Source organism: Stenotrophomonas indicatrix (assembly GCF_050573115.1).
GTDB lineage: Bacteria > Pseudomonadota > Gammaproteobacteria > Xanthomonadales > Xanthomonadaceae > Stenotrophomonas > Stenotrophomonas lactitubi_A.
Genome location: NZ_JBNYZT010000002.1, coordinates 111974 through 165985, shown reverse-complemented (window position 1 = coordinate 165985; position 54012 = coordinate 111974). Strand labels below are relative to the sequence as shown.

The following is a 54012-nucleotide window of genomic DNA, read 5'->3' as shown; positions in this document are numbered from 1 at the left end:
CCCTGCGCGTCGGAGGCGGTGAATGTACGCGGCAGCAGCACGCCCAGTTCCATGTGCCCGATCAAGGCCATGGCGAATGCTTCAGGCAGCCACACCAACAGGCGGCGCATCGGCCCGTGTTCGCTGCCGAGCGCGAGCAGTGCCCGCTCGGCGTGCTCTTCATCCACGTCCTCGCGTCCAAGCAATGTCAGCGCCAGTTCGAAGGCTTCCGCCGATGGCATCGGGGCTGTGCGAGGGTCCATTCGCGTTCTCTGGGATACGGGCAGGCGCAGACCTTAAGCAAAGGCGGCCCATCGTGCAATCGACACTTGCGCAGCGCGGTAAAGTGGACGTTCGCCATTGCTGCAGGAATGCTTCCGATGTCCTTCTCCGATCCCCACGCCGTCGCCCGCTATGCCGACGGTCCGCTGCGGCAGGTGCCGGGTTTCCTCGGACTGCAGCAGATGACCCACCTGCTGCTGGCCGAAAATGTGCCCGACGATGGCCAGGTGCTGGTGCTCGGCGCCGGTGGCGGCCTGGAGCTCAAGGCCTTCGCCGAAGCGCATCCGCAATGGCGGATGCTCGGCATCGACCCGGCCGCGCCCATGCTCGCGCTGGCCGAGCAGACCCTGGGGCCATTGATGGCGCAGGTCACGTTGCTGGAAGGCTACATCGACGATGCCCCGCACACGGTCTTCGACGGCGCCACCTGCCTGCTGACCCTGCATTTCCTCACCGTTGAACAGCGCCTGCATACCCTGCGCGAACTGCGGCAACGGCTGCGACCGGGTGCGCCGCTGGTGGTCGCCCACCACAGCGTGCCGCAGGACGCAGACGGCAAGCATCGCTGGCTGCAACGCTACGCCGCATTCGGCGAGGCCTCCGGTATTCCACGTGCCGATGCGCAGCGCGCGGTCGCCGCCATCACCGAGCGCCTGCCGCTGCTGTCGCCCGAGCAGGAAGTGGCGCTGCTGCTGGAGGCCGGCTTCGAGAACGTGGAATTGTTCTACGCCGGCTTCAGCTTCAAGGGCTGGGTAGCCCATGCGCCGACCGCGCCGGCATAGCGCCGCCACGCGCGCTCAAGGCACCACGGTGATGCCGATCCGCTGCATCAGCAGCGCCACCTGCTGCACATCCAGCGTGGCGCCACGCAGGTTGGTGCTGCGCACGTCCAGCTCACCCAGTTCGGAGTTGGTCAGGTCGCAATCGGTGAAGTTGGCCGTGTTCCAGTCGATGCCATCGAACTGGCCACCGGACAGATCCGACCCGGCGAAACTGGCGCCGCTGACATTGGCCCCTTCCCAGCGGTTTTCCCACAGCGCGCACTTCTCCAGCGTCACCCGCGAGAAATTGGCATAACGCAGGTTGGTCTTCTTGATGAAGGCGCTGCAGAACCAGCTTCGCGTGGTGATCTGGTTCATGAAACTGGCGTTGCTGAAATCGGCGCCCTGCGCGCGGCACTCGCTGATTTCCAGCCCCAGCGCCTTGATGAAGTTGAAGTTGCACATGCTGATGTCGCACTGGCGGAAGCTGGCTTCCTTCAACGTGGCGCCACTGAAACGGCACCCGGTGCGGGTGTCGGCGTCGTAGAAGCCGCAGTTCACGAATTCGGTGGCGGTGAGGTCCGCGCCAGAGAAATCGCACTCGCGGAACTGCTGGTCGACCACCTTCTGGCCGGTGAATTGATCAGCGCCGATGCGCAGCTTGTGGTGAGGGGTGGAGGACATGCGGGGTTCCGTGCCGGGTGCCCCGCCATGATGCCGCGCTCGAAAGATGATGGGCAGCACGAACCCGCGCGCGGTTCACCACCTCTGCAGACGGAGTGTGTACAGCCCGTCGCGCCACGCTTGGCCCGATACCTGATGTTGCACGTTCATGCACACTCATGCACACTTGAAGCATGAACTCCGACCCGACCCTCCCCGCTGAACGTACCCAGCTGATCCTGCAGGAGCTGCGCCAGCAAGGGCGCGTAGTCGCCGCTGAACTGGCCCGCCGCTATGGCATATCGGAAGATTCGATCCGCCGCGATCTGCGTGAACTGGCTGCCCAGGGCCTGTGCCAGCGCGTCTATGGGGGAGCGGTTCTGCCGGCCCCGAAGGCGGTACCGCTGCGCGAACGGATGACCCAGGACCGCACCGGCAAAGACGAACTGGCCGCCCGCGTATGCACGCTGCTGCAGCCCGGCCAGGTCCTGCTGATCGATGCCGGCTCGACCAACCTGGCCATCGCCCAGCAACTGCCGGGCGCGCTGAGGCTGACGGTGATCACCAACGCGCCACAGATCGCTACCGCCGCGGCGTGGCAGGACGGCACCACCGTGCAATTGATCGGTGGACGCCTGGCCGCAGGCGGCGGCGCGGTCGGTGCCGAGGCGCTGGCCCAGGTGCAGCACCTGCGAGCGGATGTCTTTCTGCCCGGCCCCTGCGCCGTCGACGTCGATACCGGCGTGTGGGCGATGGACGCCGAGGAAGCCACGCTCAAGCGCGCGATGGTCGCCTGCAGCAGCCGCATCATCGTCGCCGCCACCACCGAGAAACTCGGCGCACGCGGCAACTGGCAGATCGCAAGCCTGGACGACATCGACGATCTGGTACTGACCACCTCGGCACCACCTGCGCTGGCCGCCCGTTTCCGTGCCGCCGGCATCGCCGTACACCCGACACCTCCCTGACCGCACCGCACATGCCCTTCGCCAACCGCGCGCGTGCCGAACAGCACGCGACCCGCGCTGCATTCTTCATTCCCGGCTTCGCCACCGCGCTGTGGGCCACGCTGGTGCCCTTCGCCAAGGCACGCACCGATATCAACGACGCCACGCTGGGTCTGGTGCTGCTCTGCCTTGGCGCCGGCTCGCTGCTGGCCATGCCGTTGTCGGGCCTGTTCGCCGCACGGCTGGGCTGCCGCCGGGTGATGGTCACCAGCAGCCTGCTGATCTGCCTGACCGTGCCCGGTCTGGTGCTGGCCGGCTCGGCCTGGACGCTGGGACTGGTGCTGTTCGTATTCGGCGCCGCGGTGGGTGCGATGGACTGCACGATGAACGTGCAGGCCGTCATCGTCGAGCGCGAAGCACGACGCGTGATGATGTCCGGCTTCCATGCTTTCTTCAGCATCGGTGGCTTCCTCGGCGCCGCAACCATGACCGTGCTGCTCTCAGCACAGCTGCCGCCGCTGGCGTCGGTGCTGATCGGCGTCGGCGCCATGCTGCTGGTGATGCTGTTGTCGGCGGCGTACTGGCACAGCGAGCGCATGCCGCATGACACACCAATGCTGGCCCTGCCGCACGGTATCGTGCTTTTCATCGGCGTGCTCGCGTTCGTCGCCTTCCTTGGCGAAGGCGCGATGCTGGACTGGAGCGCGGTCTTCCTCAGTGATGTGCGGCGTGTCGATGCCAGCCTCGCCGGCATCGGCTATGTGATCTTCACCCTGACCATGACCGTCGCCCGCCTGTTCGGTGATGCACTGGTGGCACGCGTAGGCCGACAGCGCGCGATCGCGTTCGGTGGCCTGCTCGCTGCCAGTGGCGTGCTGGTACTCACCCTGGTCACGCCGTGGCAGGCCTCGCTGGCTGGCTACGTACTGGTAGGACTGGGGTGCGCCAACATCGCACCGGCACTGTTCTCGCTGGCCGGCCACCAGACCCGTATGCCCGGTGCGCTGGCGATCACGGCGGTGTCCACGCTGGGCTTTGCCGGCATTCTTGCCGGTCCCGCGCTGATCGGCTTCGCGGCCAACCATCTCGGCCTGGTCGCCGCGTTCGTCGGCGTGGCGATGGCGCTGTTGCTGGTGGCGATGTCGACGCGGTGGCTGCGGATGTAAACCTGCATGGCAGGCGGTTGACCTGCCCCTGCAAAGAACCGTGCGCGCGAAGGCGCACGGTTCATCGGGCCGAAAACTCAGTAGGAGGAGAACTCCCAGCGCTGGTTCTCGGTGCCCTGGCACATCCACATGTGCACCTTGGAGCCGTTGGAATTGCCCATGCCCGGGTCGTCCAGGCACATGTTGGTCTGCGGATTGCGGATCTCGCCTACCAGCCGCCAGGACTGATGCGCGCCACCATTGCAGGACCACATGCGGATCGGATTCCCATCATGGCTCGCACCGTCGGCCGCTTCCAGGCATTTCCCTCCCAGCCCACGGATCGACCCGTCCGCGCCCAGTTCGAAGCGCTGCTGCGGCACGCCCGTGCAATCCCACAACTGCACACGGGTACCATCCGCAGGATTCGCACCTTCAACATCCAGGCACTTGCCACCGACACCGACAATCGAGCCGTTGGCGGGATTGAACTCCCACTTCTGGTTGCTGGTCAGCGCATTACTGTACAGCTGAATCTTGGTGCCGTTGGCGCTTGACGCACCAATGGCATCCAGCACCTTGTCGGCCATACCGACGATGGACGTGTTGGAGAACTTCCACGACTGGTTCCAGTCACCATGCGCGTCATAGAGCTGGATCCGGCTTCCGTTGCTGGTGCCATAGCCCACGATATCGAGCACGCGATTGCTGGGCACGCCCGTGATGGTCGAAGTATTGGGCTTCACCGTCCAAAGCTGTTGCGCGGTGCCCGGCGTGCAATCCCACACCTGGATGGCGGTACCTGGCGCGGTGTTGGCGCCCTCGGCATCCAGGCACTTGTTGCCCATGCCGCGGATCTCACCAAAGGTGGGAATGTTGCGCAGGTTGACCGGCGCCGACACAGACCCTTGCGAGAACTGACCATCGCCACTGAACGTCGCGGTGATCGACGCGGTAGTGAAGCCTGCCGGAACGGTGTAGTTGATCGCGACCTTGGCCGGACGGCCGTAGGCGTACTTGTGCGTGCAGGCCTGGACGTCACGGATGGCAGCCCAGCACCCCTTGTCCAGGTCGGAAACCGTACCGAGGAACGGCGTGTTGACCGTACTGACCTGCACCTTGCCCACCGCTTGGCCATTGACCTTGAACTCGACCGTCCCACCGATCTGATCGTTGCCCGGAATGTGATACAGCCCCAGCGCCTGGCCATCGACCTGCGCGGAAAGCTGGATCACCTGCCCCGGCGCCGGAAGTGCGTTGGAAACAGAGGCAGTTGTGGTGGTCGGGAAGTTGTACAGACGCGGCAACGATTTGGCCTGTGCGCCTGAAGACGCAGCTGCAATTCCAATTGCGAGAACACCCATCGAAACGTAATTCATCCTTGCTCCATCTACGTTGTGTGGAAATCCTATCCAGGGACTACCATCGAAGCACTGCAAGCATTGAGCCCCTGCACTTTCCTGGCCGCAGACATCGGCTACGGACCGCAGCCCCTCGTTGCCCAGGAACTCCGGATAGTCTCACAGCCTTCCACCCAGAGGTATTGGCGTTACCGTTTCCGCCGCGAGAATGTCATCCGCAGGCGCCGATAGCCGATGACGGTCGCCGTGGCGCACAGCGCAGTGCCTGCCAGGCTGAGCAACAGCAGCACGATCAGGCGGCTGTTCTGCTGCCGCAGCAGCGCGGGCAGATCCCAGCTGTGCAGGAAGGAGAACAGCCAGCGGCCTGCGCGCTCGCGCCTGCCCATCGTCAACAGCGGATCGCCGGTAGCCAGGTCGACATAGACGCGGGTTGCCTCAGCGTCATCGAAGTCAGCCATCGCCACCGGAAAGCGACGTACCGCGGCGCCATTCATCGCCTCCGCAGCGCGCGGGTAGAAGTAGGCATCGGGCGCCTGCAGGAGGGTGAACCTGCGCAGGCGCGCGTCGGACATCGCCTCTACCCTGCCTTGCAGCCAGTCTGCACCGAATGCAGTGGACACCTGCAGTGCGCCGCCACGTTCTGTGACCACACGCGACGTGGCATTGCCATCCAGCGCCACCGCGAACAGTTCACCGCCGATGCGTCGCCACTGGATCTCGACCGGCACGAACTGCGGCGTATGCACGGCAGCAAATACCGCAGCCGGTTGCGCGAGGACGTCTGTATCGGCTGGCACCCCACCCTGATAGCGCGCAACGTCAAGCGAAGCGCGTGAGCTGCTGAACACCCCCAGAGGGTTCATCGACATCAATCCACTGAAGATCCAGGTGAACACGAATGCGCTCGCCATCAAGCCGATCAGGTGGTGCCAGCGCATCCACGGCTCCTGGTATGGCGTCTTCGACCCTGACCGGTACTGCCCGCGAAACCGCCAGCGCCAGATGCCGACCACGATCCCGCTGATCGCGGCCATCGTGCACAGCGCTGAAAGCACAATCACCGTCCACGTCCACACCGGGTCCACCGACTGCATGCGCAGGAAGTACAGCCAGTGCAGCCACGCGCCCACATAGTTCCAGCGCTGCTGCAGGCGTGGTGCATCCAGCACCACTTCACCGGTCCGCGAGGACACATACACATAACCGGGCTGTGCACCACCGAGGCGGACACGGTACAGCGGCCGATGTGGATCAAGTCCGCGCGAATGCGTCCAGCGATCCTCGTCCAGCGGCATGGCACCAACGAAGGCAGGCCCGCCGGCGAACTGCGCCGCGGAGACTTCGGCCAGCTGCGCCGATACAGGCTGAAATGCCTGCCCGGTAAGCGCCGACCATGCGCCCATGTTCGCCCCGGAGCGCACCACGTAGGCGGGCTCGCCACGCAGCGTCGTCAACACGATCCGCTCAGGCTCCTCTCGCACAGCTTCCGGCAGCACAGAAAGTGCCTTCCAGCCGCGCGTATCGGCCAAGGCGGGCAGCGCGGCCAAGCGTTCTCCCGGCGTCAGCTTCGGGTAACCGATGAACAGCATCACCATGCCGCTGACGAACCACAACAACATCAGCAGGCATCCCCCGATGCCGAGCCAACGGTGCACCAGGTAGGTCCAGCGCTTGGCAGTGGATCGCAGCGACATGGCAGCCGTCCTCAGAAGCGATGGTCGAGGGTGAACTCGACGCGCCGGTCGGCGCCCAGCAGCCATTGCGTGCTGGTGTAGTACGCGGTGGCGTAGTACGCCTTGTCGAACACGTTGAACACGCGCGCGGTGACCCGTGTACGCGGCGCGGCCTGCCAGGTCAGGGCCAGATCGGTGGTGGTGTAGCCCGGCAGCTGCAGCGTGTTGGCGTTGTCGGCATAGCGTTTGCCCACGTAGCGCACGCCACTGGCCACGCTCCAGTCGGGCAGGAACTGCCAGCTCAACCAGACGTTGGCCAAGCGCTCGGCCACGTTCGGCGGTACGTTGCCATCACGCGAGACGATCACCGCCGGCGTGCCGGTGGCTTCCAGGAAATCCTCGAACTCGGCCTTGAGCACGGTCGCGTTGGCATCCAGCGACCACTGCGGCGCGAAGGCCCAGTTCAACGAGGCTTCGATTCCCTTCGAGGTCTGTGCACCCACCTGCACGCGACGGTCCGGTTGCAACGGGTCACGGCTGAGCAGCCCGGTCTTGCGGATGCGATAGGCCGCCAGCGTCCATTCGCCCCCATCGAAGGCCTGCTTCATGCCGATCTCGACCTGCTTGCCCTTGGCCAGATCGAACACGCCGTTGGCCGGGCTGATCATCAACAGCCCACTGACCGGGTCTGCCGCCTGCGAGTACTGCGCATAGAGGGTCATCGACGGTTGTACCGCGAACACCGTGCCCGCTCGCCAGCCGGTGCTGTTGTAGGTCTTCGAGAACGCACGCTGGCCGCTGACCAGGTCGTTGCGGTCGATCGTGGCACGATCGTGGCGCACGCCAGCAAGCACCGACCAACGCTCGCCCAGTTCCAGCCGATCTTCCACGAACAGCGCGATCTGCTCGGCGCTGTTGCGGTAGCGCGGCAGGTTGGGTGCATCGCTGACGAACCCGCCGGGCACCGGGTTGAAGGGATCCACCGGCCCCGAGCTGCCCGCATAGGTGTTGTTGGTGTGCTTGAAATGCGCACGGTTGGCATCGAAGCCAATGGCAAAACTATTGGGCAGACCACCCGCATTTCCCTGCAGGCGCAGCGTGGAGGTCAGTCCGGTCTGGTCCTGGTTGTGGGTGATCTGGGTGTTGCCGGAACGATTGATCAGGCCGGTGCGATCGTTGTAGACATAGGCCTCGGCGTTGCGCCAGTCGCGCTGGCTGTCGATCTGGTAGACGCGCGTGCGCCACTCCACGTTCTCGTTCGGCGTCCACAGTGCATCGAGCTGGGACCAGCGGTCGCGGAAGCGGATCACGCTGTCGGCCACGTTGTAGTTCTCGTGGCGCAGTGCACCCAGCTGTCTGCCATCGATCAACGGCGTACCGAAGTAGCGCATCGGCTTCTGGTAGCCCTGCGCATGGGTCAGCGTCAACTGCAGATCCGCGCGTGGCTGCCACAGCAGCGCACCGGAAAACGTAGCATCGCCGTTGTGGCCGCGGTCGACCCACCCGCTGCTGTAGTTGCCGCTGACGTCCACGCGGTAAGCCAGCGCCGGCATGAGCGCACCGCCACTGCCGAATCCGAGTCGCGCGGTATCTTCGCTGCCCAGGGTAACGCTGACCTCGTTCTCGATGGCACCGCGCGAAGGTTTTTTCGGCACGATGTTGACCACGCCGCCGATGGCGCCATCACCATGGATGACCGAGGCCGGTCCACGCAGCACCTCGATGCGCTCGATCGACCAGGTATCGAACGGAAAGGTGATGCCCACGCCGCCGTACTGGCGCAGGCCGTCGTACAGGCGCATCACCGAGGCGCCATCGGTAAAGCCACGGCTGGACAGCGCACTCAGGCCGTTGCCCGGATGGGGAAGTGCACTGATCGCGCCGGCGCGGGTGATCGCGTCGTTGAGATTGGAATCACCGCGCTGCTCCAGTTGCACGCGCGAAATCACGGTCAGGCTGGCCGGGGTCTGCAGCACGCTCAGGCCGAGGGCCGAGCCGGTGCTGGCGGTGGAGGACAGCGCACCGCTGCGGGTATCCACCACGTGGACGGTGTCCAGAGTGGTCGGCGGCACGGCATCTGCAGCAAGCGCAGGCGTCGCCTGCAGGAAGGACGCGCACAACGCAGGCAGCGTCGCCCAGCGCAGCGGGGCGAAGTTGGGGGTGGTTTTCATGTGTTCACGGCATGCAAGGCCGCCCCGCACTGCGAGGCAGCAGAAAGAATGGCGCACGCGGTAGTGCCAGGCCACGCCTGGCAACCCGGGAAAATCAATCAGCGCGTGCGCGAAGCGCTCAGACGGCCAGCAGCACCGGTGGCCCACGCGCGCCCAACGTGCCGCAGATCGGCTGCGGCAACGTCTGCACCGCACCGCGCAGCGCGCGGCACACCGGTGCCAGCGGCATCATCAACAGCAGCGCCGCCACCAGCAGGGTGATCAGTCGTGCGGCAATCAGACAGTAGTCGCAGTCCACGCCCATCTCGTGATCGGCATGTGGATCGGCCGGCGGCTTCGGCGCCGCTTCGCCATGCTGCATTGCCATCGCGTGGTGGTCATGGTGCCCTTCCATCGCGTGCTGTGCGTGCAGGGTGTGGTCCATGACCGCCACCGGTGCAGCAACAGCAACGTGCGCATGCGCCAGCCAGCGGCTCACCAGCGGGGCAAGCAGCACCAGCAGCATGGCAAGCCATGCCAAGGACTGGAACCGGCGGTGGAGAGCAGAGCGGCGCACGCGGCCATTCTACGGGGCTGAGGCCAACCTTGGACCACGTCCAGGGTTGCTGGTGCGGCCCTGCGACATCGTGACGCAGGGCGCCTCCGTGGTGAGCCACGACATACGCCGATATCCGCCGGGGGGGCGGAAGGGCGCCCGGTGTGACCGGCCCCTTCCGTCCCCTGGCGGCAACGCTAGAACCGCGCCGGCTGCTGCACAGCGCGTTCCAGGAACATGACGCCCGCCTGCAGGCTGTTGCGGGCGTTCTCCAACCAGCGCTCCGGATCGGCCACCGCGAACCGCTCCTGCGCGTCCACATCACCGGAGTCAGCCAGGTCGGCCAACTGCAGATGGATGTGGTGCTCCACCAGGCTCATCAGTAAGGCGAGCTCGGCCGATACCCCGGCGATGCGTTCGGTGAAGCCAGCGTCGTTGCTGTTCAGAGACATGTCCCCTGTTCCTATGCGTTGCGGTGTTGATGGATGGCTTCGAAACGCTCGGCGCAGGCAGGCCCACAGAACAGCCTGGCCGGATCGTTCTCAAAGTCTTCGCTGCAGTCCGGGTTGTGGCACTCCCCAGTGGGTGTGAGAGGGGCAACGTTGCTGGCCCGCACTGCGTGCTGGGCCAAGGCGCGTTGCAGGTGGCGCGCTTCCAGTTCCTGCGCTTCGTCGATGGTGTCCGTCATGCCAGTCGTATTTTATCCAGGGGTGGTCGCACCGATTGAGAACGCCGCGACGGTCTTGCGCGGTATATGCGCGGCATCGGACAGGCGTACTTCATCGGGTTCGTTTTCAGACATGCGGACTCCTTGTGCAGGGTGCCCTGGCGGGGCAATAAGAGAGGGCGAAGGGCCGTGTCGAACGGCATTGGCATCATCGGAAAACGGGTTCTCGCAGGCTGCGACGCATCGTCGCGATGAAGGCGATCTGCGACTGTCATCGCAGATCGCCCACGGACAAAGACGCGCAGCGCGACCAGGGATGCAAGGTGTCAAAAGGTGTTGCAAAAACGAACCCATTCCGACACCATGATTACGTCACCACCTTCCATCACCACTGACCACTTTGCGTCGGGCAGCCGCCGCATGTCCCGCGTACAGCGGGCAGCACACAGCACGCTGGCCGCAACCGGCCGCTGTGAACCGAACTATGCTTCAAGGGGGCCCCGCCGAATGCATACACCGCACCCAGTGCAGGACATCGTTCCAGCATTCCTGCAGGCCATGCACGCACACGGCATCGTGCCTGATGCGCGTGGTCGTGATGCACTCAATGCGGACGGCACGCTGGTGCGCTTCCATGTCGAGGGGGATCGCCGCGGCACCCGCAACGGCTGGGCTGTGCTGTTCGGCGACAACGTGCCTGCCGGCGAGTTCGGCAGCTGGCGCACGGGTCTGCGCCATGGGTGGTGCGCGAAGTCGCCAACCGCGTTGACCGCGACCGAGCAGCGCGCGATCCGACAGCGCCAGGACACCGCCCGCGCAGAGCGGGAAAGACAGCAACGCGAGCGCGAGGACGCGGCGGCGAAGGCGGCAAACGTGCTGTGGAACCGTGCCGTGCCTGCCGATGCCAGCCACCCGTATCTTGTACGCAAGGGCATCCAGGCCCATGGACTGCGCGTAGCGGCGTGGCCGGTACGCAACAGCGAAGGCCTGGTGTTCCGCCACATCGACAACGCGCTGCTGGTACCGGTAATGAATGCAGCAGGCCGGATCGTCTCGCTGCAGGCGATCTTTCCGCGCATGGACCTGGCACTCGGGCGCGACAAGGACTTCCTGGCCGGCGGCCGCAAACAAGGCTGCTTCCATGTCATCGGCAAGCCGCAGGCCAGCCAGCCCATCGCCATCGCCGAGGGCTATGCAACGGCGGAATCCATCCACCAGGCGACCGGCTGGTGCGTGGTGGTGGCCTGGGATGCTGGCAACCTGGCGTCGGTCGCCCGTGCCTGGCGCACCGCAGTTCCCGACGCCAGCTTCGTGATCTGTGCCGACAACGACCAATGGACCCGGCAACCGCTGGACAACCCGGGCGTCACCCAGGCAACGCATGCTGCGGCGGACATCGACGCACGCGTGGTATGGCCGGAGTTCGCGGTTCTGCACGACCAGGATGACCGCCCCACCGACTTCAACGACCTGCATCTGCGCGAAGGGTTGGAGGTACTGCGTGCGCAGCTGTTGCCCGCCCCTGCCGCCAGCGCGGATGACGCCGCCACGGAGCATGACGCACCGGCAACGGCCGCCGCGCGCTATCTGGTGCCCGGCAATCTCTCCGCCTTCGATACCTTCACCCCGTTCCCCGACTGCAGTGCACGTGGCAGGCCGTTGCCGACCGCACGCAATCTGGCCGAACTGTGCCGACGCACCGGTGTGATCGTGCGCTACAACGTCATTCGCAAGGATCTGGAAATCCTCGTCCCCGGCTTGCAGACGACGGTGGACAACGCCAAGGAGGTCGCCGCCGGCGAAGTGATGGACTGCATGCACCGCGCCGGCATGGCCATTGCCAGCTTCGAAACCAACCTGTGCCAGGTGGCCGAAGCCAATCCATACAACCCGGTCGCCAGCTGGATCACCTCGCAGCCGTGGGATGGACAGTCACGCCTGCAGGCGTTCTTCGATACGGTGCAGGAAGCCCAGCCCACACGCCTGGCCGACGGCCGCGTCCTGAAGGAGATCCTGATGCGGCGCTGGTTGATCTCCGGCGTTGCTGCCGCATTCGAGCCTGATGGCGTGGTCGCCCGCGGCGTACTGACCTTCGTGTCGAAGCAGAACCTGGGCAAGACGCGCTGGGCGCGGCAGCTGGCACCGGCCGAGCTGCAGCTGATCGCCGACGGCGTGGTGCTCGACCCCGCCAACAAGGACAGCGTCAAGCAGGTCATCTCCAAGTGGATCGTCGAGCTGGGCGAGGTAGATGCCACGTTCCGCCGCACCGATATCGCCGCCTTGAAGTCATTCATCTCCCGCAGCCATGATGAAATCCGGCGGCCCTACGCGCGCACCGAGTCACGCTATGCGCGGCGCACGATCCTGTTTGCCAGTGTCAACGATGAACGCTTCCTGCGCGATGCCACCGGCAATACGCGCTGGTGGACCGTGCACGCAGTGGCGCTGGGCGAGCCTGCCCGGATCGACATGCAGCAGGTCTGGGCCGAAGCGCATGCGCTCTATTGCAACGGCGAAACCTGGCATCTGGCGAGTGATGAGCTGGACGCGCTGAACGCCACCAACAGCGAACACGAACCGATCTCGCCGATCGCCGAGCTGATCGACCGTCACTTCGACTGGTCGCTGCCTGCCGAGCAGCGGAGCGTGCCTTATCGCGCCACCGAGATCGCCATTGCCGTGGGCATCGACAAGCCCAACCGCCGGGACGTCAACGAGGCGGCAGCCTACGTGGTCAAGCGCCATGACGTACGCACCAGGCTGATCGGCAAGGAACGGGCGAAAGTGTGGCTGATGCCACCGCGCAGCCGCAGCGTTGCCGAGCACGCCGCCGGACCGTTCTGATGCCCCGGACCCACGACGGACGTGATGTCGGCAACAGCAGCGCCGACTGGCGCCTGGACTGCGAGGCACGACACCTGCTGGGGCTGGACGGCTACCACCGCATCGATGCGCGCGGACGCAGGATGAAGATAGGGCCTCGCCGGCACCGCCAGCAGTACCTTCAGGGCGTGCAGGCAGCACGTGGTCTTGCCGAGCGCGATCGGCTGGCAACGGCTGCGCTGCGGATATGGGACGCAGCGGCCCCCGTGCCCCCGGCAATGGATGACAGTAGATGAAAGGTGTTGACTGGAAGGGGCTACAAAGGCAAGATATGGGTAACGGCCACGCCACCTTCCAGGAGCCCAGCCATGCCTCGCGCCCGCCTGCACGCCTTCGAAGGCGAACAGCTGACCGTGCAGCAGATCCATCAACGCGTACCGGTTCTATCGCAACGGACCATCCGCGACCACCTCGCCGCCGGCCGCCGCACGTCCACGGCCATGCTGTGCTTCGACCCGATCGCCGCCGCAGCACGCGGCGGCCGCATCACCCAGCGCATCCTGCGCGCCCGCAGCACCACCGGCAGCGATTGCTGACTGCCGCCGCGCCTGCGCATTCCCCAAGGAGTACTTACCGCATGATCCCCGCCTCGCTCGACAGCAGCCAGCGCATGATCGCCGACACGCTGGCCGCATTCCGCTGCGGTTCCGCCTTTGGCAGCGTGCCGCTGCGATCCGCCCCGTTGACGCGGCCACCGCTCTACATCGGCATCGCCGGTGGCAAGGGCGTGGGCAAGGACACCCTCGCCAACGGCCTGGCCTCCGCGCTGGCCCTGCGCTGCGACACCTTTGCGGCCCCGGCGCGGCCAAGTGCCAGCGCCGGATGTCGTCGCGAGCATGTCCATCCGGAGCTGTGGGTGCGCTCGTTGTTCTCGCGCCTGCCCGAAGGCGGTCTGGTTCCCGATGTCCATTCCGCCGACGAGGCCCGCGCCATCCGCCGCCAGGGCGGCGTTGTGATCCGCATCACCCGCCCCGGCCACGACAGCGTGGACCTGCATGCCAGCGGCCAGCCGCTGCCCGCCGCGCTGATCGATTTCGAGCTGCACAACGACCGCAGCGCGGCCGATCTGGTGCGCACGGCACTGGACCAGTTGATGTGCCGTGGCGTGATCTGAACGGCCTGCCGGAACCGCCGCCGTGCGACGGGCCGGTCCGTTGCTTTCTTCATCCATAAAGCAGGTTCCGGCCCATCATCGGCGAAAATGATGTAAGGTCGTCCCCCATCAATGACGGCACCTGCCGTCACCCTGCATCCCCAACCGCTTTCGCAAAGAGGAAATGTCATGGAGGTCGAACAGTTCACGTCGACGCGCCAGAAGGCCATCGCGTTGTTCAAGTCGCAGCCCAAGGGTGGCAAGGACATCGTGAGTCTGGATGCGATCTTCATTTCGCTGTGCTCGCTGGCCAGCGCCCAGCCCGAGGCTACTGCCGCCAAGCAGGCACGTACCACCGCCCGCCCCGGCAACCAGCAGCCCCCCGCTCCGTGGTTCATCGAGACGCTGGCCGCGCTCAAGGGCAAGGGCGAGTCGATCACCGTGGCGCGCTTCCTGATGTTCGCCAACCGTTTCCCGGTCAAGCGCATGGACCAGGTCAATGCAGCCCGCTGGCTGCGTGATGCCGGCTACATTCCGCGCAAGACCGGCGGCAACCTGGTGTTCGACCTTTGACCCAGCACCACCTGCAGTCCTGAAGCCCCGGCATCGTCCGGGGCTTTTTCGTTTCAGGCACCCAAGCCCCCGGCAAGAGCATCAACACCGTGGCCGTCCTCACCTTGTACCTGCCGTCCCCTATTGCCCTGTCTCCGTTTCCAGCAGGTGAGGACAAGGAGTACGGGAGAACCAGCGAAACCACAGGCAAGGCCGGATGGCATGACAGGGCCGCATCGCAAACCTGCGCATGCAGGTACTCGCCGGTCCTCGCGCACGCATCTGAATGCCTTCAGTCGCAAGTGCCGCAAGTAGATGAAAGGTGTTGACGTGATCGACGGGATGGCAACAGTGGATACCAATGCCACTGACCAACCTTGCCATGAACGCCCTGCCCGACAGCATCCAGACCCTTGCCGAGGTCATCGGCGAATCCGCAGCCCTCACGCTGGTGCGTGCATGGCCGCCGACCACCTCCAGCACCACCGGACGCCACCGCGTCATCGTCTACGTACCCTCCACCCTGCCCGATCAGCATCGACTGATCGACATTCTTGGCCTGGAGATGGCCCAGCGCCTGGTCGCGCACTTCGGCGGTGAATTGCTGTTCCTGGCGTCCTGCTTCGCCGCCAGTGCACATGAGCGCCGCGAGCAGATCGCCCGGGCGGTAGCCAGCGGCATGCCCCGCGAGCACGTCGCGCAGGAGTTCGGTGTATCGCAGACCACCATCAAGCGCGCCGTGCGCGGTGCCCGCTCCACCCCGGTCCCGGCCGTCCATCCTGCACTGCTGAAGGGATACGCACGCGCATGAACGAGAGCGAGCTGCTGGCCGGCGTGCCGGACTGGGCCAAGTACCTGGGCGGCACGTCCGGGGTATTGATTGCAGTCTCATTGTGGCTGCGGCAATGGTTGTCGTCGGCCAAGGTCGACCGCACCGCCGATGAAGCCACCAGCAACACCCTGCGCACCCTGCAGGAACAGCTGGCCGCGGAACGCACACGCGCAGATGGGCTGATGCACGAGCGCGAAGCCATGGCCCAGGAGATCGGCCAGCTGCGTGGTGAAGTCAGCGCCCTGCGCGCACAGATCGCCCAGCAGAGCGTGCAGATCGATGCGCTGCTGGACCTGGTGCGTAAACGGTCGGGAGCAGCCGCATGACCGCCGCCGCAGCGAGCGCCCTCGGCGGCGCCAACGTGGCCGCGTTCCTGGACATGCTGGCCGTATCCGAAGGCACCGACATTCCCGGCCAGCGCTCCCGCAATCGTGGCTACGACGTGATCGTCGGCGGCCAGCTGTTCAACGACCATCGCGACCATCCACGCGTACTGGTGTCGCTGCCCCGCTACGGCATCAAGTCCAGCGCCGCCGGCCGCTACCAGTTCCTGCGCAGTACCTGGGACGACCTGCGTGCACGCCTGGACCTGCCGGACTTCGGCCCGGTATCGCAGGACCGCGCCGCGGTAGCGCTGCTCAAGCAGTGCGGTGCCTACGATCTGATCCGCCTGGGCCGATTCGATGCTGCTGTCGCCGCCGCCCGGCGCATCTGGGCGTCGCTGCCGGGCGCCGGCTACGGGCAGAAGGAGCATGCGCTGGAAACGCTGCGCGCCTCCTATCGCGCCGCTGGCGGGCTCCTGCAGTGATGCCGATACCGCTGAGGCTGCGCATCGTGCTGCTGGGCCTGGTTGCCAGCCACGCGTGCTGCGCCTGGCTGGGCTGGGAGATCCGCGACCGCAACGCGGATCTCGCCGCCATGCGCTTACAGGCCGCGCAGGAGACCGGTCGTGCCGACACCGCGCTCGTCGCGCGCCAGCAGGACCAGACCAACGCACAGGCCGGTGCACAGGCTGAATCACAGCACTTGGCCTTGCAGTCCGTGCGCACCCAGCAGTTCACCACCCTGCAACAGGACATCGACACCCATGCCAAGAACCCTGGCCGCGACCGCGGCGATGCTGATGCTGAGTTCGTGCGCATCTGGCGCGAAGCCAACGCCGGCCACCCTCTTCGTCCCTGATCTCAGCATCGCACCGGCACAACTGCGCGCGCCGCTGGATCTGCCCGATCTGCAGGCTGCCGACGACGACGCGCTGCTGCGCAACCACGTTGCCGTGGCGCGCCAGTACCACGAACTGGCCGACCAGATGCGCGCCCTGCTGTGCAGCCTCGGCAGCCAGCACGGCTTCACCATCAATGGTGCAGCACCGCTGACGCCTGCCGGTTGCATCCCCGCGGGCAACACCAGACATCGCGGCCCACACGAGCACTGAGCGGGCCAGTCACGGCCACGCGTGCAATGTCCCGCGCCCCGGGCAATGGCAACACTGCTTGCAGAAAGCGCGTGCTGCGACCAGTCGCGTTCTTCCTTCCATTCATCGCATGAGCTGACATGGCAACCGATACCCCTTCCTCCACCTTCGACGCGCTGCACGCCGCCATCGAAGCGGCGATCCGAACACACTTTGCGGACTTCGCCACCGTCGAGTTCTATCGCGACGCCAACAGTGGTGCGCCACCCACGCCCGCCTGCCTGCTGGCGATGACCCGCTGTGATCGCGGCAAGGACAGCGATGATGGCAGCGGCCAACTGCAGGCCGTGCTGCGCTTTGAAGCACGCATCTCCGTGCAGTCCGCGGCAGCCGATTCTGCCCTGCAGCTGCGCCGGATCGCTGTAAACCTCGCCACCTGGCTGCATCAGCTCGGCCGCTTTCCGGGTGCGCCCAGTGGCGCGATCGAGGTAATCGCAGCGCTTCCCGAGGATGCCGCAGCGGCGCAGCCCGACCTGCGCACGTGGATCGTGGAATGGTCAGTGCCCATCGCGCTGGGCGGCAATGCCTGGGAGGACGGCGATGGCGTGGTACCGCACGCGTCCTACAGCTTCGCACCGGAGATCGGCCGGGCCCATGAGCGGCGCTACCAGCCACTCGCGGAGGACACGCCATGAGCGCCGAACACGCCCGGCTGATCGGCAACCTGTTGATGATCGGCGTCGTGCGCGAACTTGATGAAGCAGGCGGCCGCGTGCGCGTCGATGCTGACGGCATGCTCACCGATTGGATTCCCTGGCTGGAACGCCGTGCGGGACCAGGCGTGCGCAGCTGGTGCGCACCGGAGCCCGGCGAACAGGTGGTGCTGGCATGCCCGTATGGCGACCCCGGCCAGGCCCTGGTGCTCGGCAGCCTGTACCAGGATCGCTTTCCCGCACCGGCCGACACACGCCAGCTGCAGCGCACGCAGTACGCCGACGGCAGCCTCATCGAGTACGACCGCGAAACCACCACGCTGACCATCACCGTTGGCAGCGGCAAGGTCATCGTCAACTGCGCAAACGCAGAAGTGCATGCCAGCGAATCGGTGTTGCTCGACACGCCGGCGCTCAAGGCCACCGGTGATCTGGACGTCACCGGTGCGATCACAGCGGGCAAGGACATCAGCACATCGGCCGACGTCAAAGCCGGCGCCATCAGCCTGAAGTCACACAAACACACCGCCCAGGGCCCGACTGCCCCCACCACGCCTGCACAGCCGTGATGGGCCATCGCTGCAATGCCCTGAAAACCCGTACTCCACGACGATAGAGACCATGCGAGGAATCGACGCCAACACCGGCAAATCCCTGGATGGGCTGGCCCATCTGCACCAGTCCGTGCGTGACGTTCTCACCACACCCCTTGGCTCCCGCGTCCTGCGCCGCGAGTACGGCTCGCGCATCTTCGAACTGATCGATGCGCCGACCAACCGCTCCCTGCGCATGGACCTGATCGCGGCCACCGTCGACGCACTCGCGCGATGGGAACCGCGTCTCCACGTCGAGAACGTCGACGTCTCCCTCCCCGCCCCCGGCGTGATGATCCTGGCAGTGACCGGGATCCACCTGCCCGATGGCGAGGCCATCACCATCGAAGGAATCGAGGTTCGCTAACCGTGGCATCCGGCTCGTTCACCAGTGTCAATCTCTCCCAGCTGCCAGCCCCGGCGGTCATCGAAGTGCTCGATTTCGAAGCCATGTTCGATGAGTCGCTGACGGCATTGCAGGCCCTGGACCCCACGTTCGACGCGCTGCTGCCGTCGGACCCCGCCTTCAAGATCCTCGAAGTCTGCACCTACCTGCGCCTGCTCGACCGCCAGCGCGTCAACGATGCCGCGCGCGGTGTCATGCTCGCCTATGCGGTGGGCAGCGATCTGGATCAGCTGGCGGCAATCTTCGGCATCACACGCCTGGTGCTCGATCCGGGCAAGCCACAGGAAGGCATCCTTCCCCGCTACGAGAACGACGAGGACTTCCGTCGCCGCATCCAGCTCGGACCGGAAGGCTTCAGCGTGGCAGGACCGGAAGGTGCCTATGTGTTCCATGCGCTGAGCGCGGATCCGCGCGTGCTGGACGCCAGCGCTACCAGCAGCACGCCTGGTGAAGTAGTGGTGTCGGTGCTGTCGCGTGAAGCCGACGGCACCGCCACCCAGGGCTTGCTCGACGTGGTGGAGGCGAAGCTGAGCGCGGATGACGTGCGCCCGTTGACCGATCACGTGCTGGTAAAACCGGCGACAATCATCAAGTACGCTGTCGCCGCTACGCTGTACACCTTCGCTGGACCCGACTCGCAGGTCGTGCTGGCCGAAGCGCGCACGCGCCTGGACCGCTACATCGTCGAATCGCATCGGCTCGGCCGGGACGTGACCCGCTCCGGGTTGTTCGCAGCATTGCATGCCGAAGGCGTACAACGCGTGGTGATCGACAGCCCCGCTGCGGACGTGGTGGTGGACCGCACCCAGGCCACGTACTGCACCGCCGTCACGCTGGCGCATGGTGGCAACGATGAGTGAGGTCACCACGCGCCTGGTCAATGCGCGTCTGCGTGGCGCGGTTGATGGGAAGAACCAGGTATTCCGCCATCCCGGCGGCATGCTGGCAACGGTGCAGGCGGTATATCGCACCGACTGGCAGGGACGCCAACCTCTCTCCAGTCGACCACGCCGTAACCTGCAGCGCAACTCGCAGAACTTCGCCGCCTCCACTTGGTTGGGCTTCTACACCAAACCTGCACATCTGAGCGGCGGCGAGCTTGCGCCTGATGGAAGCCACACAGCGTTCTCGTTCCCGGTGTCTGACGCCAATGGCGGCCCGAACCAGAACTTCACTGGCTTGGCAGACGCCGATGGCGCCGCGTATACGAACGGCGTTACATCGACGATCAGTATCTGGATGCGCGCCAGTGAACCCTGTGTGATCGACCTGGGCATGCGCACCATCACAGCGGGTCGTACGCGCGTCACCGTGGGTACCGAATGGAAGCGCTACGCCTTCAGCTACGCACCCGCGCCCAGCGATCCCGACCGCGGCCTGGGCATCGTGTTCGATCGACTTGCGAACGAAAACACGGGACTCGGGCCGGAAAGCCGCATCCATGTGTGGGGGGCGCAGGCGGAATCCGGCGGGCGTGCAACCAGCTACATCGCCACGGCCGCCGGCACTGCATCGATCACCGATTACGTGTCGTCCGGAGCAATAGCCACACTCGCGGTGGTCCCGACGCCTGGCACCGTGATCGATGGCGACGCACGAGTAAGCGTGCCGACGGCCGCCAACCTGCTTCCCCCCAATGCCACCCAGGCCGAGCGTGCACTGTCGCAGGCGATCGTTGCCCGCCCGCTGCCGGTGGACATCACCGCCCTGTGGGACGCCGATCGCTGCCCGGCCGCGTTGCTGCCTTGGCTGGCATGGGCGCTCTCGGTGGACGAATGGAAGGCGTACTGGCCCGAACCGGTCAAACGCGCCCGCGTGCGTGCGGCCATCGCCATCCAGCGTCGCAAAGGCACGGCCGGCAGCGTCCGCGACGTGGTCGCAGCGTTCGGGGGTTCAGTGCTGATCCGCGAATGGTGGCAGCTGCAACCGAAGGGACCGCCGCACACCTTCGAAGCGGTGATGACCATTGCCAACCAGGGCGGCACCTCGGCCACCGCGATGTTCGTCGACGACGTCATCGGCGAGATCACCCGCACCAAGCCGGTGCGCTCGCATTTCACCTTCACCCAAGGCATGCAGGCCGACGCAGCAATCGGCGCGCTTGCAGCCGCACACGCCACGGCCTTCCGCCGCATCCAACTGATCGGAGAGTAAACCCCGCATGCGCTTGAAAATCACCGACGCCGGCTTCGCAAAGCTGGTCAATCCGCCGAATACCGGCACCAATGCCGTGCTGATTACCCAGATCGGCCTGACGTCCACTGCGTTCACGCCTTCGGCCGGCCTGACCGCGCTGCCAGGCGAGATCAAACGCGTCGCCACCTTCGGCGGCCAGGCAGTGGGCGATGACACGCTGCACGTGACCATCCGCGATGACAGCCCCACCGCCTATTCGCTGCGCGGCTTCGGCCTGTACCTGGCCGATGGCACGCTGTTCGCCACTTACGGCCAGACCGATCCGATCATGGAAAAGTCGGCGGCCTCGATGCTGCTGCTGGCCACGGATGCGCGCTTCACCGAAGTGGACGTCACGCAGATCCAGTTCGGCAACGCCGAGTTCATCTACCCGCCGGCCACCACCGAGGTGCTGGGTGTGGTCGAACTGGCCACCAATGCCGAAGCAGAAGACGCTGCCGACACCCAGCGCGCGGTGACCCCGCGAGGCCTGCGTGCATTCACCGACAAGCGCTTTGGCGCTGCCGCACCCACCGCACTGGCCAGGACGCTGCTGTCTGCCGCAACCACGATCGCCGCACGCACCGCGCTGGAGCTGAAGGGTGCCGCGCTGAAGGACATCGGGCATGGCAATGGCCTGGACGCTGACACCCTGGACGGCAAGCACGCGTCCGCGTTCGCCCTGGCGGGTGACTTCGCTACGGTCGGGCACAAGCATGTCATCGGCGATGTTACCGGGCTGCAGTCTGCCTTGGACGGCAAGGCATCCAAAGGCACGAACAGCTTCACCGACCAGCAGTTTGTCGGCGGAACATTTCCGCTGGTGGGCTTTGGCGCCCAGGGTGCAGAGCAATCGTTCATCGGCGGCTGGGCGAACGCGGGCCTGTGGCGGGTATGGAGCAATGATCGCGCGGCCAGCAGTGAGATCACCATCAAGCACGGCGATACCCCGCGCTGGAACGGCTCGGCGATGTGGCATGCCGGCAATTTCGCGCCGGAGTCGAAGATGGATGTGGCGGGCGGTACGTTCACCGGTGCTGTCTCCGTCAAGAACAATTCCCTACGCGTTTCAGGCTGGGGGAGCGTTGCAACCGACGGCGTTGTCTACTTTGGCTCGGGTGACAGCTATCTATTCAAGAGCGGACCTGCGTTCAGCTTCCGCAACAGCGAAGGAGCCTTCGTCGCCAACCTTAGCTCGGGCGGCTCTATCTGGACCAGTGATAGTTTCAATCCAAGCTCAAAGGTCTCCAAAGCCGGGGACACCATGTCCGGCACGCTCAGCATCTACACCGGAGCGGTAAACACCCAGAACGTTCCGCTGCGATTTGGCTGGAACAACAATATCCAGCGCTTTGCCTTCGCGATGGAATCCAGTGCATCGCTGTCTCTTTACGGGTACGACGCAAACGGCGGCACTCCAACACGCAAGGCAAACATCAGCAACGACCCATATCGCACACTCGCGGTAGATGGCGGCATTTGCTCCACAGGCGGGGCTTCTGCGCTGGTGGTGCAAGATCGTCTAAATAACGGCATCGAGTATCACCTCTACTGCGCCGGGAACGCATTCCGCGTTTGGTCGTCAACCGCTCAGGGGATCGATCGTTTGACGTTGACCGACAGCGGAGTCCTCATAACGAGCGGTGGCTACGACTTCGGCTCCTCCCGCAAACTGAAGGCTATCGACGGCCCCGTGCCCTATGGCTTGGCCGCCGTCGAGCGCATGGAACTGGCCACCGGCCACTACAAGCCCGAATACAACAGCGACGGTCGCCGACGCCTGTTCTTCGTCGCCGAGCAGCTCGCCGAACTGGTACCCGAAGCTGTCGACCTGGAAGGCGTCGAGTTCAACGGTGAACGCGTCGCCTCGATCAAGCTCGACCAGCTGCTTCCGGTAATGGCCAAGGCCATCCAGGAACTGGCCGCCGAAGTGCGTGCGCTGAAGGCGGAGCGCTGACATGGCCAGCGGATACCGATCGGCAGGCGTCGATTTCGACGACCTGTTCGATCCCTACGTGGAAGGCCCCGTCGCACAGGATTGCGGTCGGCGTGTGGGCGGCACCGACCTCAGCCGCCGCTACGCCCACATCCAGTACGGCAGCAAGCGTGCCGACGTCGGCTATCGCGTCGGCGGCATGGATGTATCGAACCTGTGGGCGGCGCGCGGCAGCGCCAGCTATCGCCTGCCGTTCCATGGCCAGGGCTATTCGGCAAGCAACGGCGCCAAGACCAACTCGACCGGATCGGCATCGGCATCGGTCTCGATCGACATGCTGTCCGATGGCAGCTACAGCATCCGCCGGGGCGTCGCCGGTGGTGGCAACAACAGCAACACGGTCGTTGCCTCCGGTCGTTGGCTTCCCGCAGGCGGCAACGCCTCCGAGTACGACGTGCAGTTCAGTGTGAGCAACCAAGGCGCGGCGTACTTCAGCAACAGCGCACCGTCGTTTGCTTCGCTGGCATCGACGCAATCGGCAGGCGTGTCCATCAGCGTGCCCGCCAGGTCCACCAGCTTTGAAAGTGCCTCCACCAGCATCAACGTTCACCTGCGTCGTGCCGGCGGCAATGTGCAGGTTTCCACCTTCAGCGCCAGCGTCAGCGCCTCCGGCTGGGTCTGATCGATCACCGGGCCACGGCTGCAATTATCGCCGCCGTCGCCTTTTCCGAAGATATACACGTCGCCTGCATCTGCAGGCACACCACCACACCGAGGAACCTCTCCGAATGACCGAATTTCTCCATGGCGTACAGGTCGTCAACATCGACACCGGTGCCCGCTCGATCGCCGTCGCCTCCACCAGCGTGATCGGTATCGTCGGCACCGCACCGCTGGCTGACGCCGACGCATTCCCCATCAACACTCCCGTCCTGGTGACCTCGCCGTCGCAGGCGGCCAAGCTGTCGACCAAGGCCGGCACCGAAGCCGGCACCCTGCCGGGCGCACTGGACGCGATCTTCGACCAGTCGTCGGCGGTCGTGGTCGTGATCCGTGTCGAGAGCGGCGCCTCCGACAGTGCCACCCTGGCCAATGTCCTGGGCGGCGTGAACGGACAAACCGGCGCGTACTCTGGCGTGCACGCACTGCTCGCCGCCAAGTCCATCGTCGGCGTGAAGCCGCGCATCCTGGTGGCACCGGGCTTCACCCACGTGCATCCGGCCGACCCGGCCAGCCCGGACACCGTGCTCGCCAACCCTGTCGTCGCCGAGCTGCTCGGCATCGCCGACAAGCTGCGCGCGATCATCATCAAGGATGGCCCGAACAGCAACGACGATGCGGCCAAGACCACCACCGCACTGACTGGTTCCAAGCGTGTCTACGTGGTCGATCCGGCCGTGCTGGTGCAGCAGGGTGAAGCGATCATCAGCCGCTATGCCTCTGGTGCCGTGGCCGGCGCCATCGCACGCAGCGACAACGAACGCGGCTGGTGGGCGTCGCCGTCCAACCAGGAGCTGTATGGCATCGTCGGTACGGCACGTGCGATCGACTTCGGCCTGTCCGATGCGACCAGCCGCGCCAACCTGCTGAACCAGGCCAACGTGGCGACCGTCATCCGCGAAGGTGGCTTCCGCCTGTGGGGCAACCGCACCGCCAGCATCGATCCGAAGTGGCAGTTCCTGTGCGTGGTGCGCACCGCCGACATCATCGCCGACAGCCTGGAGGCTGCCCACCTGTGGGCCGTCGACCGCGGCATCAGCAAGACCTACGTCGATGACGTGCGCGAGGGCGTCAATGCCTTCCTGCGCGGCCTGAAGACGCAGGGCGCGATCCTCGGTGGCAACTGCTGGATCGACCCCGAACTGAACGCAGCGGACAGCGTGGCCCAGGGCCGCTTCTACTGGGACTTCGACTTCACCCCGACCTACCCGGGTGAGCAGCTGACCTTCCGCATGCACATGAACAACAACTACGTCTCGGAGATCTTCTAAGCATGGCGCGCAAGATCCGCAAGAACTTCAACTTCTACGTCGACGGAAAGGGCTTTGCCGGCAGCGTGATGTCCTTCACTGCCCCCAAGCTGTCGCTGAAGACCGAGGACTTCCAGGCCGGCGGCATGCTTGCCCCGACGGAGATCGTGCTCGGCCACGACAAGCTGACCGCCGAGGTCACCTTCGCGTCCGATGACGCGGAGATCATGTCCAAGTTCCACGTCATCGAGAGCAAGGAGTACGGCTTCACCGCCCGCGAGGCGCTGGAAGCCGACGATGGCTCGGTCACCTCGGTCGTGCACAACATGCGCGGCAAGGTGAAGACCCTCGACCGCGGCGAAACCAAGGTCGGCGAGAAGGGCACGGTCAAGGTCTCCCTGGCACTGAGCTACTACAAGCTGACCCATGGCGTGCAGGTCGTGCAGGAGATCGACGTGACCAACATGATCGCCCGCCAGGGCGGCGTGGACGCACTGGCCGGCATCCGCGGCGCACTGGGCATCTGATCCCCGGCACCGCTTCAACGAACACGGGGGCGCACAGCGCCCCCGGATCCACCGCATCTCCATCGATATCCGGGAACACATCCATGTCCAGCAAGACCAAGACCAGCGCCGATACCGTCATCGAACGCGACGGCTATGCCGAAATCACCCTTTCCCGCCCGCGCCAGGTCAACGGCGTGGACACTGCCGTGCTGCGCATGCGCGAACCGACCGTGGAAGACATGGAGCGCTACCAGGACGACAAGGGCACCGACGCCCAGCGTGAAGTGCGCATGATCGCCAACCTGTGCGAGATCGCACCTGACGACGTTCGCAAGATGCCGCTGCGCGACTACGCCCGCCTGCAGGCCGGCGTCGCGCTTTTTACCACCTGACCCTGCCGCAGATCAGGCAGGGAGCGCTCGCCCTGGCCGGTCACACCGGCTGGGGCCTGCGCGAAATCATGACGCTGCGGGTGTCGAAGTTCATCTGGTGGATACAGGGATTGCCGGTACATGGCGAGTAACGTTCAAACGACAACGATCACGATCGGCGGCTCGGTTTCGCGGTCGCTGCAGGACGCATTGTCCTTCAGCAACGATGGCCTGAAGCGCCTCGGCGATGAAGCCGACAAGCTCGAGCGCAAGCTGAGTGTGATGGGCAGGCAGAGCAACGCGTTCGCCCGCATGCGCGCCGAGGCCGATGCATTGCGCGCTTCGCAGGAAGCTCTGCAGCGGATTGAAGACAAGCGCACGGCAAATCTGGAGAAGCGCGAGAAGCTGGGCTCGGCCTTCGGCGATGCGCGCGGCATGCTCGGCAGCGCCATCACCACGCTGGCCAAACCGGTGGAGAACGCCGCCGGCTTCGCGCGCGAGAACCAGGCCATCGGCAACGCCGCCAACCTCACCCGTGCGCAGGTCGCGGCACTGGGCCAGACCATCCTTGCCGAATCCAGCCGTACCCACCAGGGCGCGGGCGAGCTGCAGCGTGCAGTCAGCCAGCTGGTCGCCGCAGGCCTGGATGCGCAGACCGCGCAGTCCAATCTGGGCGCAATTGGCCGCACCACCACCGCTACCGGCGAGAGCATCGACGACGTCACGGCGGCGGCGTCGGGTCTGCAGCAGGCGCTGAAGATCAATCCGTCCGGCCTGCAGTCGGCACTGGATGTGCTGGTCGTGGCAGGCAAGAACGGCGGCCTTGGCCTGAAGGACATGGCCGGTGCACTCCCGGTTCTCGGCAGCGCATTCCAGTCGTTGCAGATGCATGGCAATGCGGCTGCGGCCACCATGGGCGCAGCGCTGGACGTCGCCCGGCAAGGAGCCGGTGGTGCGGACGAAGCGGCCGGCAACATGCAGCGCTTCATGGCCAGCATCCTCTCGCCCGACCTGCAGGCCCGCGCCAAGAAGGGCTTCAAACTGGATCTGCGCAAGATCATCAGCGAAGCACAGAGCAGCGGTGGCAATCCGTTCGACGCGGCGATGCAGGCAATCATCCAGGCCACCGCCGGCGACCAGACGAAGATCGGCAAACTGTTCGGCGATGCACAGGCGCAGAACTTCGTACGCCCGATGATCCAGAACTGGGATGAGTACATCCGCATCCGCGACAAAGCACTGAACACGTCGGCAGGCACCACCGACAGCGGCTTCGCGGCCAAGCTGCAGACCGATCCGGAAAAGATCGAGGGCGCGAAGATCGCCGTGGACAACCTGTCCAAGGCCTTCGGTGCCGCGCTGCTGCCGGCGGTGGGCGAAGCGGCGCTGAAGCTGACCGAACTGCTGAACGGCGTTGCGTCGTTCGTGCAGGAAAACCCCAAGCTGATCGCCAACACCACCCAGGTCGTGGTCGGCCTGCTGGGCATGCGTACCGCTGTGCTCGGCGTGCGCTACGCCTGGACATTCCTGCAGGGCCCGATCCTGGCGGTGCAGAAGGCCTTCGAGCTGTTCCGCGGCGGCAGCCTGCTGGCGCAGATGGGGCAGTTCGGCCCCACTGCCATGCGCCTGGCGTCGGGCTTCCGCGTGGTCGCCACCGCCGTGGGCGCCATCGGGGGTGGCCCCATCGCCATCGCGGTCGCCGCCATCACCGCCGGCGCGCTGCTGGTGCGCAAGTACTGGGAGCCGATCAAGGCCTTCCTCGGTGGCGTCTGGGATGGCCTCAGCGGCGCAGGAACCGCCGCCATGGGCGAACTGATGCGCGCCGTCGAGCCGCTGCGTCCAGCCTGGGAGGTCATGGCTGGGCTGATCGGCCAGGCTTGGGACTGGCTGTCGAAGATGCTGGAACCGGCGCAGTACACCGGCAACGAACTGTCACGCGTCGCGGAGATCGGCTCGCTGGTGGGCGAAGCGTTGCTGACCAACTTCCGCATGGTCATCCAGGTCATCGGTGGCGTCGTGCAGACCGTGGTCTGGCTGGGTGAAATGCTCGGCATCGCTGCCGGCTGGATCACCGTTACGTTGGGCGGTGCCTGGGACGCGATCATGGCATCGGCAGGCGCGGCCATCGACTGGATCATGGGCAAGCTGCAGCCGTTGCTCGATGGCATCAGTTGGGTGTCGGAGAAGGTGGGCGGTGGTCTGGGCTTCCTCAAGGACAAGGCCGTCGAAGGTGCCGGCATCGCCATGGACCGCGCAAGCATGGGCAAGGCGGTCTACGGCTCCATGGCAGCCAACGGCGGTGGTGGCATCGGTGACATGGCGCGCGTGGCATACGCGGTCGGCACCAATGACAACGACGGTCTCAAGCGCCGCATGACAGACCTGGGAGGCGCGCAGCAAGGTCGCCAGGCACCACCGATGCCCTCCTCCACCACCGCACGTGCACCCACCACCGTGCAGCAGCAACAGACCAACAACATCACCATCCACCAGCAACCGGGTGAATCCAGCGAGGCCCTGGCGCGGCGAACCGCCAACGCCCTGCAACACCAGCAGGCCGTGCAGGCCCGCGCCACTCTGGGAGACAGGAACTAAGCATGAAGCGCGAGTTCGTAACCGGCGCAGTAGACAAGCTGCTGTCGCAATTCAAAAGCAATGACTCCGGCAACGCACCGGTGCTGCTGATGCTGGGCGGCTTCAAGTTCAGCCTCAACACCGCGGTATTCCAGCAGATCCAGCAATCCAACGATTTCCGCTGGCAGGCCCAGGATCGCGTCGGGCAGATGGCTGCACTGCAGTACACCGGCCCGGGCTCGGCCACCATGACACTGCCAGGCATTGTCTACCCGCTGTTCCGTGGCGCCGGCAACGAGATGTCGCAACTGCGCAAGCTGGCCAGCCAAGGGAAACCGCGGCGTCTGCTGACCGGCAAGGGCGGCAACCTGGGTCTGTGGGTCATCGAGAAAATCGATGTCACCTCCAGCGAATTCACCGTCGACAGCCAGATCCAGAAGCAGGACTTCACACTCACTCTGCGGAAACACAGCGATGGCACGAACGTATAACACCCGCGACGGCGACGTCGTCGACCGCATTGCCTACGCGCACTATGGCGAACAGTCACCGGCGATCCTGCGCGCGGTGTTCGATGCAAACCCCGGTCTGGCCGCGCGCGGCCCTGTGCTCGATGCAGGCGTGTCGATTGTCCTGCCGGAGGCGCAGCGCCCCGCCAATGAACGCAAAGGGGTATCACTGTGGGATTGAACATCGCACCCGCGTTCCGCGTGGTGGCCAACAGCCAGGACATCACCGACAAGATCATGTCGCGCATCAAGTCGCTGCGCCTCACCGACGAGACCGGCACCAGCGCCGACATGCTGGAACTGCAGCTGGCCGACCATGAACCATCCGACCCGATCCAGCTGCCGCCGGTCGGCGCGGAGCTGGAAGTCTTCATCGGCTACGACGGGGAGGTACGTCGCATGGGCATGTACGTCTGCAATGAGGTGGAGATTTCCGGCTACCCGGGCAGCATGACACTGCGCGCCCACGCGGCGCCCTTCGAAACCAGCAAGGGCGGCAAGAACGATCTGCAGACGCAGAAGACGCGCACCTGGAAAAAGGGCACGACGATTGGCGACATGGTCAAGCGGATGGCCGCCGAACACGGACTGACTGCTGCGGTGAGCGCGTCGCTGGCATCCATCGTGCTGCCGCTGACCGTGCAGTCACAGGAGTCGGACATGAACCTGCTGCTGCGCCTGTCCAAGCAGCACGACGCGATCGCCAAGCCGGGTGGTGGCCGACTGGTGCTGGTCAAACGTGGCGAATCGACCACCGCCAGCGGCGAACGCATTCCGGATGTGACCCTCACCCCGGCCGATGGCAGCAGCTACCGCGTCACCATCACTGCGCGTGACGATGCCGGCACCACCATCGCCTACTACCGCGATGTGCGTGGCGCACAGCGCCAGGAAGTGAAGGTGGGCAGTGGCGAGCCGATCGTGCGCCTGCGCATGGCCTATGCCGACCGCGAAACCGCCGAAGCCGCCGCGCGCGCCAAACATCGCGAGCAGGCCCGGCAGACGCGTACGCTGAGCTACAGCCTTCCTGGCCGCGAAACGCTGATGGCCGAGGCTACGGTGGTCATGCAGGGCTTCCGCGATGGCGTGGATGGCGAGTGGCTGGTGAAGCGCGCCGAGCACAACATCGGCAGCGATGGTTATCGCACCAGCATCGAGTGCGAACAGCCCAACAGCGCTGAATCAGTGAAGGCCGCCAGCAGTGCAGCAATCAAGCAGACCCCGCAGGTGGGCAGCGAAGTGTAGATCCACGCCACGCGTGGATTGGCCCCCTAGCCCCTGCCGGGCTCTCGGCACCCAAGGTGCCAGATCGGCAAGAGATAAGATCCACGCCATGCGCGGATGCTCTTCGCACATCAACTCACGTACTGCGCCTGGCCGCTACCGAACGACCAGTTCTCCTTCTTCACTTCCACCAGGTTGATGAACACCTCCTCGCGGCGGATACCCACCGCCGCGTGCAGACCGTCGGCAATACCGGCATACAGCGCCTTCTTCTGCTCCAGCGTGCGTCCTTCGTTCCAGGTGATCTGGATGCAGATGAAGTCATCGCTGCGGGCGATGCCCAGGTAACCCGGGTCGTACACCAGCGTGCTGGCGTCGTGCTCCTGGAAAATCTGGAAGCGATCGTTTTCCGGCACGCCGACAGCGCGCATGGCCTGGTAGATCGCTTCGCCGACACGTTGGCGGTACTCGACGGATTTACCTTTGCGAAGATCGATGCGGGCGATCAGCAGATTGGCGGCCTCCATCGAAACCGGCTGCTGCTGAGCGCTCGCCAGATCGCGCGTGCCGCGCAGACAGGGCTCGGCGATGCGATCACCACCGTAGGTAAAGAAACCCGGTTGAATCGCAAGCAACAAAAAAGCCCCCATCGCTGGAGGCTTTTTTCGTTCTGCAACATGGTGGGCGGTACAGGGATCGAACCTGTGACCCTTGCCGTGTGAAGGCAATGCTCTACCGCTGAGCTAACCGCCCGGTGTGTTGCTGAGCCGCTCATTATAGGGCGGTTTTTCAGGGCGTCAACACCTTTTCACATCGTGTTTCCCGGCCCATTTCCCCATCAGCCAGGCATGGCCTGGCTCTACTGAGAAGCGCGATCCGCACCCATCACATCGTATGGGTCGGCTTGTCCGAACCGGTCAGGCCGGCCAGGATCGTCTCGATCTTGTGCCGCACGGTCTCACCTTCCTGGCCGTCTGCCAGCTGCACGCCGATGCCGGCCGTGCGGTTGCCCTGCGCTCCGGCCGGGGTCACCCAGATCACCTTGCCGGCCACCGGCAGGCGCTCGCTGGAATCAGGCAGGGTGAGCAGCAGGAATACTTCATCGCCCAGGAAGTAACGCTTGGGCGTGGGCACGAAGATGCCGCCGTTCTTCACGAACGGCATGTACGCGCTGTACAGCGCGGCTTTGTCCTTCACGGCCAGGGACAGGATGCCCTGGCGGGCGTTGCTGGCACTCATCGATTTCCCCTTGCGGCAGGCCGCTCGTTCACCTTGTTCCAGGCCAGCAGCAACTCGACCACCGCAAGGTCTGCGCGCACGGTGGTGCGCAGCAGGTCGCGGGTGCGGTTGGCCGCATCGAACCAGGCTGCAAGCTTGTGCAATCGCTCCGGCGTGGTCAAGGCATCGGTGCTGGCCTGGGCCAGCGCCAGGTCGGCGGCGAAGCGCAGGCGCAGCGCCGCGTTGTCATCGGCGCACCATTTCTGCGCCAGCTCCACCGCACCGGTCTTGCCGGCGACCAGCTGTTCCAGCTCGCGGCCGACGTCGCGACGCAGGCTCAGGCCATCTTCGCGCAGCCAGTTGTCGGCCTGCCCAGGATGACCGCGCGCTGCATCCAGCGCCTCACGCGCGGCGGCCTCGCTGTGGCCCTTCTGCTGCAGCCAGGCCAGCGCTTCTTCGCGCGGCGGCAGCTTGAATTCCAGGCGCTGGCAGCGGCTGCGCACGGTCTGCGGCAAGCGCGCCGGGTCACTGCTGATCAACCACAGGTAACGCCCGGGCTGCGGTTCTTCGAGGGTCTTCAGCAGCGCATTGGCCGCCGAACGGTTGATGGCATCGGCCGGGTCGACGATCACCACCTGCGCCACGCCGTACTGCGGGGTCAGCGCCAGCTTGTTGGTGATCTCGCGCACCTGCTCGATCACGATCTCGGTGCGCAGCTTGTCGCCGCTCTTGTTCGGAATGAAGCTGATCAGCTGCAGGTCGGGATGCGTGCCGGCGGCAATCAGCTGCCGGGTGCGGGTGGCGTGCGCGGCATCGCCGCGTGCCAGCACATGATCGGCCAGCGCGAGGGCCACCTCACGCTTGCCCAACCCGGCCGGGCCGCAGATCAGCAGGCCATGGCCCAGCCGATCAGCATCCAAGGCGGCTATGGTCTGGTCGAACGCTCGCTGCTGCCAGGGCGAAAACGTACTCATGCACCCTCCCCTTGCTGCAGCCAGCGTTCGACACGCGCGACCACATCAGCAGCCACGCGTTCCTGCACCTGGCCGGCATCGACCAGCGCGAAGCGCTGCGGGTCCTGCTGTGCGCGGCTGCGGAACACCTCGCGCACGCGCTGGAAGAAATCGTCCTGCTCGCTCTCGATGCGGTCCGGCCACAGATCGCGGCCGTTGGCACGCGCGCGGCCAACGGCCACATCTACGTCCAGCAGCAGGGTCAAACCGGGTAGCAGGCCCACGGCGCGGCGCTCCAGGTCGGCGATCCACTGCGGGTCCAGGCCGCGGCCACCGCCCTGGTAGGCGTAGCTGGAATCGGTGAAGCGATCGCTGAGCACGTAGGCGCCGCGCTGCAACGCCGGCTGGATCACCTGACGCACATGCTGCGCACGTGCGGCGAACACCAGCAGCAGTTCGGCCTCGGCACTGAGCGGCTCGGCAGCAATCTCGGCATCGGGCTTCAGCACCAGCCCGCGGATGCGCTCGGCCAGCGGCGTGCCACCGGGCTCGCGGGTCAGTACGACCTCATGGCCGTGGCCGCGCAGGCACTCGCGGATGGCGTTGATGGCCGTGGTCTTGCCCGCGCCCTCGCCGCCTTCCAGGCTGACGAAACGGGGATGGCGAAGCAGCGCGGAACTCATTGCGCCGGGGTCTCCTTGGTGCGTTGCTGGCGCAGCTGCTGCAGGTAGCGGGCTACGGCGGCGTTGTGTTTGTCCAGGCTGGGCGAGAACACGTGCGCGCCACTGCCATCACCCACGGCGACGAAGTACAGCGCATCGCCCGGTGCTGGTTGCGCAGCAGCCATCAGCGCGTCACGGCTGGGCATGGCGATCGGGGTCGGGGTCAGGCCAGACCGGGTGTAGGTGTTGTACGGCGTATCGGTGGTCAGGTCACGTCGGCGGATATTGCCGTCATACGCCGCACCGATGCCGTAGATCACGGTCGGGTCGGTCTGCAGGCGCATGCCGATCTTCAGGCGGCGCATGAACACGCCGGCAATCTGTGGCCGCTCGCTGGCCAGTGCGGTTTCCTTTTCGATGATCGACGCCATCGTCAGCAACTCATACGGCGTATTGATCGGCAGATCCGGGGCGCGGCTTTCCCAGGCTTCATCCAGCGCCTTCTCCATCGCGCCGTGGGCGCGCTTGAGCACGTCCAGGTCGCTGTCGCCGCGCTGGTAGACGTAGGTCTCCGGCAGGAAGCGGCCTTCCGGATGCTGGCCAGCGAAACCAAGGCGGTCCATCAGCGCTGCGTCATCGAGGGTGTCGGTGGTGTGCAGCAGCGGATCGGCACGCTTGAGCGCAGCGCGCAGCTGGCGGATGTTCCAGCCTTCGATGATGGTGACGCGGTGCTGCAGTACCTTGCCGGCGCGCATGCGCAGCAGCAGCTCGCGCGGGGTCAGGTCCTTGCTCAGTGCGTACTCGCCCACCTTCAGCTTGCCGGCGGCGTCGAGCTGCCGCGCCAGCAGCTGCCATTGGGTGTCCTGGCCCTCGTCCACACCGGCCTCGCGCAGCTTGCGCAGCACGCTGTTCATGCCATCGCCGCTGGCGATGACCACGCTGTCCGCACTGGGGGTCAACGGCACGTCGGCAAACTGGGTCTGCTTGTAGAAGAACCACGCGCCCGCGCCAGCCACGATGGCGGCCAGCACCAGCAGCAGCGTTACCACCCACAGACACCCGCGCTTGGCTCCCGCCATGGACTACCTCTGAACTCGATTCCGTCGTGCAGGATACCGTGCCGGGTGGCGTGGGGTCATGACCGGGGGCACGCGTCCGTGCCGACCAACGGTCGGCACCCACCCACCCACCATCTCCAGTAGATCCACGCCATGCGTGGTTGGACATGGTAGTGCCGGCCGCTGGCCGGCAATCGCGCGGATCGTGGGTGCAGGAGGTTGCCGGCCAGCGGCCGGCACTACCCCTGCTGCCCCAGCGCCCGCAGCAGGCCGCGCGCCTTGGCCCGGGTTTCGTCCAGTTCCTTGTCCGGGTCCGAATCGACCACGATGCCGGCTCCGGTGCGGAAGCTGACCTCGTTGCCGTCCACTTCGGCGGTGCGGATCAGGATGTTCAGGTCCAGGTCGCCATCGCGGTTCAGCCAGCCGAACGCACCGGTGTACGCGCCGCGCGGCACCTGCTCCAGCTCGCTGATGATCTGCATGCAGCGCACCTTCGGGCAGCCGGTGATGGTGCCGCCAGGGAAAGTGGCGGCGATCACTTCGCCTGGGGTCACGTCCGCGCGCAGGTGGCCGCTGACGTTGCTGACGATGTGGTGCACGTGGGCGTAGCTTTCCACGGTCATCAGCTCATCCACGACGACCGTGCCGGGCAGGCAGATGCGCCCCAGGTCATTGCGCTCCAGGTCGATCAGCATCACGTGCTCGGCGCGCTCCTTGGGATGGCCGACCAGCTCCTGGATGCGCGCGGCATCGTCGTCGCCCTCGAAGCGCGGGCGGGTGCCGGCGATCGGGCGGGTCTGCGCGTGGCCGCCATGCACCGATACCAGCCGTTCCGGCGACGAGCTGACCACATGCCGGCCGTGCGCACTGAACAGGCCGGCAAACGGCGCCGGATTGGCCCGTCGCAGCTGCGCGTACAGCGCCTGCGGGCTGACCGGCGCTGCGAAGTGTGCGCTCCAGCGCCGCGACAGGTTCACCTGGAACACATCGCCAGCGCGCAGGTACTCGATCACCCGGCGCACGCCCTCGGTGAAGCGCTGCGGCTCGTCTTCGCTGACCGACTGCGGCGGCTGCCAGCCCTGCCCGGCCTGCGGCAGTTCGCCGGCCACCAAGGCGACCAGCGTGTCCAGCAGCGCCTGCTCGCCCGCCTCGGCAATGAGGAAACTGGTGTCGGCCTGGTGGTCATGCAGCACGGCGGCCGGGCAGCGCAGGGCGAGCGCGGTCGGGTGACCGTCATCGCGTGCGCGCGCAGGCAGTACCGGCTCGACCTGGCTGGCCACTTCGTAATCCAGCATCAGCGCCCAGCCACCGCGGAACGGCAGCGCGTGGCCGCCGTCGTGCGGCAGGCGCTGCGCCTGCCATGCGCGGTCCAGCGCCTGCAGGAAACTGCCGGGCTGCAGCGCACCGTGCTGGTCGCGCACCTGGCCATCGGCATCCAGCTGCAGGGTATCGCCCTGCGCGGCCAGCAGCAGGCTCCAGCGGCCCTGCGCGGTACCCGAGGCGGTGGACTCCATCAGCAGCGGGAAACGCGCCGGGTCGTGCTGCTGCAGGGCCAGCAGGTCGATCGGGTGCGGCAGCGGGTGGATCAGCGGGGCGTGGGTCATGGCAGCCAGTTCGGGAGACGGATACACGGAAGCCGCCTTGCGGCGGCCTCGTGGTTGGCGGAGTCGAGCCTGGCTCGACGCTGCCGGTGCGATCAGACGCGCTTGAAGATCAGCGTGCCGTTGGTGCCGCCGAAGCCGAAGCCATTGGACATCACCACGTCGACCTTGGCCTGGCGTGCTTCGTTGGGCACGTAGTCCAGGTCGCAGCCTTCGCCCGGCTGCTGCAGGTTGATGGTCGGCGGAATCACGTTGTCGCGCATTGCCAGCACCGAGAAGATCGCTTCCACGCCGCCGGCAGCGCCGAGCAGGTGGCCGGTCATCGACTTGGTGGAGCTGACCATCATCTTGTAGGCGTGGTCGCCGAAAGCGGTCTTCATCGCCATGGTCTCACCGAGGTCGCCCAGCGGGGTCGAGGTGCCATGTGCGTTGAGGTAGCCGACCTGTTCCGGGGTGACACCCGCGTCCTTCAGGGCCATGGTCATGCAGCGCGCAGCGCCTTCGCCGTTCTCGCTCGGCGCGGTCATGTGGTACGCGTCGGAGCTGGCGCCGAAACCGGCCAGCTCGCAGTAGATCTTCGCGCCACGTGCCTTGGCGTGCTCGTACTCTTCCAGGATCAGGATGCCGGCACCGTCGCCCAGCACGAAGCCGTCACGGTCCTTGTCCCACGGGCGCGAGGCCTGTTCCGGGGCGTCGTTGCGGGTGCTCATCGCCTTCATCGCGCAGAAGCCGCCCAGCGCCGTCGGCGAGGAACCGCGTTCGGCACCGCCGGCCACCATCACGTCCGCATCGCCGTACTGGATCATGCGCATGGCGGTGCCGATGGAATGGTTGGAGGTGGCGCACGCCGAGACCGCCGAGAACGACGGGCCCTTCAGGCCGCTGATGATGCTCAGCTGGCCCGGCAGCATGTTGATGATGGTCTTGGGCACGTAGAAGGGAGAGATCTTCTTCCCTTCGTGGAACTCGATGGTCTGCTCTTCGATACCGAGCAGGCCGCCGATGCCGGCGCCAACGATGGCGCCAATGCGGTCGGCGTTGGCGTCGGTGATCTCCAGGCCCGAATCATGCAGGGCCATGAAGGCGGCACCGAGGCCGTAATGGATGAACGGGTCCATCTTCTTGGCATCCTTGCCGCTGACCCGGTACTTGCCGAACAGTTCGTTGTCGGCAGTGATGTCAAAGCCTTTGACCTCACCTGCGATCTTGGTGGTGAACCGTTCCAGGTAGGCATCAGAAACGTTGGTCAGCGGACCGATGCCCGAACGACCGTGGGTGATGCCTTCCCAGCTGCTGGCCAGATCATTGCCCAACGGCGAGACCATACCCAGGCCGGTTACGACGACGCGACGCTTCATTGCTGATTCTCCTGACCCGAACGTTCTTTGCGGGTAACGCGGTTTACTTCGGTGTGGTACGCAAACACACGGGGCCGCAAACAGCGGCCCCATGGGGTGTCGTGCGCGCCGAGCTCAACGCCCGCGCGCGCACTGACGTCCTGCATCAGGCCTTGACGTGGGCCGTGATGTAGGTGATCGCAGCCTGCACGGTGCTGATCTTCTCGGCTTCTTCGTCCGGGATCTCGCACTCGAATTCTTCTTCCAGCGCCATCACCAGCTCGACGGTGTCCAGCGAGTCAGCGCCCAGGTCATCGACGAACGATGCGCTGTTGGTGACTTCTTCTTCCTTGACGCCAAGCTGTTCGATGACGATTTTCTTGACGCGTTCTTCGATGGTGCTCATGGGATATCGCTCCAGATGGAGTAGTGGTTCAAAAGTGGTCGCCATCAAAGGCGATGGCCGTGGGATAGTGTAGTGGAAACCGGCGTGACCTTGCATTGCAGCAAAAATCCTCGCAGATCAACCACTTGCGGCGCGATCCCTGCGCCCCTTGCTTACGGCATGTACATGCCGCCGTTCACATGGAGAGTTTCGCCGGTGATGTAGCCGGCAGCCGGGCTGGCCAGGAAGGCCACCGCATGGGCGATGTCCTCCGGCGAACCCAGGCGTTCGAGGGCAATGTCGCCGATCAGCGCGGTACGCGCTTCTTCCGGCAGCGCCTTGGTCATGTCGGTGTCGATGAACCCCGGCGCGACCACATTGACGGTGACGCCGCGCGAGCCGATTTCCTTGGCCAGCGACTTGGAGAAACCGATGATGCCGGCCTTGGCGGCGGCATAGTTGGCCTGGCCGGCGTTGCCGGTCACGCCCACCACCGAGGCGATGTTGATGATGCGGCCCTTGCGCGCCTTCATCATGCCGCGCAGGACGGCCTTGCTGGTGCGGAACACGCTGGTCAGGTTGGTGTCGATGATCGACGCCCAATCGTCTTCCTTCATGCGCATCAGCAGGTTGTCGCGGGTGATGCCGGCGTTGTTGACCAGGATCGAGATCGGGCCGAATTCCTTGGCGATGCCGTCAAGCACGGCGTCGAGCGCGGCAGCGTCGGTGACGTTCAGCGCGCGGCCGTGACCGCCGTGGGCGGCCAGACGCTCGCCGATCGCGGCGGCGCCGGAATCGGTCGTGGCGGTGCCGATGACGGTGGCGCCCTGGGCGGCCAGCAGATCGGCGATGGCGGCACCAATGCCACGGCTGGCACCGGTGACCAGTGCGATTTCACCCTGCAGGGGCTTGCTCATGATGTTTTCCTCAGGCTGGGGCGGCCGCCGCACCCGTGCCGCTTGCAGCGGCCACCGGCACGGTCGGCAGGAACAGGGGCAATCAGGCCGACCACGTCTCGCGGGCGGTTTCGAAGTCGCCCGGGGTGGCCAGGGAACGGCCATCGATGGCCTTGTCGATGCGCTTGACCAGTCCGGTCAGCACTTTGCCCGGACCGCACTCGGCGATCTGGGTGACGCCACGGGCGGCCAGCGCCTGCACGCAGCCGGTCCACTGCACGGGCTGGTACAGCTGCTGCACCAGCGCGGTGCGGATTGCGTCCACACCGTCGTGCACCTTGGCGTCGACGTTCTGCACCACCGGCAGCTGCGGCAGCTGCCAGGACAGGCCAGCCATCACTTCGGCCAGACGGTTGGCGGCTTCGCGCATCAGCGGGGTATGCGAGGGCACGCTGACAGCCAGCTTGACCGCCTTGCGCACGCCCTTCTCGGCCAGCAGCGCCAGCGCACGGTCGACCGCGGCAGCGTCGCCGCCGATCACGATCTGGCCCGGCGAGTTGAAGTTGGCCGGAACGAGCACCTGGCTGCCGGCCGCTTCCGCGCAGACGTCCAGCACCAGCTGGTCTTCAGCGCCAAGCACGGCAGCCATCGCGCCGACACCGGCCGGAGCGGCTTCCTGCATCAGCTGGCCGCGCAGGCGCACCAGGTGCGCACCGTCATGCAGGCTGAGGGCGCCAGCGGCGACCAGGGCGGTGTACTCGCCCAGGCTGTGGCCGGCCAGAACCGACGGACGCGGACCGCCCACGGCGTTCCAGGCGCGCCACGCGCCGATGCTGGCGGCCAGCAGGGCCGGCTGGGTGTATTCGGTACGGTTGAGCATTTCCTCCGGGCCACCCTGGGACAACGCCCACAGGTCGACGCCGGCACCATCGGATGCCTCGGTGAAGGCCTCACGCACCTGCGGGTGCAGTTCGGCCAGCTCGGCCAGCATGCCCACAGACTGCGAGCCCTGACCGGGGAAGACAAAAGCGAGGGTGGATAGGGTCACGCGGTCATCCGCTTGTTGCAATCGAAGCGGGCCATGATAAGGGGGAACATGCCGTGTCGTCTGTACGTGCGCGTATGCACGGCGTATGGAGGCGACCTGCCGGATCGGCCAGCGGGTGATGCCGGCCAGCGGCCGGCACTAACCGATGCTGCGCGCTGCCCCGCTGTCAGCAGAGCAGCTGCAGGATGTCCAGTTCGCCGTCGGCAAACCAGTCCATGCACAGGCCGACCACCATCAGCAGGCCCAGCGTGGTGGCGCCATGGGTGATGAAAATGGAGTGGGCCAGCGCACGCGCCGAGCGGCCCAGCTTCATGCACACCCGCGCCAGGCGCTGCAGGCGGCCACTGACGGCGTGCACGTGGGCACGTACCGGTGCCTGCACCCCATTCATCGCCTCGGCCATCATCGCCTGTAGGCTTTCGGGGCGGTCGGCGTAGTACTTGGCCACGCCGTAGCCGAACATCAGCCAGTCACGCGCCTGCGCCTCGGCCAGGTCCATGACTTCCAGCGGATCTTCTTCGAAGTCGATGAAACCGACCTTCTGGCCATCCCAGGTGAGGTTGCGCGGCAGCGGCTGGCCGAAATAGGCGCCACGACCGTGCGCTTCGGCAATGGCCTGCATCGCCGCAGCCACAAGGCGATCGCGGCCGGCGTCATCGGCTTCGCGCAGGCAGGTATTGAACGAGCTGCCGTTGTCGCCGATCACCAGCGCGGCATGGCCACTTCCGATCACGGCGGGCACGTTCACGCCCTGCGCCTGCAGTTCAGCCAGCCGGCGGGCCTCGGTTTCGCGCGCGGCGTCGCCACCGCGGTGCGGCGGCGGGCGCAGGGCATCGAGATGGAACCGGCGGGCAACAAAATTGAGCAGGCCCAGGGCCAGTGCTCGGCTTCCTTCGCCGTACTGCTTCAGCCAGGCGCGTTGCCCTTCGATGACGATGGGCTCAACCATGACAGTCTCCTTTAACGCATTACGGCCCCAGAGGGGCCGTAACGACGGTTTCACGTTGTCGTAACTCGCACTATCAATAGCGCAGCAGTGCCGAACCCCACGTGAAGCCACCACCGAATGCTTCCAGCAGCAACAACTGGCCGCGCTCGACCTTGCCGGAACGAACGGCAGCATCCAGCGCCAGCGGCACCGAGGCGGACGAGGTATTGCCATGCTTGTCGACGGTGACCACCACCTGGTCCATCGACATGTCCAGCCGCTTGGCGGTGGCTTCGATGATGCGCAGGTTGGCCTGGTGCGGGATCAGCCAGTCCAGGTCGGACTTGGTCAGACCGTTGGCATCAAGGGTTTCGTCCACGACCGAGTCCAGCGCCTTGACGGCGTACTTGAACACGTCGTTGCCCTTCATGTTGATGGTGCCGCCACCATTGTTGCCTTCACCGAAACCGACCGAGACGCCGACTGGATTCCACAGCAGCTCTTTCTTGCTGCCATCCGAATGCAGGTGGGTGCTGAGGATGCCTGTTTCTTCGTCAGCCTTGAGCACGACGGCGCCCGCGCCATCACCGAACAGCACGCAGGTGGTGCGGTCTTCCCAGTCGACGATGCGGGTCAGGGTTTCCGCACCGATCACCAGCACATGGCGGGCATCACCGGAGCGGATGAATTTGTCAGCCACGCTGAGCGCGAACACGAAGCCCGAACAGGCCGCGTTGACGTCGAAAGCAGGGCAGCCGCTCACACCGAGCTTGGCCTGGATCAGGCACGCGGTGGAGGGAAAGATCAGATCAGGAGTGGTCGTACCGACCACGATCATGTCGAGCTGCGACGCGTCGATACCGGCCGCTTCAATCGCACGCAGCGCGGCCTGGTAGCCGAGATCGCTGGTGGTTTCGCCTTCGGCAGCGATGTGCCGTTCACGGATACCGGTGCGCGTCTGGATCCACTCGTCCGAGGTCTCGACCATTTTTTCCAGGTCGGCGTTGGTCAGGACTTTCTCCGGCAAATAGCTACCGGTGCCCGCGATCCTCGAGTAGATCCGCTTGCTCATCATGTTTCCTGTTGCACGAGCCGCCGTTCACCGGCGTGCCCGGGAAAGAAGGCGAAGGCCGCTGCCCAGCTGGCAGCGACCTTCCGGCACATCAGTCTTCCTGGACAGCAGAAGACTTGGTCTGGATGACCTTCTTGCCGCGGTAGAAACCGTCAGCAGTGATGTGGTGACGCAGATGCACTTCGCCGGTGGTCGGGTCGGTCGACAGCTGCTTGGCGCTCAGGGCGTCATGCGAACGACGCTGGCCACGACGGGACGGGGTAACACGGGATTTCTGGACAGCCATGGGATTGCTCCAAACTCGGTTCGTTTTGCTTCGTCGTTTCGTCGCACAGGACGCCAGCGTCCAGCACACTTTTCGCTTTCGCCGCAGCCGCCGACGACAACCGGCTGCTATTGTTTCTTCAATGCCGCCAACGCCGCAAACGGGTTGGCCTTTTCAATTTCTTCTTCAGTCGGCGCCCAGTCCTTGTCGACTGCCTCACCGTACGGCGACAGGGGTACCACCGGCACCGCCAGCACCAGTTCGTCCTCGACCAGGTCCAACGGACGCAGCTGGCCATCTTCCGGCACCAGCAACGGCTCGTATTCCTCCGGCAAAGACGATTCCTCGTCCTCGTCGCGGATCAGGCCAAGCCTCTGGGTCATCTTCACCGGCAGCAGGAAACGCTGCATGCTGCGCTGACAGGTCAGCGGCAACGCGGTATCGATGCTGAGTTCCACATAGGACACCCGCAAGATCTCGTCGCGACCGAATTCGAGCGAGTAATTACACTCGCCTTCGGTATCTGCGACAAGCCCCTGCAGGCGAGTCAATTCAGCCAGGGAGACCTGACCGTCGAAGCGCCTTCGCGCTACGACCATCCGCCAGGCATCCAGCGTTTCGGGTACGTTCGCGGACATAAGCCGCCGAATATTAAGGATCGGCAGGTCGCGTGTCAAATGACTGCCATGAAAGGCTTGCTGTGGCTGGCTGTGCCGGGCCAGACTGCCGCGCCTCACCCCCGGAAATTCCCGCATGCCCGCCCTGGTTCTGGCCTCCACCTCCCGCTACCGCCGCGACCTGCTGCAACGGCTGGGATTGCCCTTCGACTGCGCACGCCCGGAGGTGGATGAGACCCCGCACGCCAGCGAGGCCCCGCTGGCGCTGGCGGCACGCCTGGCCAGCGCCAAGGCGGCCGCCGTGGCCGCCCGCCATCGGGGCAGTTGGGTGATCGGCTCGGACCAGGTGGCGGACCTGAACGGTCAGCCGCTGGGCAAGCCGGGCACGGTCGAGGCGGCGTGCGCGCAGCTGGCGGCAATGTCCGGGCAGACGGTTCGCTTCCACACCGCCATCAGTCTCACCCGAGACGGAGAATGCTTTTCGGCGATGGATTTGACCCAAGTGCGCTTCCGCGCGCTGCAGGCGCCGGAGATCGCCCGCTACGTGGCCATCGAGCAGCCGCTGGACTGCGCCGGCAGCTTCAAGTGCGAAGGCCTGGGCATCAGCCTGTTCGAGGCCATCGACAATCGAGACCCCACGGCCCTGATCGGGCTGCCGCTGATCGCGCTGTGCGGATTACTGCGCAAGGCCGGATTCTCCGTGCCGTAACCCTGTCGGTGACACGAGGCACGAGGCCTCAGCGCTTTTCAACCACGAACGGCTGCTCCTGCCACTGCTCCACGCTGCCATCGCGACCATGCAGGCGCAGGCCCAGCCAGTGTTTTCCCGGTGACAACGTACCCGTATCGAGCGTTGCATCGAAGCCGACAGCCGGATGTTGCGGATCGGTGCTGTCCGGCCATGTATGGCGGATATCGAACACGCGTCCATAGGTGGCATCGCCGATCGAGCGACCATCCACCAACACTTCAATCCGCGACAGGCCGACACCTTCCTTGAACGCCCAGCCCTTGATTGCCAGCGTGCCGCTCACCACGTCGCCATTGGAGGGGGCGTCCAGCCAGGCCAGTGCGGGTGCCACGCATGTTCCCTGCGCGCGCTGCACCGGCAGGCGGAACAGCAGGAAACGCTGGAATCCGTGGTCGTTGCTGACCACACGCGGTGGCGGAAGCGGCCCGACCTGTTTGCAGATGGCGTGATAGCGGGTGAGCAGATCGCGGAAACGCTGATCGCTGGGCGACAGCACCAGCAGCATCGGCACGTCGCGCTCGCCCTCATGCACCAGGTTCCATTGCGCCAACTGCGCGGTACGGCCGTGCTTGTCGTTGAGCGGATGCGGCAGCACTTCGATGTCACCGCGGCCCAGCTGGAAGCCCAGTTCGGCGCCCACCTTGAAGTTGCCGGCCAGCACGCGGCTGCCTTCAGGCATCTGCTGCAGTTCTTCGCGGACCGCAGCGGCCAGCGGCTGCCAGCCGGCGAAGTTGCGCGGGTAGTACTTGTCGCCGGCCAACTGCTCGCGCAGCGATGACGAGGACGCCATCAGGTAATAGCCGAAGGCCAGCACCATGCCCAGCCCGGCCAGCCACCAGCCGGTACGCCGCAACCATCGCGGCCAGCCGTTGAGTATCACCGGCACCGCCACCAGCAGGGCCAGATAGCCCGGCAGCGGCCAATGGAAGCTGATGCGTTCGACGTCGGTGAAGAAACCCAGTGCGAAGATGCCCAGCGTCGACACGCCGCCGACCAGGCCGAAATACCGCCACTGCACGCGCGCACCGCCACCGCTGCGGGTGCCAGCCAGCGCCACTTTCCACATCGCAATGCACAGGATGGGCGTCACCAGCATCGGCTGGATCACCAGGAACCACAGGCCGCGCCACTCGAACGCCCACGGATGGCGCTCGACCACCTGGAACTTCAGACCGGCATCGTGATTGTCGGCATTCCAGGCCAGCAGCGGCAGCCATGCCAGTACGCCGATGGCCAAGGCCACCCACACGCGCGGATCGGTCAGCATGCGCCGGCCCTGCGGCAGCGCCAGCAGGGCAACGAAGCCGACGCCGATCACGCCGATGAAACGATAGTGGCTGAGCGCGCCGATCAGCAGGCCCAGCGCCAGCTTCACCGCCGAGGAGGCGTCGACGTTGCGCAGCAGGCGTGCGCCGGCGTCCAGGCACAGCACCGCCGCCAGCGCCATCGGCACATCGGGTACGGCCAGCAGGCCCAGCGTGGCCGACAACGGCATCAGCAGCGTCAAGCTGCCGGCCTGCCAACCTGCAACATTGCCGAACCAGCGCGCCGCAATGCGCGATACCAGCAGCGGCAGCACTGCGCCGATGGCCAGGAACGGCAGGCGCAGCGCAAGCACGTGCTGGCCTCCAAGTTCCACACCCAGCCGGGTCAACCAGGCCGTCAGCCCCGGCAGATCCGAATAGGCCGCAGCCAGATGCTGGCCTTCCTGCCAATAGAACGCCTCATCGACGAACAGCGGCAGGCGTGCGGCCACGACCAGCTTGGCCGCTGTGACGAGCGTCCATAACCAGAGAAAAATCGTACGTGCGCGTTGTTCGCCCTGCATTGCTCTATGGATAGAATCGACCGGTTACCGAACTTGAGACGACCATGACAGCTTCGTCCCCCATGCCCAGCATGCTAACCGATCAACTGCGTCAGTCCCTGCGCAATGCGCAGGACCAGGTCAATGCGCTGGTGCTGGGCAAGGTGCACGAGGTGCGGTTGGCCTTCGTGGCCCTGCTCTCTGGCGGCCATCTGCTGATCGAAGACCTGCCCGGCCTCGGCAAGACCACGCTGGCCCATGCCTTGGCCAGCAGCCTGGGCCTGAGCTTCCAGCGCGTGCAGTTCACCTCCGACCTGCTGCCAGCCGACGTACTCGGCGTATCGGTGTACGACGCCGGCAGCCGCCAGTTCCAGTTCCATCCCGGGCCGGTCTTCACCCACGTGCTGCTGGCCGACGAGATCAACCGGGCGCCGCCGCGCACGCAGAGCGCCCTGCTGGAAGCGATGGCCGAGCAGCAGGTCACCCTCGATGGTCAGACGCACGCCCTGCCCGATCCGTTCTTCGTGATCGCCACGCAGAACCCGGTGGATCTGTCGGGCACCTTCCCGCTGCCCGATTCGCAACTGGACCGTTTCCTGCTGCGGCTGGCGATGGGCTACCCCAGCGCGCAGGCGGAACGTGAGCTGCTGCGCGGCAGTGATCGTCGCGACCTGATCGCCCGCGCGCTGCCCCAGCTGGACGACAACCAGGTACGTGCACTGCGCGAGGCCGTCGGCCAGGTGCATGTCAGCGACGCGCTGGTGGACTACGTGCAGGCATTGTTGACGCGCAGCCGTCAGCACGCCGGCGTGCGCGTGGGACTCTCGCCGCGCGCCGGCCTGGCCCTGCTGCGCGCAGCCAAGGCACATGCGCTGTTGCTCGGCCGTGGCCACGTGGTACCCGAAGACGTACAGACGCTGTTCGTAGCGGTGGCTGGCCATCGCCTGGTGGGTGAAGCCGAGTCGAGCTCGGGGCCGGCGCTGGCACGCGCGATCCTGCAGACCGTCGCGGTCGACTGAAGATGGCATCGCATTCCCGGCGACTGTTGCAGCTGGCACGCCCGCGCACGCCGGAGTCGTTGCCGCAACGGCTGGACCGCCGGCGCATCTACGTGCTGCCCACCCGCTTCGGCCTGTTTGTGGCCTGCCTGCTGGTCGCGATGTTGCTGGGTGCGCTGAACTACAACAACAACCCTGCGCTGTTGCTGGCGCTGCTGCTGGCCGCGGCAGCAATCGCCAGCGCCATCGCCGCGCACCTGCAGTTGTCGGGTGTGCAGATCGACGCGATTTCCGCCGAACCGGTGCCAGCCGGGCAACCGCTGCGCCTGCGCGTAGACCTGTCGCTGCGCGACCCGCGAGCGCGCCACGGCCTGCACCTGCAACTGGGCGACAGCGAAGCGTGGCTCGACCTGCCCGCACACGGCCGTGGTGAAGCCGAGCTGGAAGTGCCCAGCGAACGCCGCGGCTGGCTGGACCTGCCGCGTATCCGCCTGTCCACCACACAACCGCTGGGCCTGGTCAGGGCATGGTCATGGGTGTGGCCGGAAGAACCCCTGCTGGTCTACCCGCTGGCCGAAGCGAAGGCGCCGCCGTTGCCACAGCAGGGCAGCGATCCCCTGCACACCCGTGCCCATGCCAACGGCGAGGAACTGCATCAGCTGCGCCCGTATCGCGCCGGAGATCCACCGCGCAGCATTGCCTGGAAACACTCCGCGCGCCGCGACGCACTGCTGGTACGCGAATACGAGAAGCCGATAGGCATCGAAGTGGTGCTCGACTGGCGCGCGCTGGCCCCTCTGGACCAGGAGGCCCGCATCGCGCGGTTGGCGCGCTGGGTCGACAGCGCCGAGCGCGAAGGCCGTCGCTACACACTGCTGCTGCCGATGCACCCACCGATCGGCCCTGGCCAGGGCGCCAGCCACCACCACCTGTGCCTGCGTGCGCTGGCGTTGCTTCCCCATGACTGAACCTGCCCTGCTGCTGGACCGCAACACCCGCACGTGGACGCTGGCCAGCGCCGCACTGGCCCTGTTGCCGCTGCTGCTGCAGCTGCCCACCACGCTGGCTGCGTTGATCGCCGTGGCAGCCGTCGTCACTGCAGCGCTGTCGCAGCGCGGCATGCTGCCGATGCCGGTGCGCGTACTGCTGGTGCTGGGCATGCTGGCCGCCATCGCCTGGCAGATGGGGGCGGTACGCCCGGGCCGGGATACCGGCTGTGCACTGCTGGCGGCGATGCTGGCGATCAAGTCCAGCGAGCTGCGTACCCTGCGCGATGCGCGCAGCCTGCTTGGCTTTGCCCTGTTTTCCCCGTTTGCGGCCTTCCTGCTCGACCAGGGACCGCTGACCACCGTGCTGGCCGTGCTGGCCGGCATCAGCGCCCTGATTGCGCTGCAGCGGCTGGCGCAGGGTGAAGGCCGCAGTGCGCCACCGCCGCTGTCCACGCAGCTTCGTGGCGTCGGTCGCCTGCTGCTGATCGGCCTGCCGCTGGCGCTGGCCTGCTTCTGGCTGTTCCCACGATTGGCCACGCCGCTGTGGGGCATTCCCGAACGCGCCGTCGGCACACCCGGGCTGTCGGACACGATGGAGCCGGACAAGTGGCTGGACCTGATGGCCGACGACACCCCGGCCCTGCGGGTGCAGTTCTTCGGTGCGGTTCCAGAGCCGGCACAGCGCTACTGGCGCGGGCCGGTACTGACCCAGTTCGACGGGCATGTCTGGCGACGCGACCGCCGTACCGAACGTTTGCCACCTGCCGTCGTCGAACACGGCCCGGAGGGCTGGGACTACCAGATCGACTACGAACCCACCGACCGTCGCCAGCTGGTCGCGCTGGATCTGCCCACTGCCGCACCGGAAGGCAGCCGCCTTGATGCGGCTCTGAGCCTGAGCAGCGACCGCCCGTTGTCCGCGCTGAGCCGCTGGCGTCTGCATTCGGCCCCGCCGCAGCGCTTCGATGCCACGCTGTTGCCGTATCAGCGCAGCGCTGCGCTGCAGTTGCCGGAAGGCTTCAACCCCCGCACGGCAACCCTGGCCCGACAGTGGCGGCAGGACGCGGGGCGCGATGATGCCGCCGTGGTCCGTCGCGCCCTGACATGGATCACCGCAGATTTTTCGTACACGCTGGAAACACCGGCCGTCGGGCGCGATCCAGTCGATGCGTTCCTGTTCGACTACAAGGCCGGCTACTGCCAGCATTTCAGCTCGGCCTTCGTTGTGCTGATGCGCAATGCCGGCATTCCGGCGCGGGTGGTCACCGGTTTCGCCGGCGGCACCCACAACCGGATCGGCGACTATTGGGTGCTTCGGCGGATGGACGCCCACGCCTGGGCTGAGGTGTGGCTGCCGCAACGCGGCTGGGTGCGCGTCGACCCGACAGCGGCAGTAGCACCCGAGCGCATCCTGGACACGCTCGACGACCGTCTGCAGGCCGGTGCCGATAGCGGACTGCAGCAGCGCTGGCTGCAGCTGGGCCAGGTCGGCGACTGGATGCGCAGGGGCTGGAACGAGCTGGTGCTGTCGTTTGATGCACGCCGCCAACAGCAGCTGCTGCAACCTTTCGGGCTGGACGACCTGGGCCCCGGACAGCTGCTGGCCGGCTTCGTGATGGCCGCGTTGCTGGCGCTGGCGTGGATGGCGTGGCTGCTGGCCCGGGGCGAACGCGAGCGCGACCCGCTGCTGCGCGCCTGGCACCGGCTGGGGCAGCGCTATGCACGGCTGGGGCTGGGCCGCGAACCGCACGAATCCGCCCTGCACTGGGCGCGCCGGGTCCACGGACAACGCCCCGACCCGGCCCTCATCACACTCAGCCAGCGTTTCGCTGATGCACGCTACGCTGGCACTTGTACCGAGCTCGCCCCATTATTGCGGGACCTGCGCAGGCATCGCCCGACTTCCGGAGCCTCCCCATGAATACCAAGTTCCTCCTCACCGCCGTGGCCGCCCTGGCCCTGTCGGCCTGCGCCACGGCCCCCAAGCCGCTGCAGGGACAGTTCAGCCTGGTTTCCCCGCGCGACTCGGTTGCCACCCAGCAGGTCGGCACACCGGTGCGCTGGGGTGGCCGGATCATCGAAACCAAGCCCGCCCAGGGCGAGACCTGTTTCCAGATCATCTCGCGCCCGCTCAACGGTAGCGGCCGTCCGAACACGACCTCCTCCGATGCCAGTGACGGCCGCTTCATCGCCTGCCGTGCCGGCTTCTACGATCCGGCCGTGTTCGAAGCCGGCCGCGACGTAACCTTCATCGGCAAGATCGACGGCTACGCCAACACCCGCATCGGTGATTACGACTACCGCCTGCCGAAGCTGGCGGCCGACGTGATCTACCTGTGGCCGGAGCAGCGCCAGGTCGATGTGGTGCCCTACCCCTACGGACCGTGGGGCCCGGGCCCCTATGGCCCGTACTGGGGCGGTTACCGCGGCTGGGGCTGGTGGTAGTCCAGGCCCGGTACGCATGAAGCAGAAGGCCGCCCATCGGGCGGCCTTTTTTCATCTACACAAGGACAGTAGGTCCACGCCATGCGTGGATGCTTCCATCAACGCCCCGGCGTACCGAAGTGACCCAGCGGCGCGCCAGCCAGCAGATGCATGTGGATATGGAACACGGTCTGCCCGGCATCTTCGCGGCAGTTCATCACGATGCGGTAGCCGTCCTGCGCGAAACCTTCCCGACGCGCGTACTCGGCGGCGGCCAGGGCCAGCTTGCCGATCAGATGCGCCTGCGACGGCTGCAGGTCATCCAGGGTCGGGATGATCTCGTTCTTCGGAATGAACAGCACGTGCACCGGTGCCTGTGGCGCGATGTCCTTGAAGGCCAGCACGTCTTCGTCTTCATAGACGATGGTGGCCGGGATCTCGCGACGGATGATCTTGCTGAAGAGGGTTTCGCTGCTCATGGTCGGCCTCGGCGGGGTGTCTTCCGCATTGTAGGCCGGTAACGCCGGGGCATGCCCGGCATGACTCAATCGCGCACTTCGCTGCGCGTACCGAACGCATGTGACAGCGTGCCACGATCAACATATTCCAGCTCACCACCGAGGGGCAGCCCTTGGGCCAGCCGACTCGGCCGCACCTGGCGGGCGCGCGCCAGCTGGGCAAGGTAGTGCGCGGTGGCCTCGCCTTCGACGGTGGCACTGGTGGCGATGATCAGCTCTTGCACTTCCGCCTCGGCCAGGCGCTGTTCCAGCTGCTCCAGACCCAGCTCGCGGGGGCCGATGCCATCCAGCGGCGACAGCCGCCCCTGCAGCACGAAGTAAACGCCGCGATAGCCGGTGGCGTTCTCGATCGCCAGGCGATCGGCCGGCGACTCCACCACGCACAACTGGCTGCGCTCGCGGCTGCCATTGGCGCAGGTCGGACACAGCTCGGTCTCGCTGAAGTCGCGACACTGCGCACAATGACCGATGCGTTCGACCGCCTGTGCCAGCGTCTCGGCAAGGCGTTTGCCACCTTCGCGCTCGCGCTCGAGCAGGTGGTAGGCCATGCGTTGTGCCGTCTTCTGGCCTACGCCAGGCAACACCCGCAGTGCATCGATCAGTTGTTCAAGCAGCGGTGCGGACACGGCGGTGTGTTCTGTAGAGCCGAGCATGCTCGACTGGAAATTGCGGACAGTCGAGCACGCCCGACGCTACACAGCGCATGGCACCCGGCAATGCGGGTGCCGGTGCGGGCATCAGAACGGCATCTTCATGCCCGGCGGCAGCTGCATGCCGGCGGTGGCCGAACCCATCTTCGACTTCGACTCGGCGTCGATCTTGTTGGACGCATCATTGAAGGCGGCGGCGATCAGGTCTTCCAGCATTTCCGGATCGCTGGCCAGCGACGGATCGATGCGCACCTTACGGCACTCCTTGGCACCGGTCAGGGTGACGCTGACCATGCCGCCACCGGCGCTGCCGGTCACTTCGATCTTGGCGATTTCTTCCTGGGCCTTCTGCAGGTTTTCCTGCATCTTCTGGGCCTGCTGCATCAGTTGGGCGATATTGCCGCGCATGTCGTCTTACTCGTCAAAAGAACGGATGGAATCGGAAACAACCCGGGCGCCGTGCTGCTGGATCAGCAGCTGGACTTCCGGATCGTCCATGAAAATGGCCTCGGCAGCCTGCTGCCGTTCGCCACGCTGGCGGTCGGCGCGCTGGTGCAGGGTCTCGGCCGGGACCTGCTCGGTTTCCACGGTTTCGACCACGATCTTCAGTGCGTGGCCAAGGGACTTTTCCAGCACCTCGCCCAGCGCTGCCAGCGCGCGCTCTGAGCGCAGGTATTCAAATCCGGGCGAAAGGCCCAGTTTCAAGACCCCATGCTGGCAACTGATGAAGGCCGCATTGGCCGCCAGCTGTCGCGAGGGACCGCTCAGGCCACTGTTGGCGATCAGGTCGAGCCAGTCTTCGGCGCAGGCCAGATCACTGACGTTTCCCGCCGGGGAGGCCTTCCCCGATGCTGAAACCGGCACCGGGGCGATGTCGATACCCTCGGCACGGAACGGGCGTTCCGGCACGGCAATGGCTTCTACGACCGGTTGTGGCGCCGGCACTGGCGGCTCGTGCCACGGGGCGACCATGGCCGCGTCGGGCGTTGCCATTTCAGCGGCCAGCGCCTCATCGCGGGCAGTGTCCTCGTCGGTCGCCCACGGCGGCAGGTCGTCTCCGTCGGCAGGCGCCTTGGGCGTAGCCGCCTCGGGAGCCAACTGCGTCTTCATCGGCAGCGGTGACCCGGGTTCCTCGACCGGAACCGGTTCTGGTTCCGGGGTCGGATCTGGTTCCGGGGTCGGCTCGGGCTCGGGCTCAGGCTCGGGTTCGCGCTGCGGTGCCGGGGTCGGCGTCTGCGCGGTTGCCTCCACCGGTACCGGTACTGCAGCGGCCTGGGGGACGGCGACGGCTCCCTGCGCAGCAGCGGCGGCCGGGGCAGCTCCTTCGTGGCTGCCAGCAACGCCGCCCCCGGTCTGGCCCGTACCGGTCGGTGCGCTGCCACCGGAGGATTCCGGGGTACGCGGCACCGACGGCACGGCAGCCGCAGGGCGGAACGCCAGCATGCGCAGCACGGCCATTTCAAAGCCGGCGCGCGGGCTGGGCGCCAATGGCAGATCACGACGACCGTTCAAGGCCATCTGATACCAGAGCTGGACCACTTCCGGGCGCAGGCGCTCGGCGAACACGCTGGCATCCAGTCCTTCGGCAGCGGCGGACGCGCCCGGCACCAGTTGCTGCACCTGGATGCGGTGCAGGCCCTCGGCCAGCGCATCAAGCACGCCGCTCCAGTCCGGCGAGAACTCGGCAAGCGCCGCTACCACCTGCAGCAGGCGCGGGCCATCGCCCTCGGCCAGGGCATCGAGCATGGCCGCCACCTGGGTGCGGTCGACCGTGCCCAGCATGGTGCGCACCACGTCCTCGCGCAGCGCACCGCCGGCATAGGCAATGGCCTGGTCAAGCAGCGACAAGCCATCACGCAGGCTGCCGTCGGCGGCCTTGGCCAGCTGCACGATGGCAGTCGGGTCCGACTCGATCTCCTCGGCGGCGAGGATGCGGGTCATCTGCCCCTGGATCTGATCTTCGTCCAGGCGCTTGAGGTTGAACTGCAGGCAGCGGCTGAGCACGGTGACCGGCAGCTTCTGCGGGTCGGTGGTGGCCAGCAGGAACTTCACATGCTCCGGTGGCTCTTCCAGCGTCTTCAGCAGCGCATTGAACGCAGCCTTGGACAGCATGTGCACTTCGTCGATCAGGTACACCTTGTACTTGCCACGCGAGGGCATGTACTGGGCGTTCTCGATCACCTCGCGCACATCGTCCACGCCGGTATTGGACGCGGCATCGATTTCCAGCAGGTCGATGTAGCGACCGGCGTCGATGTCCAGGCAGGCCGCGCACTGGCCGCAGGGATCGGCACTGGTACCCTGCTCGCAGTTCAGCGACTTGGCAAAGATGCGCGCGATCGTGGTCTTGCCCACGCCGCGGGTACCGGTAAACAGGAACGCGTGGTGGACCCGGCCGCTGTCCAGCGCATTGCTGAGCGCACGGACCACGTGTTCCTGGCCCACCAGCTCGGCAAAACGCTTCGGACGCCACTTGCGGGCAAGGACGAGATAGGACATCAGGCCACCGTCTTCCATCGGATGTTCCATTGTGCCACGCCTGTCCAGCCCTCTCGCCCTGCAAACCAGTGCTTGTGTCCTGCCGCTGCGCCCGCTAGAATTTGCGCCCCTGCTGAGGCGTTTGCCGATGGCAGGGATCCGGAGAGGTGTCCGAGTGGTTGAAGGAGCACGCCTGGAAAGTGTGTAAGCGTCTAAACCGCGCTTCGGGGGTTCGAATCCCCCTCTCTCCGCCAGATAACTGAAAAAGGCTGCCCGAAAGGGCAGCCTTTTTCAGTTATCTGGCGCGGGACGCGAAGTGCGCTGCGCGCGCTTCGCCCCCAAACGTTGCTGCGCAACGTCTGGGCCCTCCCTTTGCCTGCCTCTCCCCGCCCCTGTCGGGGCAGCCCCTCAACAGAGGGGCTTGTTCCTCCAGATACGGCAGTAGATCCACGCCATGCGTGGATGCCTCGGCTCGGTCGAATCGACTACCCGCCCATGCCCCAGCCTCCCGCGGCCCCCATCCCCAGCGCCCTCACCCTTCGCTGAACAGCTGGTTCAAGCCCGCATACCCCGGTGCACCCTCGGGCATCGCCATCGCGCCGCCGAGAAAATGCGTGGTCGCCGCAGCCATCGCCGTCCATGCGTGCATGAACAGCGCAGGTCCTGCGCTCAGCCGCCGCACGCCGGCTTGCGACAGCGCAGCAAACGACACCATCCCCGGCAGCCACATCAGGTTGAGGGGCAGCGGCACGGCGCCGGCAACCGCAGCAGCCTCGTCCAGCGCGCGCAGCCCAGGCACAAAACCGCCGTCCGCGCCGGCACGTGCATAGGCCTGCAGCCGATCGATGCTCATCCTGACCGCCTCATCCCCTTCGGCGAGGCCGCGCAGATACACGTCGGTGCGCGCATTGATGAACAGTGATCGCCCGCCAAGCGCAGAACGGATGGCGCTGATCTTGGCGACCAGCGCCGCAGGGCTGCCGGCGCCGTCTTCGACGTTGATCCCGACCGCTCCTGCCTCCACCAGGCGCAGCACCCGCGCAGCGACCGCATCCGGAACATCGCTGTAGCCATCCTCGATATCGACCGTGACCGGCAACGAGGTCACACGAACGATTTCGGAAACCCGCTGCAGCAGTGCGGTATCGGACAGCGCACCACCGTCGGCGTAGCCGCAGGACCACGCCATGGCAGCACTTGATGTCCCCACTGCGCGAGCTCCCAGCTGCTGGACCAGGCGGGCGCCACCGGCATCCCATACGTTGGGCAGCACGTAAAGATCCGCACCTTGGTGGAGTTGTACAAAACTGGCGTGAGCGTTTGACATGGAACCTCCTGATGACCGGAACCCGCAGTCTGCGCCCGAACCGGTTTCCGGGCTCGCCATGTTCGGACACCAATGATGCGGACCTCGCGCAC

60 protein-coding genes, 2 tRNA genes and 1 pseudogene (1 of these 63 running past the window's edge) are annotated in these 54012 nt (G+C 66.0%); 34 read left to right on the top strand and 29 right to left on the bottom strand.

Annotation, left to right across the window (positions count from 1 at the left end):
* Positions 1-242, bottom strand: the 5' portion of a protein-coding gene (locus ACQ5SA_RS06690) for a hypothetical protein (RefSeq protein ID WP_353099703.1). 232 nt of this gene lie to the left of the window's left edge; the window shows 242 of its 474 coding nt (coding positions 1-242); the start codon lies at positions 240-242; its stop codon lies beyond the left edge, outside the window.
* 117 nt (positions 243-359) lie between these two features.
* Here ACQ5SA_RS06690 and ACQ5SA_RS06685 point away from each other — a divergent pair, with 117 nt between their 5' ends.
* On the top strand, positions 360-1043 hold the full coding sequence (locus ACQ5SA_RS06685; RefSeq protein WP_499313579.1) for a class I SAM-dependent methyltransferase: 684 nt from the start codon (positions 360-362) through the stop codon (positions 1041-1043).
* Between the two features lie 15 nt (positions 1044-1058).
* Here ACQ5SA_RS06685 and smqnr read toward each other — a convergent pair whose 3' ends face one another.
* Positions 1059-1706, bottom strand: coding sequence for a SmQnr family pentapeptide repeat protein (smqnr, locus tag ACQ5SA_RS06680; RefSeq protein ID WP_499313576.1), 648 nt, complete (start codon positions 1704-1706; stop codon positions 1059-1061).
* Between the two features lie 173 nt (positions 1707-1879).
* Between smqnr and ACQ5SA_RS06675 the strand changes: the two genes are divergently transcribed.
* Together ACQ5SA_RS06675 and ACQ5SA_RS06670 are read left to right on the top strand one after the other, a co-directional pair.
* Positions 1880-2653, top strand: a complete 774-nt coding sequence (locus tag ACQ5SA_RS06675) for a DeoR/GlpR family DNA-binding transcription regulator (protein ID WP_499313574.1) — start codon at positions 1880-1882, stop codon at positions 2651-2653.
* Between the two features lie 11 nt (positions 2654-2664).
* Positions 2665-3798, top strand: coding sequence for an MFS transporter (locus tag ACQ5SA_RS06670; protein WP_499313572.1), 1134 nt, complete (start codon positions 2665-2667; stop codon positions 3796-3798).
* 77 nt (positions 3799-3875) lie between these two features.
* Here the strand turns inward: ACQ5SA_RS06670 and ACQ5SA_RS06665 are convergent, their stop codons facing one another.
* The 6 genes from ACQ5SA_RS06665 to ACQ5SA_RS06640 form a co-directional block, all read right to left on the bottom strand.
* Positions 3876-5084, bottom strand: coding sequence for a ricin-type beta-trefoil lectin domain protein (locus tag ACQ5SA_RS06665; RefSeq protein ID WP_499313570.1), 1209 nt, complete (start codon positions 5082-5084; stop codon positions 3876-3878).
* A gap of 242 nt (positions 5085-5326) precedes the next feature.
* A complete protein-coding gene (locus tag ACQ5SA_RS06660; RefSeq protein WP_499313568.1) occupies positions 5327-6832 on the bottom strand; it encodes a PepSY domain-containing protein in 1506 nt (501 codons plus the stop codon).
* Between the two features lie 11 nt (positions 6833-6843).
* Positions 6844-8982, bottom strand: coding sequence for a TonB-dependent receptor (locus ACQ5SA_RS06655; RefSeq protein ID WP_499313566.1), 2139 nt, complete (start codon positions 8980-8982; stop codon positions 6844-6846).
* A gap of 118 nt (positions 8983-9100) precedes the next feature.
* A complete protein-coding gene (locus ACQ5SA_RS06650) occupies positions 9101-9487 on the bottom strand; it encodes a DUF2946 family protein (protein WP_353099616.1) in 387 nt (128 codons plus the stop codon).
* A 227-nt stretch (positions 9488-9714) separates the two neighbouring features.
* Positions 9715-9969: a hypothetical protein gene (locus ACQ5SA_RS06645; RefSeq protein WP_230109633.1), complete on the bottom strand. Its 255-nt coding sequence runs from the start codon at positions 9967-9969 to the stop codon at positions 9715-9717.
* A gap of 11 nt (positions 9970-9980) precedes the next feature.
* The gene (locus tag ACQ5SA_RS06640; protein WP_089239225.1) at positions 9981-10205 is read right to left on the bottom strand and encodes a hypothetical protein; all 225 of its coding nucleotides are present in this window, start codon (positions 10203-10205) and stop codon (positions 9981-9983) included.
* A gap of 486 nt (positions 10206-10691) precedes the next feature.
* On the opposite strand from ACQ5SA_RS06640, the gene ACQ5SA_RS06635 reads away from it, so the two are divergent.
* The 25 genes and pseudogenes from ACQ5SA_RS06635 to ACQ5SA_RS06515 all read left to right on the top strand — a co-directional run bounded on the left by ACQ5SA_RS06635 (position 10692) and on the right by ACQ5SA_RS06515 (position 29959).
* Positions 10692-13028, top strand: coding sequence for a VapE domain-containing protein (locus ACQ5SA_RS06635; protein ID WP_499313564.1), 2337 nt, complete (start codon positions 10692-10694; stop codon positions 13026-13028).
* Positions 13028-13303 (top strand): DUF7696 family protein, encoded by a 276-nt coding sequence (locus ACQ5SA_RS06630; protein ID WP_499313562.1) that lies wholly within the window; start codon positions 13028-13030, stop codon positions 13301-13303. The genes ACQ5SA_RS06635 and ACQ5SA_RS06630 overlap by 1 nt, the downstream gene beginning before the upstream one ends.
* A 72-nt stretch (positions 13304-13375) precedes the next feature.
* Positions 13376-13603, top strand: coding sequence for a hypothetical protein (locus tag ACQ5SA_RS06625; protein WP_105163551.1), 228 nt, complete (start codon positions 13376-13378; stop codon positions 13601-13603).
* A gap of 41 nt (positions 13604-13644) precedes the next feature.
* Complete coding sequence (locus ACQ5SA_RS06620) at positions 13645-14181, top strand: hypothetical protein (protein ID WP_442243905.1); 537 nt, start codon at positions 13645-13647, stop codon at positions 14179-14181.
* A 168-nt stretch (positions 14182-14349) separates the two neighbouring features.
* Positions 14350-14733, top strand: a complete 384-nt coding sequence (locus tag ACQ5SA_RS06615) for a hypothetical protein (RefSeq protein WP_223484784.1) — start codon at positions 14350-14352, stop codon at positions 14731-14733.
* Between the two features lie 361 nt (positions 14734-15094).
* The gene (locus ACQ5SA_RS06610; RefSeq protein ID WP_223494380.1) at positions 15095-15523 is read left to right on the top strand and encodes a Mor transcription activator family protein; all 429 of its coding nucleotides are present in this window, start codon (positions 15095-15097) and stop codon (positions 15521-15523) included.
* Positions 15520-15870: a hypothetical protein gene (locus ACQ5SA_RS06605; RefSeq protein ID WP_223494379.1), complete on the top strand. Its 351-nt coding sequence runs from the start codon at positions 15520-15522 to the stop codon at positions 15868-15870. Before ACQ5SA_RS06610 ends, ACQ5SA_RS06605 begins: the two co-directional genes overlap by 4 nt.
* Positions 15867-16352, top strand: coding sequence for a glycoside hydrolase family 24 protein (locus ACQ5SA_RS06600; RefSeq protein WP_223494378.1), 486 nt, complete (start codon positions 15867-15869; stop codon positions 16350-16352). Before ACQ5SA_RS06605 ends, ACQ5SA_RS06600 begins: the two co-directional genes overlap by 4 nt.
* Positions 16352-16726: a hypothetical protein gene (locus tag ACQ5SA_RS06595; protein WP_312786199.1), complete on the top strand. Its 375-nt coding sequence runs from the start codon at positions 16352-16354 to the stop codon at positions 16724-16726. Before ACQ5SA_RS06600 ends, ACQ5SA_RS06595 begins: the two co-directional genes overlap by 1 nt.
* Positions 16668-16979, top strand: a complete 312-nt coding sequence (locus ACQ5SA_RS06590; RefSeq protein ID WP_442243907.1) for a hypothetical protein — start codon at positions 16668-16670, stop codon at positions 16977-16979. Before ACQ5SA_RS06595 ends, ACQ5SA_RS06590 begins: the two co-directional genes overlap by 59 nt.
* 119 nt (positions 16980-17098) lie before the next feature.
* Positions 17099-17653 (top strand): hypothetical protein, encoded by a 555-nt coding sequence (locus ACQ5SA_RS06585; protein ID WP_499313556.1) that lies wholly within the window; start codon positions 17099-17101, stop codon positions 17651-17653.
* A complete protein-coding gene (locus ACQ5SA_RS06580) occupies positions 17650-18240 on the top strand; it encodes a phage baseplate assembly protein V (protein ID WP_312786202.1) in 591 nt (196 codons plus the stop codon). The genes ACQ5SA_RS06585 and ACQ5SA_RS06580 overlap by 4 nt, the downstream gene beginning before the upstream one ends.
* Before the next feature lie 52 nt (positions 18241-18292).
* Positions 18293-18631: a GPW/gp25 family protein gene (locus tag ACQ5SA_RS06575; RefSeq protein ID WP_089239202.1), complete on the top strand. Its 339-nt coding sequence runs from the start codon at positions 18293-18295 to the stop codon at positions 18629-18631.
* Positions 18632-18633: 2 nt separating this feature from the next.
* Positions 18634-19530, top strand: a complete 897-nt coding sequence (locus tag ACQ5SA_RS06570; RefSeq protein ID WP_336025333.1) for a baseplate assembly protein — start codon at positions 18634-18636, stop codon at positions 19528-19530.
* Positions 19511-20170 (top strand): annotated as a pseudogene (locus tag ACQ5SA_RS06565) (phage head spike fiber domain-containing protein); the annotation flags it as partial. The gene ACQ5SA_RS06570 and the pseudogene ACQ5SA_RS06565, both read left to right, overlap by 20 nt.
* 105 nt (positions 20171-20275) lie before the next feature.
* Positions 20276-20824, top strand: coding sequence for a phage tail protein I (locus ACQ5SA_RS06560; protein WP_363731338.1), 549 nt, complete (start codon positions 20276-20278; stop codon positions 20822-20824).
* Between the two features lie 7 nt (positions 20825-20831).
* On the top strand, positions 20832-22802 hold the full coding sequence (locus tag ACQ5SA_RS06555; RefSeq protein ID WP_499313553.1) for a tail fiber domain-containing protein: 1971 nt from the start codon (positions 20832-20834) through the stop codon (positions 22800-22802).
* A gap of 1 nt (position 22803) precedes the next feature.
* On the top strand, positions 22804-23463 hold the full coding sequence (locus ACQ5SA_RS06550; protein WP_499313551.1) for a hypothetical protein: 660 nt from the start codon (positions 22804-22806) through the stop codon (positions 23461-23463).
* A 106-nt stretch (positions 23464-23569) separates the two neighbouring features.
* Positions 23570-24772 carry a phage tail sheath C-terminal domain-containing protein gene (locus ACQ5SA_RS06545; protein ID WP_499313549.1) on the top strand — a complete coding sequence of 401 codons (1203 nt, stop codon included), beginning with the start codon at positions 23570-23572 and terminating at the stop codon, positions 24770-24772.
* 2 nt (positions 24773-24774) lie between these two features.
* The gene (locus ACQ5SA_RS06540) at positions 24775-25278 is read left to right on the top strand and encodes a phage major tail tube protein (protein WP_093817501.1); all 504 of its coding nucleotides are present in this window, start codon (positions 24775-24777) and stop codon (positions 25276-25278) included.
* 83 nt (positions 25279-25361) lie between these two features.
* Positions 25362-25652 carry a phage tail assembly protein gene (locus ACQ5SA_RS06535; RefSeq protein ID WP_089239186.1) on the top strand — a complete coding sequence of 97 codons (291 nt, stop codon included), beginning with the start codon at positions 25362-25364 and terminating at the stop codon, positions 25650-25652.
* 120 nt (positions 25653-25772) lie between these two features.
* On the top strand, positions 25773-28226 hold the full coding sequence (locus ACQ5SA_RS06530; protein WP_499313546.1) for a phage tail tape measure protein: 2454 nt from the start codon (positions 25773-25775) through the stop codon (positions 28224-28226).
* 2 nt (positions 28227-28228) lie between these two features.
* Positions 28229-28696 (top strand): phage tail protein, encoded by a 468-nt coding sequence (locus tag ACQ5SA_RS06525; protein WP_499313544.1) that lies wholly within the window; start codon positions 28229-28231, stop codon positions 28694-28696.
* Positions 28680-28895, top strand: a complete 216-nt coding sequence (locus ACQ5SA_RS06520) for a tail protein X (RefSeq protein ID WP_499313542.1) — start codon at positions 28680-28682, stop codon at positions 28893-28895. The genes ACQ5SA_RS06525 and ACQ5SA_RS06520 overlap by 17 nt, the downstream gene beginning before the upstream one ends.
* Positions 28886-29959, top strand: coding sequence for a phage late control D family protein (locus ACQ5SA_RS06515; RefSeq protein WP_230109605.1), 1074 nt, complete (start codon positions 28886-28888; stop codon positions 29957-29959). Before ACQ5SA_RS06520 ends, ACQ5SA_RS06515 begins: the two co-directional genes overlap by 10 nt.
* Before the next feature lie 110 nt (positions 29960-30069).
* Here the strand turns inward: ACQ5SA_RS06515 and ACQ5SA_RS06510 are convergent, their stop codons facing one another.
* The 15 genes from ACQ5SA_RS06510 to ACQ5SA_RS06440 all read right to left on the bottom strand — a co-directional run bounded on the left by ACQ5SA_RS06510 (position 30070) and on the right by ACQ5SA_RS06440 (position 41999).
* Positions 30070-30450, bottom strand: a complete 381-nt coding sequence (locus ACQ5SA_RS06510) for a tautomerase family protein (RefSeq protein ID WP_353099615.1) — start codon at positions 30448-30450, stop codon at positions 30070-30072.
* A 166-nt stretch (positions 30451-30616) separates the two neighbouring features.
* Positions 30617-30691: transfer RNA gene (locus tag ACQ5SA_RS06505), tRNA-Val, on the bottom strand.
* A 132-nt stretch (positions 30692-30823) separates the two neighbouring features.
* A complete protein-coding gene (locus ACQ5SA_RS06500) occupies positions 30824-31177 on the bottom strand; it encodes a PilZ domain-containing protein (RefSeq protein WP_025874071.1) in 354 nt (117 codons plus the stop codon).
* Positions 31174-32130, bottom strand: coding sequence for a DNA polymerase III subunit delta' (locus ACQ5SA_RS06495; protein ID WP_230109599.1), 957 nt, complete (start codon positions 32128-32130; stop codon positions 31174-31176). Before ACQ5SA_RS06495 ends, ACQ5SA_RS06500 begins: the two co-directional genes overlap by 4 nt.
* Positions 32127-32792, bottom strand: a complete 666-nt coding sequence (gene tmk, locus ACQ5SA_RS06490) for a dTMP kinase (RefSeq protein WP_230109597.1) — start codon at positions 32790-32792, stop codon at positions 32127-32129. The genes ACQ5SA_RS06495 and tmk overlap by 4 nt, the downstream gene beginning before the upstream one ends.
* Positions 32789-33850, bottom strand: a complete 1062-nt coding sequence (mltG, locus tag ACQ5SA_RS06485) for an endolytic transglycosylase MltG (RefSeq protein WP_499313540.1) — start codon at positions 33848-33850, stop codon at positions 32789-32791. Before mltG ends, tmk begins: the two co-directional genes overlap by 4 nt.
* 218 nt (positions 33851-34068) lie before the next feature.
* Complete coding sequence (locus ACQ5SA_RS06480; RefSeq protein ID WP_499313539.1) at positions 34069-35433, bottom strand: aminodeoxychorismate synthase component I; 1365 nt, start codon at positions 35431-35433, stop codon at positions 34069-34071.
* A gap of 92 nt (positions 35434-35525) precedes the next feature.
* Positions 35526-36788, bottom strand: a complete 1263-nt coding sequence (gene fabF, locus ACQ5SA_RS06475) for a beta-ketoacyl-ACP synthase II (RefSeq protein ID WP_100551697.1) — start codon at positions 36786-36788, stop codon at positions 35526-35528.
* Between the two features lie 145 nt (positions 36789-36933).
* Positions 36934-37173, bottom strand: a complete 240-nt coding sequence (acpP, locus tag ACQ5SA_RS06470) for an acyl carrier protein (RefSeq protein WP_025874077.1) — start codon at positions 37171-37173, stop codon at positions 36934-36936.
* A 152-nt stretch (positions 37174-37325) separates the two neighbouring features.
* Positions 37326-38069, bottom strand: coding sequence for a 3-oxoacyl-ACP reductase FabG (fabG, locus tag ACQ5SA_RS06465; RefSeq protein ID WP_499313537.1), 744 nt, complete (start codon positions 38067-38069; stop codon positions 37326-37328).
* Between the two features lie 82 nt (positions 38070-38151).
* On the bottom strand, positions 38152-39096 hold the full coding sequence (gene fabD, locus ACQ5SA_RS06460) for an ACP S-malonyltransferase (protein ID WP_165376396.1): 945 nt from the start codon (positions 39094-39096) through the stop codon (positions 38152-38154).
* Positions 39097-39262: 166 nt separating this feature from the next.
* Positions 39263-40045, bottom strand: coding sequence for a BUD32 family EKC/KEOPS complex subunit (locus ACQ5SA_RS06455; RefSeq protein ID WP_312112142.1), 783 nt, complete (start codon positions 40043-40045; stop codon positions 39263-39265).
* A gap of 73 nt (positions 40046-40118) precedes the next feature.
* On the bottom strand, positions 40119-41096 hold the full coding sequence (locus ACQ5SA_RS06450) for a beta-ketoacyl-ACP synthase III (protein WP_165376395.1): 978 nt from the start codon (positions 41094-41096) through the stop codon (positions 40119-40121).
* 91 nt (positions 41097-41187) lie between these two features.
* Entirely contained in the window at positions 41188-41382 is a 195-nt protein-coding gene (gene rpmF / locus ACQ5SA_RS06445) for a 50S ribosomal protein L32 (protein ID WP_025879386.1), read from the bottom strand.
* A 107-nt stretch (positions 41383-41489) separates the two neighbouring features.
* Entirely contained in the window at positions 41490-41999 is a 510-nt protein-coding gene (locus ACQ5SA_RS06440; RefSeq protein WP_088101178.1) for a YceD family protein, read from the bottom strand.
* Positions 42000-42114: 115 nt separating this feature from the next.
* Between ACQ5SA_RS06440 and ACQ5SA_RS06435 the strand changes: the two genes are divergently transcribed.
* The gene (locus ACQ5SA_RS06435) at positions 42115-42687 is read left to right on the top strand and encodes a Maf family protein (RefSeq protein WP_230109589.1); all 573 of its coding nucleotides are present in this window, start codon (positions 42115-42117) and stop codon (positions 42685-42687) included.
* 28 nt (positions 42688-42715) lie between these two features.
* On the opposite strand, the gene ACQ5SA_RS06430 is transcribed toward ACQ5SA_RS06435, so the two are convergent.
* Positions 42716-44557, bottom strand: coding sequence for a glycosyltransferase family 39 protein (locus ACQ5SA_RS06430; RefSeq protein WP_353098994.1), 1842 nt, complete (start codon positions 44555-44557; stop codon positions 42716-42718).
* A 44-nt stretch (positions 44558-44601) separates the two neighbouring features.
* On the opposite strand from ACQ5SA_RS06430, the gene ACQ5SA_RS06425 reads away from it, so the two are divergent.
* The 4 genes from ACQ5SA_RS06425 to ACQ5SA_RS06410 are packed head-to-tail and all read left to right on the top strand — an operon-like array spanning position 44602 to position 48968.
* The gene (locus tag ACQ5SA_RS06425; RefSeq protein WP_230109586.1) at positions 44602-45555 is read left to right on the top strand and encodes an AAA family ATPase; all 954 of its coding nucleotides are present in this window, start codon (positions 44602-44604) and stop codon (positions 45553-45555) included.
* Positions 45556-45557: 2 nt separating this feature from the next.
* Complete coding sequence (locus ACQ5SA_RS06420) at positions 45558-46502, top strand: DUF58 domain-containing protein (protein ID WP_499313528.1); 945 nt, start codon at positions 45558-45560, stop codon at positions 46500-46502.
* Positions 46495-48444, top strand: coding sequence for a transglutaminase TgpA family protein (locus tag ACQ5SA_RS06415; RefSeq protein WP_499313526.1), 1950 nt, complete (start codon positions 46495-46497; stop codon positions 48442-48444). The genes ACQ5SA_RS06420 and ACQ5SA_RS06415 overlap by 8 nt, the downstream gene beginning before the upstream one ends.
* Positions 48441-48968, top strand: a complete 528-nt coding sequence (locus tag ACQ5SA_RS06410) for a Slp family lipoprotein (protein ID WP_100551691.1) — start codon at positions 48441-48443, stop codon at positions 48966-48968. The genes ACQ5SA_RS06415 and ACQ5SA_RS06410 overlap by 4 nt, the downstream gene beginning before the upstream one ends.
* A gap of 98 nt (positions 48969-49066) precedes the next feature.
* Here ACQ5SA_RS06410 and ACQ5SA_RS06405 read toward each other — a convergent pair whose 3' ends face one another.
* The 4 genes from ACQ5SA_RS06405 to dnaX all read right to left on the bottom strand — a co-directional run bounded on the left by ACQ5SA_RS06405 (position 49067) and on the right by dnaX (position 52614).
* Positions 49067-49426 (bottom strand): histidine triad nucleotide-binding protein, encoded by a 360-nt coding sequence (locus ACQ5SA_RS06405; protein WP_176021598.1) that lies wholly within the window; start codon positions 49424-49426, stop codon positions 49067-49069.
* 65 nt (positions 49427-49491) lie between these two features.
* Positions 49492-50091, bottom strand: a complete 600-nt coding sequence (gene recR, locus ACQ5SA_RS06400; protein WP_025879377.1) for a recombination mediator RecR — start codon at positions 50089-50091, stop codon at positions 49492-49494.
* Between the two features lie 111 nt (positions 50092-50202).
* Positions 50203-50523, bottom strand: coding sequence for a YbaB/EbfC family nucleoid-associated protein (locus ACQ5SA_RS06395; RefSeq protein WP_025879376.1), 321 nt, complete (start codon positions 50521-50523; stop codon positions 50203-50205).
* Positions 50524-50529: 6 nt separating this feature from the next.
* Positions 50530-52614 carry a DNA polymerase III subunit gamma/tau gene (gene dnaX / locus ACQ5SA_RS06390; protein ID WP_425507223.1) on the bottom strand — a complete coding sequence of 695 codons (2085 nt, stop codon included), beginning with the start codon at positions 52612-52614 and terminating at the stop codon, positions 50530-50532.
* A 140-nt stretch (positions 52615-52754) separates the two neighbouring features.
* Here dnaX and ACQ5SA_RS06385 point away from each other — a divergent pair.
* Positions 52755-52847: transfer RNA gene (locus tag ACQ5SA_RS06385), tRNA-Ser, on the top strand.
* A gap of 278 nt (positions 52848-53125) precedes the next feature.
* Here ACQ5SA_RS06385 and ACQ5SA_RS06380 read toward each other — a convergent pair.
* Positions 53126-53980: an isocitrate lyase/PEP mutase family protein gene (locus ACQ5SA_RS06380; RefSeq protein ID WP_499313518.1), complete on the bottom strand. Its 855-nt coding sequence runs from the start codon at positions 53978-53980 to the stop codon at positions 53126-53128.
* Positions 53981-54012: the final 32 nt, after the last annotated feature.

What these genes read in the sequence shown, in the direction of transcription:
- rpmF (WP_025879386.1), bottom strand. Translation starts at nt 41,382, where the DNA reads ATGGCTGTCCAGAAATCCCGTGTTACCCCGTCCCGTCGTGGCCAGCGT.
- ACQ5SA_RS06600 (WP_223494378.1), top strand. Translation starts at nt 15,867, where the DNA reads ATGACCGCCGCCGCAGCGAGCGCCCTCGGCGGCGCCAACGTGGCCGCG.
- ACQ5SA_RS06435 (WP_230109589.1), top strand. Translation starts at nt 42,115, where the DNA reads ATGCCCGCCCTGGTTCTGGCCTCCACCTCCCGCTACCGCCGCGACCTG.
- ACQ5SA_RS06630 (WP_499313562.1), top strand. Translation starts at nt 13,028, where the DNA reads ATGCCCCGGACCCACGACGGACGTGATGTCGGCAACAGCAGCGCCGAC.
- ACQ5SA_RS06590 (WP_442243907.1), top strand. Translation starts at nt 16,668, where the DNA reads ATGCTGAGTTCGTGCGCATCTGGCGCGAAGCCAACGCCGGCCACCCTC.
- ACQ5SA_RS06410 (WP_100551691.1), top strand. Translation starts at nt 48,441, where the DNA reads ATGAATACCAAGTTCCTCCTCACCGCCGTGGCCGCCCTGGCCCTGTCG.
- ACQ5SA_RS06500 (WP_025874071.1), bottom strand. Translation starts at nt 31,177, where the DNA reads ATGAGTGCCAGCAACGCCCGCCAGGGCATCCTGTCCCTGGCCGTGAAG.
- tmk (WP_230109597.1), bottom strand. Translation starts at nt 32,792, where the DNA reads ATGAGTTCCGCGCTGCTTCGCCATCCCCGTTTCGTCAGCCTGGAAGGC.
- ACQ5SA_RS06555 (WP_499313553.1), top strand. Translation starts at nt 20,832, where the DNA reads ATGCGCTTGAAAATCACCGACGCCGGCTTCGCAAAGCTGGTCAATCCG.
- ACQ5SA_RS06640 (WP_089239225.1), bottom strand. Translation starts at nt 10,205, where the DNA reads ATGACGGACACCATCGACGAAGCGCAGGAACTGGAAGCGCGCCACCTG.
- ACQ5SA_RS06405 (WP_176021598.1), bottom strand. Translation starts at nt 49,426, where the DNA reads ATGAGCAGCGAAACCCTCTTCAGCAAGATCATCCGTCGCGAGATCCCG.
- ACQ5SA_RS06595 (WP_312786199.1), top strand. Translation starts at nt 16,352, where the DNA reads ATGCCGATACCGCTGAGGCTGCGCATCGTGCTGCTGGGCCTGGTTGCC.
- ACQ5SA_RS06530 (WP_499313546.1), top strand. Translation starts at nt 25,773, where the DNA reads ATGGCGAGTAACGTTCAAACGACAACGATCACGATCGGCGGCTCGGTT.
- ACQ5SA_RS06580 (WP_312786202.1), top strand. Translation starts at nt 17,650, where the DNA reads ATGAGCGCCGAACACGCCCGGCTGATCGGCAACCTGTTGATGATCGGC.
- ACQ5SA_RS06450 (WP_165376395.1), bottom strand. Translation starts at nt 41,096, where the DNA reads ATGAGCAAGCGGATCTACTCGAGGATCGCGGGCACCGGTAGCTATTTG.
- ACQ5SA_RS06620 (WP_442243905.1), top strand. Translation starts at nt 13,645, where the DNA reads ATGATCCCCGCCTCGCTCGACAGCAGCCAGCGCATGATCGCCGACACG.
- ACQ5SA_RS06650 (WP_353099616.1), bottom strand. Translation starts at nt 9,487, where the DNA reads ATGCTGCTGGTGCTGCTTGCCCCGCTGGTGAGCCGCTGGCTGGCGCAT.
- mltG (WP_499313540.1), bottom strand. Translation starts at nt 33,850, where the DNA reads ATGGCGGGAGCCAAGCGCGGGTGTCTGTGGGTGGTAACGCTGCTGCTG.
- fabG (WP_499313537.1), bottom strand. Translation starts at nt 38,069, where the DNA reads ATGAGCAAGCCCCTGCAGGGTGAAATCGCACTGGTCACCGGTGCCAGC.
- ACQ5SA_RS06440 (WP_088101178.1), bottom strand. Translation starts at nt 41,999, where the DNA reads ATGTCCGCGAACGTACCCGAAACGCTGGATGCCTGGCGGATGGTCGTA.
- ACQ5SA_RS06575 (WP_089239202.1), top strand. Translation starts at nt 18,293, where the DNA reads ATGCGAGGAATCGACGCCAACACCGGCAAATCCCTGGATGGGCTGGCC.
- ACQ5SA_RS06380 (WP_499313518.1), bottom strand. Translation starts at nt 53,980, where the DNA reads ATGGCGAGCCCGGAAACCGGTTCGGGCGCAGACTGCGGGTTCCGGTCA.
- ACQ5SA_RS06610 (WP_223494380.1), top strand. Translation starts at nt 15,095, where the DNA reads ATGAACGCCCTGCCCGACAGCATCCAGACCCTTGCCGAGGTCATCGGC.
- ACQ5SA_RS06535 (WP_089239186.1), top strand. Translation starts at nt 25,362, where the DNA reads ATGTCCAGCAAGACCAAGACCAGCGCCGATACCGTCATCGAACGCGAC.
- acpP (WP_025874077.1), bottom strand. Translation starts at nt 37,173, where the DNA reads ATGAGCACCATCGAAGAACGCGTCAAGAAAATCGTCATCGAACAGCTT.
- ACQ5SA_RS06585 (WP_499313556.1), top strand. Translation starts at nt 17,099, where the DNA reads ATGGCAACCGATACCCCTTCCTCCACCTTCGACGCGCTGCACGCCGCC.
- smqnr (WP_499313576.1), bottom strand. Translation starts at nt 1,706, where the DNA reads ATGTCCTCCACCCCTCACCACAAGCTGCGCATCGGCGCTGATCAATTC.
- ACQ5SA_RS06415 (WP_499313526.1), top strand. Translation starts at nt 46,495, where the DNA reads ATGACTGAACCTGCCCTGCTGCTGGACCGCAACACCCGCACGTGGACG.
- ACQ5SA_RS06425 (WP_230109586.1), top strand. Translation starts at nt 44,602, where the DNA reads ATGACAGCTTCGTCCCCCATGCCCAGCATGCTAACCGATCAACTGCGT.
- fabF (WP_100551697.1), bottom strand. Translation starts at nt 36,788, where the DNA reads ATGAAGCGTCGCGTCGTCGTAACCGGCCTGGGTATGGTCTCGCCGTTG.
- ACQ5SA_RS06540 (WP_093817501.1), top strand. Translation starts at nt 24,775, where the DNA reads ATGGCGCGCAAGATCCGCAAGAACTTCAACTTCTACGTCGACGGAAAG.
- ACQ5SA_RS06480 (WP_499313539.1), bottom strand. Translation starts at nt 35,433, where the DNA reads ATGACCCACGCCCCGCTGATCCACCCGCTGCCGCACCCGATCGACCTG.
- ACQ5SA_RS06670 (WP_499313572.1), top strand. Translation starts at nt 2,665, where the DNA reads ATGCCCTTCGCCAACCGCGCGCGTGCCGAACAGCACGCGACCCGCGCT.
- ACQ5SA_RS06495 (WP_230109599.1), bottom strand. Translation starts at nt 32,130, where the DNA reads ATGAGTACGTTTTCGCCCTGGCAGCAGCGAGCGTTCGACCAGACCATA.
- ACQ5SA_RS06655 (WP_499313566.1), bottom strand. Translation starts at nt 8,982, where the DNA reads ATGAAAACCACCCCCAACTTCGCCCCGCTGCGCTGGGCGACGCTGCCT.
- ACQ5SA_RS06520 (WP_499313542.1), top strand. Translation starts at nt 28,680, where the DNA reads ATGGCACGAACGTATAACACCCGCGACGGCGACGTCGTCGACCGCATT.
- ACQ5SA_RS06675 (WP_499313574.1), top strand. Translation starts at nt 1,880, where the DNA reads ATGAACTCCGACCCGACCCTCCCCGCTGAACGTACCCAGCTGATCCTG.
- ACQ5SA_RS06420 (WP_499313528.1), top strand. Translation starts at nt 45,558, where the DNA reads ATGGCATCGCATTCCCGGCGACTGTTGCAGCTGGCACGCCCGCGCACG.
- ACQ5SA_RS06430 (WP_353098994.1), bottom strand. Translation starts at nt 44,557, where the DNA reads ATGCAGGGCGAACAACGCGCACGTACGATTTTTCTCTGGTTATGGACG.
- ACQ5SA_RS06550 (WP_499313551.1), top strand. Translation starts at nt 22,804, where the DNA reads ATGGCCAGCGGATACCGATCGGCAGGCGTCGATTTCGACGACCTGTTC.
- ACQ5SA_RS06605 (WP_223494379.1), top strand. Translation starts at nt 15,520, where the DNA reads ATGAACGAGAGCGAGCTGCTGGCCGGCGTGCCGGACTGGGCCAAGTAC.
- ACQ5SA_RS06545 (WP_499313549.1), top strand. Translation starts at nt 23,570, where the DNA reads ATGACCGAATTTCTCCATGGCGTACAGGTCGTCAACATCGACACCGGT.
- ACQ5SA_RS06645 (WP_230109633.1), bottom strand. Translation starts at nt 9,969, where the DNA reads ATGTCTCTGAACAGCAACGACGCTGGCTTCACCGAACGCATCGCCGGG.
- ACQ5SA_RS06685 (WP_499313579.1), top strand. Translation starts at nt 360, where the DNA reads ATGTCCTTCTCCGATCCCCACGCCGTCGCCCGCTATGCCGACGGTCCG.
- ACQ5SA_RS06625 (WP_105163551.1), top strand. Translation starts at nt 13,376, where the DNA reads ATGCCTCGCGCCCGCCTGCACGCCTTCGAAGGCGAACAGCTGACCGTG.
- ACQ5SA_RS06395 (WP_025879376.1), bottom strand. Translation starts at nt 50,523, where the DNA reads ATGCGCGGCAATATCGCCCAACTGATGCAGCAGGCCCAGAAGATGCAG.
- ACQ5SA_RS06525 (WP_499313544.1), top strand. Translation starts at nt 28,229, where the DNA reads ATGAAGCGCGAGTTCGTAACCGGCGCAGTAGACAAGCTGCTGTCGCAA.
- ACQ5SA_RS06455 (WP_312112142.1), bottom strand. Translation starts at nt 40,045, where the DNA reads ATGGTTGAGCCCATCGTCATCGAAGGGCAACGCGCCTGGCTGAAGCAG.
- dnaX (WP_425507223.1), bottom strand. Translation starts at nt 52,614, where the DNA reads ATGTCCTATCTCGTCCTTGCCCGCAAGTGGCGTCCGAAGCGTTTTGCC.
- ACQ5SA_RS06615 (WP_223484784.1), top strand. Translation starts at nt 14,350, where the DNA reads ATGGAGGTCGAACAGTTCACGTCGACGCGCCAGAAGGCCATCGCGTTG.
- ACQ5SA_RS06660 (WP_499313568.1), bottom strand. Translation starts at nt 6,832, where the DNA reads ATGTCGCTGCGATCCACTGCCAAGCGCTGGACCTACCTGGTGCACCGT.
- ACQ5SA_RS06635 (WP_499313564.1), top strand. Translation starts at nt 10,692, where the DNA reads ATGCATACACCGCACCCAGTGCAGGACATCGTTCCAGCATTCCTGCAG.